The organism is Pseudomonas sp. Pseusp88, from assembly GCF_047303955.1.
GTDB lineage: Bacteria > Pseudomonadota > Gammaproteobacteria > Pseudomonadales > Pseudomonadaceae > Aquipseudomonas.
Genome location: NZ_JBGLYM010000001.1, coordinates 394,390 through 451,060, shown reverse-complemented (window position 1 = coordinate 451,060; position 56,671 = coordinate 394,390). Strand labels below are relative to the sequence as shown.

General features: G+C 60.2%; 52 protein-coding genes (1 of these 52 cut by a window edge). 25 read left to right on the top strand and 27 right to left on the bottom strand.

The window, feature by feature from the left end; genetic code table 11:
• Positions 1–122 precede the first annotated feature (122 nt).
• Positions 123–1,094, bottom strand: coding sequence for a phosphate ABC transporter substrate-binding protein PstS family protein (locus ACCD02_RS02140; protein WP_413298284.1), 972 nt, complete (start codon positions 1,092–1,094; stop codon positions 123–125).
• Between the two features lie 154 nt (positions 1,095–1,248).
• A complete protein-coding gene (locus tag ACCD02_RS02135) occupies positions 1,249–2,535 on the bottom strand; it encodes an MFS transporter (RefSeq protein WP_413298328.1) in 1,287 nt (428 codons plus the stop codon).
• A 480-nt stretch (positions 2,536–3,015) separates the two neighbouring features.
• Here ACCD02_RS02135 and ACCD02_RS02130 point away from each other — a divergent pair, with 480 nt between their 5' ends.
• On the top strand, positions 3,016–3,417 hold the full coding sequence (locus ACCD02_RS02130) for an acyl-CoA thioesterase (RefSeq protein ID WP_259100899.1): 402 nt from the start codon (positions 3,016–3,018) through the stop codon (positions 3,415–3,417).
• 18 nt (positions 3,418–3,435) lie between these two features.
• Complete coding sequence (locus ACCD02_RS02125) at positions 3,436–4,344, top strand: D-hexose-6-phosphate mutarotase (RefSeq protein WP_413298283.1); 909 nt, start codon at positions 3,436–3,438, stop codon at positions 4,342–4,344.
• Positions 4,345–4,354: 10 nt separating this feature from the next.
• On the opposite strand, the gene ACCD02_RS02120 is transcribed toward ACCD02_RS02125, so the two are convergent.
• From ACCD02_RS02120 to ACCD02_RS02095, 6 genes are all read right to left on the bottom strand, one after another.
• The gene (locus ACCD02_RS02120) at positions 4,355–4,888 is read right to left on the bottom strand and encodes a DUF3299 domain-containing protein (protein ID WP_413298282.1); all 534 of its coding nucleotides are present in this window, start codon (positions 4,886–4,888) and stop codon (positions 4,355–4,357) included.
• An 85-nt stretch (positions 4,889–4,973) separates the two neighbouring features.
• Complete coding sequence (locus tag ACCD02_RS02115) at positions 4,974–5,219, bottom strand: GlsB/YeaQ/YmgE family stress response membrane protein (protein WP_413298281.1); 246 nt, start codon at positions 5,217–5,219, stop codon at positions 4,974–4,976.
• A 212-nt stretch (positions 5,220–5,431) separates the two neighbouring features.
• A complete protein-coding gene (locus tag ACCD02_RS02110) occupies positions 5,432–6,514 on the bottom strand; it encodes a 5-(carboxyamino)imidazole ribonucleotide synthase (RefSeq protein ID WP_413298280.1) in 1,083 nt (360 codons plus the stop codon).
• A gap of 9 nt (positions 6,515–6,523) precedes the next feature.
• Positions 6,524–7,015, bottom strand: a complete 492-nt coding sequence (purE, locus tag ACCD02_RS02105) for a 5-(carboxyamino)imidazole ribonucleotide mutase (RefSeq protein WP_413298279.1) — start codon at positions 7,013–7,015, stop codon at positions 6,524–6,526.
• A 213-nt stretch (positions 7,016–7,228) separates the two neighbouring features.
• Positions 7,229–7,786, bottom strand: coding sequence for a M12 family metallo-peptidase (locus tag ACCD02_RS02100; protein WP_413298278.1), 558 nt, complete (start codon positions 7,784–7,786; stop codon positions 7,229–7,231).
• Between the two features lie 166 nt (positions 7,787–7,952).
• Positions 7,953–8,855, bottom strand: a complete 903-nt coding sequence (locus ACCD02_RS02095; protein WP_413298277.1) for a LysR substrate-binding domain-containing protein — start codon at positions 8,853–8,855, stop codon at positions 7,953–7,955.
• A gap of 323 nt (positions 8,856–9,178) precedes the next feature.
• Between ACCD02_RS02095 and ACCD02_RS02090 the strand changes: the two genes are divergently transcribed.
• On the top strand, positions 9,179–10,603 hold the full coding sequence (locus ACCD02_RS02090; protein ID WP_413298276.1) for an aspartate ammonia-lyase: 1,425 nt from the start codon (positions 9,179–9,181) through the stop codon (positions 10,601–10,603).
• A 229-nt stretch (positions 10,604–10,832) separates the two neighbouring features.
• Here the strand turns inward: ACCD02_RS02090 and ACCD02_RS02085 are convergent, their stop codons facing one another.
• Positions 10,833–11,645 (bottom strand): helix-turn-helix domain-containing protein, encoded by an 813-nt coding sequence (locus ACCD02_RS02085; protein ID WP_413298275.1) that lies wholly within the window; start codon positions 11,643–11,645, stop codon positions 10,833–10,835.
• 189 nt (positions 11,646–11,834) lie between these two features.
• Here ACCD02_RS02085 and ACCD02_RS02080 point away from each other — a divergent pair, with 189 nt between their 5' ends.
• The 7 genes from ACCD02_RS02080 (at position 11,835) to tkt (ending at position 21,230) form a co-directional block, all read left to right on the top strand.
• Positions 11,835–13,292, top strand: a complete 1,458-nt coding sequence (locus tag ACCD02_RS02080; RefSeq protein WP_413298274.1) for an alanine/glycine:cation symporter family protein — start codon at positions 11,835–11,837, stop codon at positions 13,290–13,292.
• Positions 13,267–14,016, top strand: a complete 750-nt coding sequence (locus ACCD02_RS02075; protein ID WP_413298273.1) for an aspartate/glutamate racemase family protein — start codon at positions 13,267–13,269, stop codon at positions 14,014–14,016. The genes ACCD02_RS02080 and ACCD02_RS02075 overlap by 26 nt, the downstream gene beginning before the upstream one ends.
• Positions 14,017–14,132: 116 nt before the next feature.
• The gene (locus ACCD02_RS02070) at positions 14,133–15,128 is read left to right on the top strand and encodes an asparaginase (RefSeq protein ID WP_413298272.1); all 996 of its coding nucleotides are present in this window, start codon (positions 14,133–14,135) and stop codon (positions 15,126–15,128) included.
• A 179-nt stretch (positions 15,129–15,307) separates the two neighbouring features.
• Positions 15,308–16,300 (top strand): AraC family transcriptional regulator, encoded by a 993-nt coding sequence (locus ACCD02_RS02065; RefSeq protein ID WP_413298271.1) that lies wholly within the window; start codon positions 15,308–15,310, stop codon positions 16,298–16,300.
• A gap of 144 nt (positions 16,301–16,444) precedes the next feature.
• A complete protein-coding gene (locus ACCD02_RS02060) occupies positions 16,445–17,476 on the top strand; it encodes a histone deacetylase family protein (protein ID WP_413298270.1) in 1,032 nt (343 codons plus the stop codon).
• Between the two features lie 27 nt (positions 17,477–17,503).
• Positions 17,504–18,604 (top strand): polyamine ABC transporter substrate-binding protein, encoded by a 1,101-nt coding sequence (locus ACCD02_RS02055; protein WP_413298269.1) that lies wholly within the window; start codon positions 17,504–17,506, stop codon positions 18,602–18,604.
• 550 nt (positions 18,605–19,154) lie between these two features.
• A complete protein-coding gene (tkt, locus tag ACCD02_RS02050; protein WP_413298268.1) occupies positions 19,155–21,230 on the top strand; it encodes a transketolase in 2,076 nt (691 codons plus the stop codon).
• 101 nt (positions 21,231–21,331) lie between these two features.
• On the opposite strand, the gene ACCD02_RS02045 is transcribed toward tkt, so the two are convergent.
• Positions 21,332–22,894: a PLP-dependent aminotransferase family protein gene (locus ACCD02_RS02045; protein WP_413298267.1), complete on the bottom strand. Its 1,563-nt coding sequence runs from the start codon at positions 22,892–22,894 to the stop codon at positions 21,332–21,334.
• Positions 22,895–22,983: 89 nt separating this feature from the next.
• Here ACCD02_RS02045 and ACCD02_RS02040 point away from each other — a divergent pair, with 89 nt between their 5' ends.
• Genes ACCD02_RS02040 through ACCD02_RS02030 form a run of 3 tightly spaced genes read left to right on the top strand, consistent with a single transcriptional unit; the run spans position 22,984 to position 24,760 of the window.
• Positions 22,984–23,625, top strand: a complete 642-nt coding sequence (locus ACCD02_RS02040; RefSeq protein ID WP_413298266.1) for an FMN-binding negative transcriptional regulator — start codon at positions 22,984–22,986, stop codon at positions 23,623–23,625.
• A complete protein-coding gene (locus ACCD02_RS02035) occupies positions 23,625–24,071 on the top strand; it encodes an N-acetyltransferase family protein (RefSeq protein WP_413298265.1) in 447 nt (148 codons plus the stop codon). Before ACCD02_RS02040 ends, ACCD02_RS02035 begins: the two co-directional genes overlap by 1 nt.
• Before the next feature lie 11 nt (positions 24,072–24,082).
• A complete protein-coding gene (locus ACCD02_RS02030; RefSeq protein WP_413298264.1) occupies positions 24,083–24,760 on the top strand; it encodes a GNAT family N-acetyltransferase in 678 nt (225 codons plus the stop codon).
• Positions 24,761–24,866: 106 nt separating this feature from the next.
• Here the strand turns inward: ACCD02_RS02030 and ACCD02_RS02025 are convergent, their stop codons facing one another.
• The 4 genes from ACCD02_RS02025 to ACCD02_RS02010 form a co-directional block, all read right to left on the bottom strand.
• Positions 24,867–25,145 carry a helix-turn-helix transcriptional regulator gene (locus tag ACCD02_RS02025; RefSeq protein ID WP_413298263.1) on the bottom strand — a complete coding sequence of 93 codons (279 nt, stop codon included), beginning with the start codon at positions 25,143–25,145 and terminating at the stop codon, positions 24,867–24,869.
• A complete protein-coding gene (locus ACCD02_RS02020; protein ID WP_413298262.1) occupies positions 25,142–26,467 on the bottom strand; it encodes a type II toxin-antitoxin system HipA family toxin in 1,326 nt (441 codons plus the stop codon). The genes ACCD02_RS02025 and ACCD02_RS02020 overlap by 4 nt, the downstream gene beginning before the upstream one ends.
• Before the next feature lie 226 nt (positions 26,468–26,693).
• Positions 26,694–28,502, bottom strand: coding sequence for a sodium-extruding oxaloacetate decarboxylase subunit alpha (gene oadA, locus ACCD02_RS02015; RefSeq protein WP_413298261.1), 1,809 nt, complete (start codon positions 28,500–28,502; stop codon positions 26,694–26,696).
• 11 nt (positions 28,503–28,513) lie between these two features.
• Complete coding sequence (locus tag ACCD02_RS02010; RefSeq protein WP_413298260.1) at positions 28,514–29,929, bottom strand: acetyl-CoA carboxylase biotin carboxylase subunit; 1,416 nt, start codon at positions 29,927–29,929, stop codon at positions 28,514–28,516.
• A 173-nt stretch (positions 29,930–30,102) separates the two neighbouring features.
• Between ACCD02_RS02010 and ACCD02_RS02005 the strand changes: the two genes are divergently transcribed.
• Positions 30,103–31,053 carry a LysR family transcriptional regulator gene (locus tag ACCD02_RS02005; protein ID WP_413298259.1) on the top strand — a complete coding sequence of 317 codons (951 nt, stop codon included), beginning with the start codon at positions 30,103–30,105 and terminating at the stop codon, positions 31,051–31,053.
• Here the strand turns inward: ACCD02_RS02005 and ACCD02_RS02000 are convergent.
• Positions 31,007–31,234 carry a PA3496 family putative envelope integrity protein gene (locus ACCD02_RS02000; protein ID WP_413298258.1) on the bottom strand — a complete coding sequence of 76 codons (228 nt, stop codon included), beginning with the start codon at positions 31,232–31,234 and terminating at the stop codon, positions 31,007–31,009. The genes ACCD02_RS02005 and ACCD02_RS02000 overlap by 47 nt on opposite strands.
• Before the next feature lie 223 nt (positions 31,235–31,457).
• On the opposite strand from ACCD02_RS02000, the gene ACCD02_RS01995 reads away from it, so the two are divergent.
• Positions 31,458–31,778, top strand: a complete 321-nt coding sequence (locus tag ACCD02_RS01995) for a hypothetical protein (protein ID WP_413298257.1) — start codon at positions 31,458–31,460, stop codon at positions 31,776–31,778.
• 95 nt (positions 31,779–31,873) lie between these two features.
• Here ACCD02_RS01995 and hexR read toward each other — a convergent pair whose 3' ends face one another.
• Both hexR and ACCD02_RS01985 read right to left on the bottom strand, forming a co-directional pair.
• Positions 31,874–32,740, bottom strand: coding sequence for a transcriptional regulator HexR (hexR, locus tag ACCD02_RS01990; RefSeq protein ID WP_259100935.1), 867 nt, complete (start codon positions 32,738–32,740; stop codon positions 31,874–31,876).
• A 173-nt stretch (positions 32,741–32,913) separates the two neighbouring features.
• A complete protein-coding gene (locus ACCD02_RS01985; RefSeq protein ID WP_413298327.1) occupies positions 32,914–35,115 on the bottom strand; it encodes a putative bifunctional diguanylate cyclase/phosphodiesterase in 2,202 nt (733 codons plus the stop codon).
• 492 nt (positions 35,116–35,607) lie between these two features.
• Between ACCD02_RS01985 and uvrD the strand changes: the two genes are divergently transcribed.
• From uvrD to ACCD02_RS01970, 3 genes are all read left to right on the top strand, one after another.
• Positions 35,608–37,791: a DNA helicase II gene (gene uvrD / locus ACCD02_RS01980; RefSeq protein WP_413298256.1), complete on the top strand. Its 2,184-nt coding sequence runs from the start codon at positions 35,608–35,610 to the stop codon at positions 37,789–37,791.
• A 327-nt stretch (positions 37,792–38,118) separates the two neighbouring features.
• A complete protein-coding gene (locus ACCD02_RS01975; protein WP_413298255.1) occupies positions 38,119–38,964 on the top strand; it encodes a Tim44 domain-containing protein in 846 nt (281 codons plus the stop codon).
• 131 nt (positions 38,965–39,095) lie between these two features.
• Complete coding sequence (locus tag ACCD02_RS01970; RefSeq protein WP_259100943.1) at positions 39,096–39,503, top strand: SMI1/KNR4 family protein; 408 nt, start codon at positions 39,096–39,098, stop codon at positions 39,501–39,503.
• A gap of 30 nt (positions 39,504–39,533) precedes the next feature.
• Here ACCD02_RS01970 and ACCD02_RS01965 read toward each other — a convergent pair whose 3' ends face one another.
• On the bottom strand, positions 39,534–41,297 hold the full coding sequence (locus ACCD02_RS01965) for a cation:proton antiporter (RefSeq protein WP_413298254.1): 1,764 nt from the start codon (positions 41,295–41,297) through the stop codon (positions 39,534–39,536).
• A 301-nt stretch (positions 41,298–41,598) separates the two neighbouring features.
• Between ACCD02_RS01965 and ACCD02_RS01960 the strand changes: the two genes are divergently transcribed.
• Positions 41,599–42,084, top strand: coding sequence for an acyl-CoA thioesterase (locus tag ACCD02_RS01960; protein WP_259100947.1), 486 nt, complete (start codon positions 41,599–41,601; stop codon positions 42,082–42,084).
• Between the two features lie 163 nt (positions 42,085–42,247).
• On the opposite strand, the gene pdxY is transcribed toward ACCD02_RS01960, so the two are convergent.
• Positions 42,248–43,114 (bottom strand): pyridoxal kinase PdxY, encoded by an 867-nt coding sequence (gene pdxY / locus ACCD02_RS01955; protein WP_413298253.1) that lies wholly within the window; start codon positions 43,112–43,114, stop codon positions 42,248–42,250.
• A 114-nt stretch (positions 43,115–43,228) separates the two neighbouring features.
• On the opposite strand from pdxY, the gene ACCD02_RS01950 reads away from it, so the two are divergent.
• Positions 43,229–43,624: a DUF3301 domain-containing protein gene (locus ACCD02_RS01950; protein ID WP_413298252.1), complete on the top strand. Its 396-nt coding sequence runs from the start codon at positions 43,229–43,231 to the stop codon at positions 43,622–43,624.
• A gap of 7 nt (positions 43,625–43,631) precedes the next feature.
• Here the strand turns inward: ACCD02_RS01950 and ACCD02_RS01945 are convergent, their stop codons facing one another.
• Positions 43,632–44,603 (bottom strand): CobW family GTP-binding protein, encoded by a 972-nt coding sequence (locus tag ACCD02_RS01945; RefSeq protein WP_413298251.1) that lies wholly within the window; start codon positions 44,601–44,603, stop codon positions 43,632–43,634.
• A gap of 75 nt (positions 44,604–44,678) precedes the next feature.
• Here ACCD02_RS01945 and ACCD02_RS01940 point away from each other — a divergent pair, with 75 nt between their 5' ends.
• Positions 44,679–45,038 carry an NADH:ubiquinone oxidoreductase gene (locus ACCD02_RS01940; protein ID WP_413298325.1) on the top strand — a complete coding sequence of 120 codons (360 nt, stop codon included), beginning with the start codon at positions 44,679–44,681 and terminating at the stop codon, positions 45,036–45,038.
• Here the strand turns inward: ACCD02_RS01940 and ACCD02_RS01935 are convergent.
• Positions 45,009–45,659 carry a DUF1826 domain-containing protein gene (locus ACCD02_RS01935; protein ID WP_413298250.1) on the bottom strand — a complete coding sequence of 217 codons (651 nt, stop codon included), beginning with the start codon at positions 45,657–45,659 and terminating at the stop codon, positions 45,009–45,011. The two genes, ACCD02_RS01940 and ACCD02_RS01935, sit on opposite strands and share 30 nt — an antisense overlap.
• Positions 45,659–46,864: a zinc metallochaperone GTPase ZigA gene (gene zigA, locus ACCD02_RS01930; protein ID WP_413298249.1), complete on the bottom strand. Its 1,206-nt coding sequence runs from the start codon at positions 46,862–46,864 to the stop codon at positions 45,659–45,661. The genes ACCD02_RS01935 and zigA overlap by 1 nt, the downstream gene beginning before the upstream one ends.
• Before the next feature lie 125 nt (positions 46,865–46,989).
• Between zigA and ACCD02_RS01925 the strand changes: the two genes are divergently transcribed.
• Complete coding sequence (locus ACCD02_RS01925) at positions 46,990–47,385, top strand: glutamine synthetase (protein WP_413298248.1); 396 nt, start codon at positions 46,990–46,992, stop codon at positions 47,383–47,385.
• Between the two features lie 3 nt (positions 47,386–47,388).
• On the opposite strand, the gene ACCD02_RS01920 is transcribed toward ACCD02_RS01925, so the two are convergent.
• Positions 47,389–48,633, bottom strand: coding sequence for an N-acetylmuramoyl-L-alanine amidase (locus ACCD02_RS01920; protein WP_413298247.1), 1,245 nt, complete (start codon positions 48,631–48,633; stop codon positions 47,389–47,391).
• A gap of 105 nt (positions 48,634–48,738) precedes the next feature.
• Between ACCD02_RS01920 and folE2 the strand changes: the two genes are divergently transcribed.
• Together folE2 and ACCD02_RS01910 are read left to right on the top strand one after the other, a co-directional pair.
• Entirely contained in the window at positions 48,739–49,635 is an 897-nt protein-coding gene (folE2, locus tag ACCD02_RS01915; protein ID WP_413298245.1) for a GTP cyclohydrolase FolE2, read from the top strand.
• 90 nt (positions 49,636–49,725) lie between these two features.
• Positions 49,726–50,604, top strand: a complete 879-nt coding sequence (locus tag ACCD02_RS01910; protein ID WP_413298243.1) for a metal ABC transporter solute-binding protein, Zn/Mn family — start codon at positions 49,726–49,728, stop codon at positions 50,602–50,604.
• 1 nt (position 50,605) lies between these two features.
• Here ACCD02_RS01910 and ACCD02_RS01905 read toward each other — a convergent pair whose 3' ends face one another.
• The gene (locus ACCD02_RS01905; RefSeq protein WP_413298242.1) at positions 50,606–51,127 is read right to left on the bottom strand and encodes a DUF3617 domain-containing protein; all 522 of its coding nucleotides are present in this window, start codon (positions 51,125–51,127) and stop codon (positions 50,606–50,608) included.
• Positions 51,128–51,297: 170 nt separating this feature from the next.
• Here ACCD02_RS01905 and cls point away from each other — a divergent pair, with 170 nt between their 5' ends.
• Entirely contained in the window at positions 51,298–52,737 is a 1,440-nt protein-coding gene (cls, locus tag ACCD02_RS01900) for a cardiolipin synthase (protein ID WP_413298241.1), read from the top strand.
• A gap of 56 nt (positions 52,738–52,793) precedes the next feature.
• Here cls and cfaB read toward each other — a convergent pair whose 3' ends face one another.
• The 3 genes from cfaB to hflK all read right to left on the bottom strand — a co-directional run.
• Positions 52,794–53,978, bottom strand: coding sequence for a C17 cyclopropane fatty acid synthase CfaB (cfaB, locus tag ACCD02_RS01895; RefSeq protein WP_413298240.1), 1,185 nt, complete (start codon positions 53,976–53,978; stop codon positions 52,794–52,796).
• A 276-nt stretch (positions 53,979–54,254) separates the two neighbouring features.
• Positions 54,255–56,204 carry a cation-translocating P-type ATPase gene (locus tag ACCD02_RS01890; RefSeq protein ID WP_413298239.1) on the bottom strand — a complete coding sequence of 650 codons (1,950 nt, stop codon included), beginning with the start codon at positions 56,202–56,204 and terminating at the stop codon, positions 54,255–54,257.
• A protein-coding gene (hflK, locus tag ACCD02_RS01885) for a protease modulator HflK (RefSeq protein ID WP_413298238.1) crosses the window boundary here: on the bottom strand, positions 56,201–56,671 show its 3' portion. 603 nt of this gene lie beyond the right edge of the window; the window shows 471 of its 1,074 coding nt (coding positions 604–1,074); the start codon falls outside the window, past its right edge; its stop codon occupies positions 56,201–56,203. Before hflK ends, ACCD02_RS01890 begins: the two co-directional genes overlap by 4 nt.

Sequence of the window (56,671 nt, the reverse complement as noted above, 5' to 3'; positions counted from 1 at the left end):
AAAAAACCCGTCGCCCAATGATTACGGCAACGGAACGAACGAATGACATCTGTGCGACCCGCTTCAGTCGGAAAACCGCCTTCCCGGCGCAAGCCGGCCCCACATGACTCATACCTCTACAGCTACAACCCCAGATCAGCCAGCGCCTTGCTGACGACCTTGGCCGGCAGGGGAATATAACCGTCTTTAGTCACCACTTCCTGGCCTTGGCGCGACAACACCAGCTTGACGAACTCAGCCTCCAGTGGTGCCAGAGGCTTGTTCGGCGCCTTGTTCACGTAGAGATAAAGGAAACGTGCCAGTGGATAGGTGCCATTGAGCGCGTTGACCTCGTTGTCCTCGACATACTCGCCGCCTTCCTGTCGGGCAAGAGGCACCGTGCGCACGCTGGAAGTCTTGTAGCCAATCCCCGAATAACCGATACCGTTGAGTGAACTGCTGATCGAGCTCACCACTGAGGCCGACCCCGGCTGTTCATTGACGTTGGCCTTGAAGTCACCCTTGCACAGCGCCTCTTCCTTGAAATAGCCGTAAGTGCCTGATACCGAATTGCGTCCGAACAACTGCACCGGCTTGATGGCCAAGGCACCGGTCACGCCCAGGTCGCCCCAGGTCTTGACCTCATTCCTGGCACCGCACAGGCGGGTCGCGGAAAAAATCGCGTCCACCTGGCGCATGGTCAGGCCCTTGATGGGGTTGTCCTTGTGCACGAAGATCGCCAGGGCATCCACTGCTACCGGAATCGCCGTCGGCTTGTAACCGTGTTTCTGTTCGAATGCCGACAACTCGCCGTCTTTCATCTTGCGGCTCATCGGCCCAAGGTTGGCGGTACCTTCGGTCAAGGCCGGTGGGGCGGTGGAAGAACCGGCCGCCTGGACCTGAATGTTGACGCTCGGATATTCCTTTTTATAGGCCTCGGCCCACAGCGTCATGAGATTGGCGAGCGTATCCGAACCAACACTGGACAGATTGCCTGACACACCCGGCTTTTTTACGTAGGACGCAATGGCAGGGTCGACGACAGCAACCGCGTTGGTGGCGATAACCCCGGCGATGCTGAAAGCCAGTGCGGTTATCAAACTCTTGAGTGTCATGCCAATCTCCTGGCAACAAAAATGAATAGTCCGGTGCTCGGTCTTGGTTTGCCGGATGAACACTCTATGAATAGTTTGTGACAGTTAAATGAAAGGCCATCCAACGACCGGCGCTGGACAGCCCTTTTTTGCAGCCAGAGTGAAACGCGATGTTTCAGCGGCGCTCTTTTGCCAGCAGATACAGGCCGATTCCTACGCCCAGACCGCACAGTATGGCCACATACCAGGCCGGTCCCATGGGGCTGGTCTTGAGCATCAGCGTGACCACCATCGGCGTCAGGCCGCCGAAAATCGCATAGGCCAGGTTGTAGGAGAACGACAGCCCGGTGAAGCGCACCTTCGGCGGGAACGCTTTGACCATCACGTAAGGTACCGCCCCGATGGTGCCGACAAACAGGCCGGTCAGGGCATACAGCGGGAACAGCAGGTCAGGGCTGGCCGCGACCGTGTGATAGAAAGTCCACGAGCTTAGCAACAGCCCCAGGCCGCCGAACAGGAACACCCGTCCAGCGCCAAAGCGGTCAGCCAGGGCACCGGCACCGATGCAACCCAGGCTCAGGAACACGATCGCCAGGCTGTTGGCCTTGAGGGCAGTGGCCGCCGAGAAGCCATACACAGGCGTCTGCAGCAGTGTCGGGGTCATCAGGATCACCACCACCACGCCTGCCGAGAGCAGCCAGGTCAGCAGCATCGAGATTACCACCGCACCACGATGGTCACGCAGCACGGCCTTGAGCGGTACCTCTTCGGCCAGTTGCTTGCGCAATTGCAGCTCAGCGAAGACCGGGGTCTCGTGCAACCAGCGGCGCAGGTAAACCGACAGCAGACCAAAGACACCGCCGAGCAGGAAAGGGATCCGCCAGGCGTAGTCCGATACTTCCACCGGGCTATACAGGCTGTTGATCAGGGTCGCAACCAACGAACCGAGGAGGATCCCTGCCGTCAGGCCACTGGTCAGGGTGCCGCAGGCGTAGCCGATATGCCGCGCCGGAACGTGTTCGGAGACGAACACCCAGGCGCCCGGCACTTCACCACCGATGGCCGCGCCCTGGATGATGCGCATCAACAGCAGCAACATCGGAGCCCACAGGCCGATCTGCGCGTAGGTCGGCAGCAAGCCCATTATCAACGTCGGCACGGCCATGAGGAAAATGCTCAGGGTGAACATTTTCTTGCGGCCCAGCAGGTCGCCGAAGTGCGCCATGACAATGCCACCCAACGGACGGGCCAGGTAACCGGCGGCAAAGATGCCGAAGGTCTGCATCATGCGCAGCCACTCGGGCATATCCACCGGGAAGAACAGCTTGCCGACCACCGCCGCGAAGAACACGAAAATGATGAAGTCGTAGAACTCAAGGGCACCGCCCAGCGCGGACAGCGACAGCGTCTTGTAGTCATTACGGGTCAATGGGCGCGACTGCTGCGCGTTACTTGAAGGCACGGAAGACATGAAAATGGTTTCTCTGTGAGGCACTTTTGAGTTTGCTGGCCATCAGCAGCGTCGGGGATAACCGAACGGTTTGCGGGCAAGATTATTTCGGCCAATGGGTATATCGGCACCAAAATTGCGTACAAAAGAAGCGCTGTAGCCTTGAACAGGTCCGGCACGATAGCAAATTGTTTCAAAAAGCACACAGCCATAAGCGGCCGACGGGCCGAAAACCATACCCGACAGTCGTCCTGTGACGTCTCGCCCGATATACTCGGCAACCGCCGGGCTAGACAGGGTTGGGTGAAAACGTAGCGAATCCTGTTTCCGCAGAAGCTGTGCCAAGGCCACTTCCAGAGCCGTCTTGGCAGAGTTTCTCCCTTAAGCGCGGCCATCAGTAGTGAACGCATCAGGTTCACATGAATCGTATTGACTGGCGCCTTTCAACCGCAGCAAGAACACCAAGAGTCATGGGTCAGAGGCACCCTAGGCATGATCGAGCTAGAACAAGAAGATCCCATCCCGCAAGGCGACCTTGCCCTGCAAATCACCGCATTGCCCCGTGAAACCAATGGTTTCGGCGACATCTTCGGCGGCTGGCTGGTATCCCAGATGGACCTGGCTGGCACCGCAATGGCCAGCCGCGTCGCCGGCGGCCGCGTGGCGACCGTCGCGATTGACCGCATGGCCTTTCTGGTCCCGGTCGCAGTAGGCGCACAACTGTCCTTCTATACCCAGACCCTGGAAATCGGCCGCAGCTCGATCCAGATGATGGTCGAAGTCTGGAGCGACGACCCCCTGTCCAGCGAATGGCGCAAAGTGACCGAAGCGGTCTTCGTCTTCGTCGCCATCGATGGCAGCGGTCGTACACGCTCGGTCCCGGCACGTCGATAAAGAAAGAGAGAAGGTTACATGTCCATAGCCCAACCTGAAGTCGAATCCATCCAGCTGGGTGAACTGAACGCCTGGAGAATCCGCCATGACGGTGCGGAGCTGGTGATTGCCCAACAGGGCGCGCACATCGTCAGCTACAAGCGCGACGGCCACGAGCCGTTGATCTGGTCCAATCCCTCGGCCGTATTCAAGCAAGGCAAGGCCATTCGTGGCGGCATGCCGGTGTGCTGGCCCTGGTTCGGCAACCTTGAGCGCAACCCGGACAGCGTCCAGGCCATGCGCCAGAGCGCCGAGCCGGCCAAGGCACACGGCGAAGTGCGCGCGCTGAACTGGGAATTGATGGGCATGGGCCTGGACGGCGACGCCCTGCTGATCGACTTCATTCAGCCCCAGGCCGAAGGCAAATTGCCGGGCTGGCCGCATAATGTTGCGTTGAAGCTGAGCATCCGTATGGATCACGCGCTGAACGTCAGCCTGGTCAGCTATAACGCGGGCGACGCAGCCGTGACCTTGAGTCAGGCGCTGCACACGTACTTCGCAGTGAGCGATGTGCATCAGATCAGCGTCGAAGGCCTCGACGGCCTCGATTACCTCGACACCCTGCAAAGCTGGGAAGAAGAACGCCAGCAGTCCGGCGCCCTGACCTTCAGCGGCGAAACCGACCGTATTTACCTCGACACGCCGGAGCACCTGGCGATCAATGATCCGGTCTGGAACCGGCGTATCTTCATCCGCGCCAGCGGCTCGCAATCGGCGGTGATCTGGAACCCCTGGATCGCCAAGACCGCAACTTTCAGCGATATGGCAGCCGACGGTTGGCAAGGCATGGTCTGCATCGAGACGGCCAACGTTCTCGAAGACGTAGCCGTCATTGAGCCGGGCGCCATGCAGGTCATGGGCGTGAGTATCTGGTCCGAGCCGTTATAACCGGCTTCGCTTAAAGGTCCGCTTCGGTAACGACGCGGACCTTGCCCGCATCCAGTGCGTATGCCGCATCGGCCAGGTCATTACTGACTTTCTCGACCTTCAGCGTGCCGACCACCCACAGCGGCGTGTAGATATCGTCCAGCTTCAAGCCCTTTGGATAACGCACCAGCACCATCTGATTGGGCGGCGGTGGCGGGACATGAATGCAGGCGCCAGGGTAAGGCACGAGAAAGAACAGCGTGCTGCGGCCCTTGGCATCGGTCTCCAGCGGCACCGGATAGCCGCCCAGACGAATATTCCTGCCGTCCATTGCCGCCACGGTCTTGGTCGAATACATCACCGCAGGCAGGCCCTTGGCCTGTTTCAGGCCACCCTTGCTGTCAAAGCGACCCTGCGCCTCGGGCGAGTTGTGGTCGATTTCGGGCATGGCTTCGAGGGCTTTCTGGTCCGACTTGGGCATCAGTTCCAGCCAGTCGGTTTCCGGAAGTTCGGCATGCACCAGCCCGGACACCAGTAACAGGGAAATAAAGAAAAGACGACGCATGAGGGGGCTCGGCAAAGGGGAGTTGAAATTGCCGGCTATCTTAGCGCCCTGCGTGGGTCCACGCAGAGCGCAAGATGAGGGGAAATCAGTTCTTTTTGATCATGCCATAGATGACCAGCAGAACGATCGCGCCGACCAGCGCACCGAGGAAGCCTGCGCCCTGCCCTGCCTGATAGATACCCAGCGCCTGGCCGCCATAAGTGGCCGCCAGCGAACCGCCGATGCCCAGCAGAATGGTCATGATCCAGCCCATACTGTCATCGCCCGGTTTCAGGAACCGCGCCAGCAGGCCAACGATCAAGCCAATGAAAATGGTTCCGATGATACCCATGCGATGTTCCTCTGAATAAAGTGATCAAGCTGAAGCCTGGTCAGCCAATGGCTGCACGCTATCAGAGAGCTTTGAGAGCGCAATGGTTCAATATTGGGCCCTATAAGACCGACTTTGTGAACACCCTGTGGGACCGGCTTCAGCCGGGAAGACGCGTTCCCGGCTCAAGCCGGTCCCACAGGTATCTACACAAGGCCGACTTATAGTCTCGATCAACCCCTGATCAAAGCCTCGACCAGCTTGACCTGACGATCCAGGGTCGCGCGATCGGCGCTGCGTACGGTGGCATGACCGACCTTGCGGCCAACCTTGAACGCCTTGCCGTAGTGATGCAGATGGCAATCGTCGATGGCAATGACCTGCTCGACCGCAGGCACTTCACCGATGAAGTTGAGCATCGCGCTCTCGCCGACCTTGGCCGTCGAACCCAATGGCAGGCCCGCTACCGCCCGCAGGTGGTTTTCGAACTGGCTGCACTCGGCGCCCTCGGTGGTCCAGTGCCCGGAGTTGTGCACACGCGGGGCGATTTCGTTGGCCTTGAGGCCGCCATCGACTTCGAAGAACTCGAATGCCAGCACGCCGACGTAATCGAGCTTGTGCAGTACACGTCCAACATAGTCTTCGGCCAGGCCCTGCAACGGGTGATCAGTGCTGGCGATGGACAGGCGCAGGATGCCGTTGTCGTGGGTGTTGTGCACCAACGGATAGAAACGGGTCTCCCCATCACGGGCACGTACCGCGATCAGCGACACCTCACCCGTGAATGGTACGAAGCCTTCAAGCAGGCAAGGCACGCTGCCCAGCTCGGCGAAGGTACCGACCACATCAGCGGCAGTACGCAGGACCTTCTGGCCCTTGCCGTCATAACCGAGAGTGCGGGTTTTCAGTACCGCAGGCAGACCGATGCGGGCGACCGCAGCGTCCAGGTCGGCCTGGGACTGGATATCGGCGAACTCGGGGGTGGGAATGCCCAGGTCCTTGAACATGCTCTTCTCGAACCAGCGGTCACGGGCAATGCGCAACGCCTCGGCGCTCGGGTAGACCGGCACGAACTGCGACAGGAAGGCGACCGTTTCGGCTGGAACGCTTTCGAACTCGAAGGTCACCAGGTCAACTTCATCGGCCAATTGGCGCAGATGATCCTGATCGCCGTAATCGGCACGCAGATGCTCACCCAGGGTCGCGGCACAAGCGTCCGGCGCGGGGTCGAGAAAAGCGAAATTCATCCCCAGCGGCGTACCTGCCAGGGCCAACATGCGACCCAACTGGCCGCCACCGATTACACCGATCTTCATGGAAAAACCTCAGGCGTCGCGCGGGTCTGGATTGTCCAGGACGTTGTCTGTCTGCTCAGTGCGGAATTTCTTCAGCGCTGCGTGGAATTGCGGGTGCTTGGCGCCCAGGATGCTGGCCGACAGCAGCGCGGCGTTGATCGCGCCAGCCTTGCCGATGGCGAGGGTGGCAACCGGAATACCGGCAGGCATCTGCACGATGGACAGCAGCGAATCGACACCGGACAGCATCGACGACTGCACTGGCACGCCCAGCACTGGCAGATGGGTCTTGGCCGCGCACATGCCCGGCAGGTGAGCTGCACCACCGGCACCGGCGATGATCACCTCGATCCCGCGTTCCTCGGCCTGTTCGGCGTACTGGAACAGCAGGTCCGGCGTACGGTGGGCCGAAACCACTTTGACTTCGTACGGAATGCCGAGCTTTTCCAGCATATCGGCGGTGTGGCTAAGGGTGGACCAATCGGACTTGGAGCCCATGATCACGCCAACCAGTGCGCTCATCGTCGTGCCTCTCATCGGGCGCCCGCAGGCGCATCAAAAAACAAACAAGCCACGCGGGAGGACCGGCGTGGCTTGCTGTACGAATAATGACCGGTCGGACCGGCCAAAGGCCGCGCAGTATACCGTAAAGCGGCGCGAAGACAGCCCCCTTGGCGACCATTAGTCAGCGGGAAACGTCAGCATCCGTTCGAGCCCGCTGAGCCGGCAACGATCTCAGTCTACCGCTCCCAGAAAGGCAGCAATATTCTGGCGGTTCTTGAGGCTGTACTGGTAACAATTTGCCCGGCCAGCATTGCGATCCGGGTAGACATAAGTTTCACAGACAAGTCCGAACGAGTTGTACTGCAACTCGGCATCCTCATGGGTCGCACCGAAGCTATGGCCCAGTTCATGGGCGATGACCTGGTAGGAATACAGGGAAGCAATCACCGCGTAATGCCCCATGTAGGTCACCCCCAGGACCGACTCGTTCAGCTTGTCGCCGGTAATCAGCAAATAACGATGGGTCCTGTCCAATGACAAGCCGTGCTGCCCGGCAAACGCCTTGACGCGACGGCTCCAGTCTTTCAGCGCAATGCCTTCATGGCCCTTGTAATCAATATCAGTCATCCCCGGCACGGAACCCGGATATTCAACGATGAACTCGCGGTCGGCGATTTTCTCCAGTTCAAGAACACAGCCTTGCAGGTAATTGCGCGGCACGATCCGACGTATCCCGGCATCGACATCATCGTGATAAAACACATACAACTTCACAGGCTTCCTTGCCATGTGGGTATCCTTATAGAGTTTTGAACCTGCGCGCCCGCTACCATGGCAGGCCGCTCGAATCAAAAACTACAGGGCTGCCGAGGTAAAAACATCCAGACCGCAGCACCCGGAAACGTAGTCCTCTCCATTTGAATATGTAGGAAACCACGCACCTTCTTCACTGCGATCAGAGGTCGCCGGCCTGCTCCAACTTGCGCCACAGCAGACGCACATTGGCCTTGCGCACCAGCGCACAGCGGTACAGTCGGATCTCCAGCGGCACATGCCACTGCAACCCGCCGCAGACCACCAGCTCGCCGCGAGCCAGTTCCGCGGAAATACTCAGCCGCGGCACCCACGCTATACCCAATCCTTCCAGCGCCATGCCTTTGAGGCTGTCGGCCATGGCGGTCTCATAGACAGTGGTAAAACGCAGATTGCGTTGGCGCAGCAACAGGTTCACCGAACGACCGAGAAAGGCTCCGGCGCTATAAGCCAGCAACGGCACGCTGGCATCGCTTTCCAGATCAAACAGCGGCCGACCATCGGCGTGCGCCGCACAGACAGGCAGCATTTCGGTGTGGCCCAGGTGCAGCGACGGGAAAATCTCGCTGTCCATCTGCAAGGCGGCATCCGGATCGTAGAACGCCAGCATCAGGTCGCAGCCACCCTCACGCAGAGCATGCACCGCTTCGCCGACGTTGGTGGCCACCAGGCGCGTGGCGATATTCAGGCCGTCGTTGCGCAGCTGGGCGATCCAGCGCGGAAAGAAGCCCAACGCCAGGGAATGCGCCGCCGCCACCTGGATGACTTCCCCCTGGCCGCCTTCCAGATGATGCAAATGCCTGAGCACTTCGCCCAGCTGTTCGACCACCGTGCGCGCGGTCACCAGAAACAGCTGGCCTGCCGCCGTCAGCTCGACGGGCGTGCGCGAGCGATTGACCAGGGTCAGCCCAAGCGCTGCTTCCAGACTGCGAATGCGTCGGCTGAAAGCTGGCTGGGTAACAAAACGCCGCTCCGCCGCCTGGGAAAAGCTGCGAGTGGCGGCCAGAGCGCTGAAGTCCTCCAGCCATTTGCTTTCCAGATTCATGGTGTCCTCGATACTCACCTTGTAGGTACGAACCCTGTGGGAGCGAATTCATTCGCGAAGGGGCCAGCAATGTCGAAATCATTGGCACCTGACACACCGCTTTCGCGAATGAATTCGCTCCCACAGTCCGATCCCAATAGAAAGAATGAAGTGTCAGGTTTGTTACGGTACCTGCATACGCCCGTCACAACCAGATCGTCACAGCTACATTATGCCGTTGCGGCATAGGGCAGCGTTTAACAGCATTGGTCAATATTACTCGCAAAGCCCAGTATCAGCAGCGTTCCGACACTTTCCGTGTCCATTCTGAGATTATCTCTATCATGTCCTCGCCTGCATCATCGCGCATCGAAAAAGACCTGCTCGGTGTTCTCGAAGTACCTTCCAATGCGTATTACGGTATCCAGACCCTGCGCGCAGTGAATAACTTCCACCTTTCCGGCGTGCCGATCTCGCACTACCCGAAACTGGTCGTGGCCCTGGCCATGGTCAAGCAGGCGGCGGCTGACGCAAACCATCAGTTGGGTCACCTCAACGCGACCAAGCACGCAGCCATCAGCGAAGCCTGTGCCCGCGTGATCCGTGGCGACTTCCACGAGCAGTTCGTCGTCGACATGATTCAGGGCGGCGCCGGTACGTCGACCAACATGAACGCCAACGAAGTGATCGCCAACATCGCCCTGGAAGCCATGGGCCTGGAAAAAGGCGATTACAAACAGCTGCACCCGAACAACGACGTGAACATGGCGCAGTCCACCAACGACGCCTACCCGACTGCGATCCGCCTGGGCCTGCTGCTCGGCCACGACGCTCTGCTGGCCAGCCTGGACAGCCTGATCCAGGCGTTCTCGGCCAAAAGCCTGGAATTCAACCATGTCCTGAAAATGGGTCGTACCCAGCTGCAGGACGCCGTGCCGATGACCCTCGGCCAGGAATTCCACGCCTTCGCCACGACGCTCAACGAAGACCTCAACCGCCTGCGCAGCCTGGCGCCTGAGCTGCTGACCGAAGTCAACCTGGGCGGCACCGCCATCGGTACCGGCATCAACGCCGACCCTGGTTATCAGAAACTGGCGGTGGATCGCCTGGCGATCATCAGCGGCCAGCCACTGGTTCCGGCCGCCGACCTGATCGAAGCCACGTCCGACATGGGCGCCTTCGTGCTGTTCTCCGGGATGCTCAAGCGTACTGCGGTCAAGCTGTCGAAGATCTGCAACGACCTGCGCCTGCTGTCCAGCGGCCCACGCACCGGCATCAATGAAATCAACCTGCCAGCGCGTCAGCCCGGCAGCTCGATCATGCCCGGCAAGGTCAACCCGGTGATCCCGGAAGCGGTCAACCAGGTGGCGTTCGAAATCATCGGCAACGACCTGGCCCTGACCATGGCGGCCGAGGGCGGCCAGTTGCAGTTGAACGTGATGGAGCCGCTGATCGCCTACAAGATCTTCGACTCGATCCGCCTGCTGCAACGCGCCATGGACATGCTGCGCGAACACTGCATCGTCGGCATCACTGCCAACGAAGATCGCTGCCGCGAGTTGGTCGAACACTCCATCGGCCTGGTCACAGCGCTGAACCCTTACATCGGCTATGAAAACGCCACCCGTATCGCCCGCATCGCCCTGGAAAGTGGCCGGGGCGTGCTGGAACTGGTACGCGAGGAAGGCCTGCTGGACGATGCCATGCTCGCCGACATTCTGCGTCCGGAAAACATGATCGCCCCGCGTCTGGTGCCCCTCAAGGCCTGACCGACGCAGCAAAAGACTCACCAGGCTGAGGGACTAGACACCTCTCACCTCTTTGAGGGCCAGGAGCGCATGCTTCCGGCCCTTTTTTTATCAAGAAATCGTCGCAAAACCCGTAGGAGCCGGCTTGCTGGCGATTGCGGCCTTACACACGAAGAATGTGCCGCCTGACCCAATGCCATCGCCAGCAAGCCGGCTCCTACAAAAGCCCATTCCAATTCAGATGACCGGTTCAGGCGATCTGGAACAACCCATCAACCATCTGGGTCTGAGCCAACCGCGCGCGCAGATCATCGTCGAGCTCCGGATCATCGGGCAGGTAGAGGCGCACCTTGCGATAGGCGCTGACGCGGTTGATCTGGGTCCCGAGAAATTCCCAGACCACCCGGGAACAGGCGGGCGCGCGGTGGTCGGCAGAGGACACGCCGATTTTCAGGCCATTGAGCCGGGTAATGCGGCTTTTGTAGCTGGGGATCAAAACGGTCTGACAGATTTCATTGGAGGTCAGCGATTCGTAATCGACGAAAAACAACCGGTTTTGCAGGTAATAGGCCACGCCCAGGTAACGATAGCGCTCGTAGTCCTCACCGCGAGCGGCGCGGGTTTGCAGACGTTCGGTGCGCTCATAGGTATAGTGCCCGCCCTCTTCGCGCAGGTGGACCAGCGAACACAGGATATGACCGGGCATCGACATCGAGTGGTAGTACTCGTGGTAGTAGCCCACATGCACCTGTAACTCGTTGGAAGAGCGTTGGCGCAGGTGCTCGAGCATCTGCTGCGGCGCACTCATCTCTGCGGTATCGCTGCTCGGCTTGGCCTTGGCCCCGATCAAGCGGGCGAACTGCTCGGCCGGCAGGCCGATCTCGTACTCCTCTACTCCAAAGAAGTCGCAGATGCGCTTGAGGTTATAGGGCGTCGGCAGGCTTTGCCCGCTGAGGTATTTGTTGAACTGGGCGCGGTTGATACCCAGTTGGCGACAGACCTCGGCAATGGAGCGGTAATGACGACACAGCAACTGCAAATTGGCGGGGAAGTATTCACGCATGGCACAGCTCGTCGGAATGGCGCTAGAAGACGCGAAGATAGCATCAACACGCATCACTTTCACTCAACCTGCGAAATTGCTCTGCTCGCGGCGATAGCCAACCATTTGCACCCTGGAAAACGGGGTCGTGGCGCAACGTCTCGAACCGTTCACATTCGCCCAAAAAAGAAAAACAGCGAGGAATCATCCATGCTCGAAGTCATCAACGACTTCCTCTCCGGAAAAGTACTGATCGTGCTCATCGTCGGGCTCGGCAGCTACTTCACCATCCGCTCGCGCTTCGTACAATTGCGCCACTTCTTCCACATGTTCGCGGTGTTCCGTGACAGCCTGCGCAGCAGCTCCGGCCAGCTCAGTTCGTTCCAGGCCCTGATGCTCAGCCTTGCCGGCCGCGTCGGTGCGGGCAACATTGCCGGTGTCGGCATCGCCGTGACCCTGGGCGGCCCTGGCGCCGTGTTCTGGATGTGGGTGACCGCACTGGTCGGCATGTCCAGCAGCTTCTTCGAATGTTCCCTGGGCCAGCTGTACAAGCGCTGCGACTCCGAAGGGCAATACCGTGGCGGCCCGTCCTACTACATTCAGCATGGCCTGGGCCATCGCGGCTGGGGCATGGTCATGGCGGTCCTGCTGCTGGTGACCTTCGGCTTCGCCTTCAACGGCCTGCAATCCCATGCCGTGACCCACTCGCTGAACAATGCCTTCGGCATCGACGCCACCTACAGCGGCATCGGCCTGGCCGTACTGCTGGGCCTGGTGTTCATCGGCGGCATCAAGCGCATTGCCGCGGTCGCCGACCTGCTGGTCCCGGTCAAGACCCTGATCTACATCGCCGTGACCATCTACGTGATCGTCCTGCAGTTCGACCATGTACCGGCCATGCTGGCGACCATCGTCAAGAGCGCCTTCGGCCTTGACCAGGCGTTCGGCGGCCTGATCGGCAGCGCCATCGTCATGGGCGTCAAGCGCGGCGTATTCGCCAACGAAGCGGGCCTGGGCAGTGCGCCCAACGTGGCCGCCGTCGCCCAGGTCGAGCATCCGGTTGCCCAGGGCGTGGTCCAGGCGTTCAGCGTATTCCTCGATACCTTCGTGATCTGCACCTGTACTGCCCTGCTGATCCTGCTGTCGGGCTTCTACACCCCGGGTTTCGAAGGCGACGGCATTGCCCTGACCCAGAACTCCCTGGCCGCCGTGGTCGGTGAATGGGGCCGGATGTTCATCAGCGTGGCCCTGGCCCTGTTCGTGTTCACCTCGATCCTCTACAACTACTACCTGGGCGAAAACAGCCTGCGCTTTATCCTCGGTGAAAACCGCAAGGCGCTGATCGGTTACCGCGCACTGGTCCTGGCCCTGATCCTCTGGGGTGCGGTCGAGAACCTGAGCACCGTGTTCGCCTTCGCCGACATCACCATGACCCTGCTGGCGTTCGTCAACCTGATCGCCCTGGCGTTGCTGTTCAAGGTCGGCATGCGCATCCTGCGTGACTACGACGACCAGCGCAAAGCCGGGATCAAGACGCCAGTGTTCGACTCCAGCAAGTTCGCCGACCTGGATATCGACCCCAAAGCCTGGCCAGCCAACCCGAGCGCGCCTGCCCCGACCACTCAGACCGAGTCGCAGCCTCATGGCGCCGCGCAAACCCAACGCTGAGTCCACTGACCTGAGCCGTTGCGACTATGTCGCACGGCCCCGGCTGGGCATCATCACCGGCTCCGGCCCCGAAGCCGGGATGGATATGTGGGCCAAGCTGCTGCAAGAGAATCGCCGGCGCCTCGGTCCGGCGTTTCGCGGCGACATCGACGCCCCGGCGCTAAGCATCGTTTCAGACCCTGAACTGGGTCTGTCGATGGAGCTGGAAAAAACCGCCGAGACTGTCTGGCGTGCCCTGCGCGCCGACATCCTTGCGCTGAACGGCCAGGTCGCCGCATTCAGCATCGCCTGCAACACCCTCAACCTGTTTGCCGGACGCATCCGCGAATTGCCGCTGCGCAGCGAGTTCATCTCCTTCCGCGATGTGCTGCACGACTACCTGCAACGCAATGGCGTAGAGCGCGCCTGCCTGCTCGGTGCCCGCCCGGTGGCGGAACTGGGCCAGTGGTCGCCGTACAGCGATTTGCGCGAGGTGGTCGAGTTTGAGCCGGTTGCTCAGGGCGAGGCATTGCATCAGCTGATCTACGACATCAAGGCATTCGGCGCAGCCGATCCCGGCGTACGCTCGCGTTTTGCCGAACTGCTGGCCTCCATCGAATCCGCTACAGTGCTGCTGGCCTGTACGGAACTGCCGCTGGTGGCCGATATCGTGACCGACAAGACGCTGGTGGATGTCACCCAATTGGTGGCTGAGGCGATGTTGGATCGTTGCGTCCCCCTTTGAATTGAAGTGATCCCTGTAGGAGCTGCCGAAGGCTGCGATTGGCGTTATCCGAGACACCGCTATCGCAGCCTTCGGCAGCTCCTGCAGGGGTAAATAGCCGCTGAGGAGAACCACCCATGAACCCAGTCACACCCGCCCGCCAGGTCATGGTGCTCTACACCGGCGGCACCATCGGCATGCAAGCCAGTGCCAATGGTCTGGCCCCGGCCTCGGGTTTCGAGGCGCGCATGGCCGAGCAACTGGCGGCGCAGCCTGATCTGATCGTGCCGCAGTGGCGCTTCCGCGAAATGGCGCCACTGATCGACAGCGCCAACATGACCCCCACCTACTGGCAGCGCCTGCGTGAAGCGGTGATCGAAGCTGTGGATGCAGGCTGCGATGCCGTACTGATCCTGCATGGCACCGACACCCTGGCCTACAGCGCGGCGGCCATGAGCTTCCAGTTGCTGGGCCTGAGCGCGCCGGTACTGTTCACCGGCTCCATGCTGCCTGCCGGTGTCGCGGACAGCGATGCCTGGGAAAACGTCAACGGCTCGCTGTTGGCCCTGAGCAAAGGCCTGGCCTCGGGTGTTCACCTGTATTTCCACGGCGAACTGCTGGCACCGACCCGTTGCGCGAAAATCCGCAGCTTCGGCCGCCACCCCTTCGCCGCGCTGCAACGCTCGCGCAATGGCCAGCCGGTCAATGCCCGCCCGGCAGCGCTGGACTATCGCCAACCCAAGAGCCTGGCCAGCGTCGGCGTGCTGCCACTGGTGCCCGGCATCGCTGCGGCACAGGTCGATGGCCTGATCGATAGCGGCATTGAGGCGCTGATCCTGGAGTGCTTCGGCAGCGGCACCGGCCCCAGCGACAACCCGGACTTCCTCGCCAGTCTCAAGCGCGCGCAGGACAAAGGGCTGGTGGTGGTCGCTATCACCCAATGCCATGAAGGCGGCGTCGAACTGGACGTCTACGAAGCCGGCAGCCGCCTGCGTGGCGTCGGCGTGCTGTCGGGCGGCGGCATGACCCGCGAAGCGGCGTTCGGCAAACTGCATGCGCTGTTGGGAGCGGGCTTGCCGACTGAGGAAGTGCGGCGCCTGGTTGAGCTGGATCTGTGTGGCGAGCTGCGCTGAATTCAGAGGGCGCCTCAATTGTGGGACCGGCTTTAGCCGGGAAGACGCAAGCATGACCAATACATTTCCAGCGTCTGCCCTATAGCCTTCCCGGTTAAAGCCGGTCCCACAGAGACCATCATCTTCTGCGGCACAAGACTTGCTCCCCTATATCCGGCCAATCGCGCCGGATGACCTGCATGCTGCACTCCCACCTGACTACCCTCAATGCCGTGTCGCTGGTTCTGGAAACCTTCGCCGCCGAGGGCCTGCCCCGCGAAGCCCTGCTTGAGGGCAGCGGCATCAGCCTGGCCGAGCTGGATCGGGCCGATATCCGTATCGCCACCCACCAGGAAATGCAGGTCTGCGCCAATGCCGTGGCCCTGCGCCGCGAAATTGGTCTGGAACTGGGACGGCGCATGCATGTGTCGTCCTACGGGATTCTCGGTTACGCCTTGCTGACCAGTGCCACTTTCGGTGACGCCCTGCGCCTGGCCCTGGCCTATCCGGCGTTGCTCGGCACCCTGTTCGAGCTGTGCCTGATCGAAGACGGCGACAAGATCTGGCTCAGTGCCAGTGACTACCGTGACAACGAAGCCCTGACCGCCTTCAACAGCGAACTGTGCATGACCTCGCTGAAAGTCATCTGCGACGACCTGCTCGGCCATGCCCTGCCGCTGCTCGGTGCGCGCTTCGCCTACCCGGCACCCGACTACCGGCAGCGCTACGCCGATAGCTTTCCCTGCCCCGTGCAGTTCGAACAGGCCGATAACGCCTTTGCCTTTTCCCGCCAATGGCTCGACCAGCCCCTGCCCCTGGCCGACCGCATCACCCATCGCGATATGCACGAGCGCTGCCGCCGCCAGAACATTGAGTTCACCGGGCGTCAGGCCTGGCTAGGGCGCATCCGTCAGTTGATCGCCAGCCAACTGCACTCGGCCCCCGGTCTTGGCGCGCTTGCCAAGCAAATGAATTGCTCCGAACGCACCCTGCGCAGGCATCTGCAGGCCAATGGCAGCAGCTATCAGGAACTGCTCGACGAGCTGCGGTTCGAACGCGCCAAACAGTTGCTGCAAGAAGACCAACTGCCCATCTACCGCATCGCCGAGGAACTGGGCTTCAGCGAGACCGCCAGCTTCCGTCACGCCTTCAGTCGCTGGAGCGGCGTGGCGCCGAGTCAGTTCAGGCCCTGAAACGGGGCACTGATGCCTCATTAAGAGGCGATATGCGGCCAGTCTTTATGGCCGAATAAATCCCCTTTTGGCCGTTCCCGTCGTTCCCGCCAGCCTCCCTGCGCGCCAAAAATGGAACACCGACAGCCAAGAGGAAAACAACAAATGCTGACGATCTATTCAGACGATCATCGCCTGCACCATGGCCGCTGCGAGCTGATCGACGGGCAATTGAAGCCCTGCTTCGAGATGCCGTCCCGCGCCGACCACGTGCTGGAGCGGGTCAAGGCGCGTCATCTCGGCCCGGTACTGGCGCCTGATGACTTCGGCCTGGCCCCGGTCCAACGGGTGCACAGCGCCGACTACCTGGAATTCTTCAAGGGTGCATGGCAACGCTGGGCCGCCATGGGCAGCGAGGGCGATCTGCTGCCCTTCACCTGGCCCGCCCGCACCCTGCGCTCGGTCAAACCCACCAGCTTGCACGGCGAGTTCGGTTACTACAGCTTCGACGCCGGCGCTCCCATCACCGCAGGCACCTGGCAGGCCGCCTATAGCGCAGCGCAAGTGGCCCTGACCGCACAGAACGCCATTCAGCAGGACGGCCTTTCCAGCGCTTTCGCCCTGTGCCGTCCGCCGGGCCATCACGCGGCTGGCGATTTGATGGGCGGCTACTGCTACTTGAATAACATCGCCATCGCCGCCCAGGCATTCCTCGATCAAGGTCGTAAAAAAGTGGCGATCCTCGACGTTGATTATCACCACGGCAACGGTACGCAATCGATCTTCTACGAACGCAGCGACGTGCTGTTCACCTCGATCCACGGCGACCCGGCCATCGAATTCCCGTTCTTCCTCGGCTATGCCGACGAACTCGGTGAAGGTCCGGGCGCGGGCTACAACTTCAACTACCCATTGCCTGCGGGCAGTGACTGGGCCGCCTGGAGCCAGGCGCTGGAACAGGCCTGCGCGCAGATCGAGGCCTACGACCCGGACGTCGTGCTGGTTTCCCTGGGTGTCGACACATTCAGGGACGACCCCATCTCCCAGTTCAAACTGGACAGCCCCGACTACCTGAGCATGGGCGCACGCATTGCCCGGCTCGGCAAACCGACGCTGTTCGTGATGGAAGGCGGCTATGCCGTCGAGGAAATCGGCATCAATGCCGTGAATGTGCTGGAAGGCTTCGAAACCGTCTGATCCGACCTTATTACAAGAGCGAACACGATGAATCCATTCAAGCGTCTTATGGCTCCCGTACTCTGCGCCTCGCTGTTCTGTGCCGCGACCCAGGCCGATGAACAGCGCACGTTGCGCGTCTACAACTGGTTCGACTACATCACCCCGCAAACCCTGGTGGACTTCAAGCAAGACGCCAAGGTCAACCTGATCTACGACATCTTCGACACCAACGAGGCCCTGGAAGCCAAGCTGCTGACCGGCAACTCCGGCTATGACGTCGTAGTGCCGTCCAACGTGTTCCTGGCCAAGCAGATCGAAGCCGGGGTGTTCCAGCCCCTGGACCGCAGCAAGCTGAGCAACTACTCGCACCTGGACCCCAAGCTGATGAAGCTGTTGGAGGCCAACGATCCGGGCAACAAATACGCCGTGCCCTACATGTATGGCACCATCTTGATCGGCTTCAACCCGGACAAGGTCAAGGCCGTGCTGGGTGACAAGGCGCCGGTGGACAGTTGGGACCTGATCTTCAAGGAAGAGAACATCAGCAAGCTCAAGCAGTGCGGCGTCGCCCTGCTCGACTCGCCGTCGGAAATCATGCCGCTGGCCTTACAGCACCTGGGCCTGCCGCCCAACAGCACCAAGCCGGCGGACTACGCCAAGGCCGAAGCGCTGATGCTCAAGATCCGGCCGTACATCAGCTACTTCCACTCGTCCAAGTACATGGCCGATATCGCCAACGGCGACATCTGCGTGGCCGTCGGTTACTCCGGCAGCTTCTCCCAGGCCGCCAACCGCGCCAAGGAAGCCAAGAATGGCGTAGTGGTGGACATGCGCCTGCCCAAGGAAGGCGCGCCGATCTGGTTCGACATGCTCGCCATCCCCAAAGGCGCCAAGAACACCGAAGACGCCCACGCTTTTATCAACTACCTGCTGCAACCCAAGGTGATCGCGCCGATCAGTGACTTTGTCGGCTACCCGAACCCGAACAAGGACGCCACCGACCTGGTCGACCCGGCAATCCGTAGCAACCCCAACCTGTACCCGACCGAAGAGGCGATGAAAACCCTCTACACCCTGCAACCCCTGCCCCACGACGCCGAGCGCGCACGGACACGGGCGTGGACCAAGATCAAGTCGGGGACCTGATCCCAAGGGATGCGTTTGTAGAATGGCGGTATGCGGGAGCGAACCTGTGGGAGATTCTATGTTTGCTGTAAAGCCAGAGCAGCCCCTTCGCGAATGAATCCGCACAGATCCGACGATATGCACGCACTACTGTGGGAGCGAATTCATTCGCGAAAGCTTTATTTCAGATGCCGCCAATGTGTTGGATGTTCTGGCCTCTTCGCGGATGAATCCGCTCCCACAATATCTACACCTCATTAGAACCGATGGCGATGCAAATGCCTGAATCGGCATGGTAAATCGCTGGCCGCAACACCTAACGCAGACAGAGCCAATTCATTCGCGAAGCTTTATTTCGGACGCCGCCAATGTGTTGGATGTACTGGCCCCTTCAAGTCTAAACATACAAGCGGATTAATCCGCGAAGGAGCTGCTCTGGCTTTACAGCAAAAATTCACTCCCCGCTTCATTCGGCTCTACCACCGTATCGATATTTACCGGAACCAACCCCACCCGCCTGCGCTCAACTCTTATCTGGATGCTCACCGCCACGCCACCGAGGGTTAATTCAATGGGTTCGTCTTCTTCCATCGAACAGAACAGCGCACGCGACCAACTTTGTATCAACACCATCCGCACCCTGGCCATGGATGCCGTGCAGAAGGCCAATTCGGGCCACCCGGGTACGCCCATGGCCCTGGCTCCGGTGGGCTATACGGTGTGGAACCGCTTCCTGCGCTATCACCCCGAGCATCCGGACTGGCCCAACCGCGATCGCTTCGTGCTGTCGGTCGGCCATGCCTCGATGCTCCTGTATTCGTTGCTGCATCTGGCCGGCGTGGTCGAGATCGACGAGCACGGCAAGCCTTCGGGCAAACCGGCGGTCGCCCTTGAGGACATCAAGCAGTTCCGCCAACTGGACTCCAAGACCCCCGGCCATCCGGAATACCGCATGACCACGGGCGTGGAAACCACCACCGGGCCACTGGGCCAGGGCTGCGCCAACAGCGTTGGGATGGCCATGGCCGAGCGCTGGCTGGGCGAGCGCTTCAACGGCCCGCAGCGCACGTTGTTCGATTACAACGTCTACGTGCTTTGCGGTGATGGCGACATGATGGAAGGTGTCACCAGTGAGGCCGCCTCTATCGCGGGGCATCTCAAGCTGGCAAACCTGTGCTGGATCTACGACAACAACACCATCAGCATTGAAGGCCATACCAATCTGGCCTTCAGCGAAGATGTGCAGACCCGTTTCGAAGGCTACGGCTGGAACACCCTGCATGTGGCTGACGCCAACGACACCGAGGCTCTGGCCAAGGCCATTGAGGTGTTCAAACACACCAATGACGCGCCGACCCTGATCGTGGTCGACAGTGTGATCGGCTATGGCTCGCCCCATAAGCACAACACCGCTGCCGCCCACGGTGAACCGCTGGGTGAGGACGAAATAAAGCTCACCAAGCAGTTCTATGGCTGGGATGAAAACTCCAGCTTCCTGGTGCCCAACGATGCCCGCACCTGCCTGCGCGACAGCCTGCTGCAACGCAACAGCGAGGCCTATGACAGCTGGCAGCAAACCCTGAAAAGCCTGGAAAGCAGCGAGCCGAAGCTGGCCGATGAACTGCGCCGCATGCGTGCCGGGGAAATGCCGGAGCAGTGGCAGGACGCAATGCAATCCTTCGAAGCCGACCCCAAGGGCCTCGCCACCCGTGCGTCCGGTGGCAAGGTGCTGAATGCCTTCGCCGAGCAAATCCCCTGGCTGCTGGGCGGCTCGGCGGACTTGTCGCCTTCGACCAAGACCAACCTGACCTTCGACGGTGCCAGCAGTTTTGCCGCCGACAACTACAGCGGCCGTAACCTGCACTTCGGCATCCGCGAACACGCCATGGGCTCCATCGCCAACGGTATGGCGCTGTGCTACGTGCGCCCCTATGCCTCGACCTTTCTGGTGTTCAGCGACTACATGAAGCCGCCGATCCGCCTCGCGTCGATCATGGAATTGCCGGTGATTTTCGTCTTCACCCACGACTCCATCGGCGTCGGCGAAGACGGGCCGACCCACCAGCCCATCGAGCAACTGACGCAGTTGCGCTCTACTCCCGGCCTGCTGACCCTGCGCCCCGGCGACGCCAATGAAACCGCGCAGGCCTGGAAAGTGGCATTGGCCCAGACCAATCGCCCGTCATGCATCATCCTCTCGCGCCAACCCATGCCGACCCTGGACCGCAAGCAATACGCCCCGGCCGAAGGGCTGGCAAAAGGCGCCTACGTGCTGGCCGACGCGAAAGCGGGCGAGCCGGCGGTGATCCTGATGGCTACCGGTAGCGAAGTGGGCATGACGGTGCAGGCTTACGAGCAACTCAAGGCCGAGGGCATCGCCGCCCGCGTGGTCTCGATGCCGAGCTGGGAGCTGTTCGAGCAGCAGGACCAGGCTTACCGCGACAGCGTATTCCCGCCAGCAGTGACCGCACGGGTCGCCGTGGAACAGGCGGGGCCGCTGGGCTGGGATCGTTACGTCGGCAATACCGGGGCCAAAGTGGTGATGAACACCTTCGGCGCCTCGGCCCCCATCGACAAACTGCAGGCCAAGTTTGGCTTTACCGTGGAGAACATTGTGAAGGTGGCGAAGGCACAGATGGCGCTCTGATCTCATGGTAAGCACAGGCCTGTAGGAGCTGCCGCAGGCTGCGAAAGCGGTGGTTGATGTAGAACCCATTCGCAGCCTGCGGCAGCTCCTACAGAGGCAGATCAATCGCGCCAGGCTTCTCGCAGCCTGTCCAACGCCAGGGCAATCTCCGCCTCCGGCACCGCCGCAAACCCCAGCACCAGCCCGGCGCGGTTATCCACAGGCTCGGTGGAGTCAGGTAGCCAATACTCGCTCAAAGCATTGATCTCGACGCCTGCACTCGTGGCCTTGGCCACCAGCTCCTGCTCCCGCGCCAGGCTCTCTACCCGCATGGCACAGTGCAGCCCCGCCACCACCTTGGGCATCGCCTCACAACCGCGAATATCCTCAGGCCAACCTGCCAGCAAGGCATTACGACGGCTCAATGCAGCCCGACGCATGCGGCGGATATGCCGCTGGAAATGGCCCTTGGCAATGAACTCGGCCATCACCCGTTGCGTGCCGATTTCCGAATGGCGCATGTCTACGGCACGACGCTGACTGAAGGGTTTGACCAACCCCTCGGGCAGAACCAGATAACCCAGGCGCAGTGCCGGAAAGGCAATCTTGCCGAACGTGCCGACATACAGCACCCGCCCGTGTCGATCGAGCGCGGCCAAGGGCGCCAATGGCGCGCCGCTGTAGCGGTATTCGCCGTCGTAGTCGTCTTCAACGATCCAGCCCTTGGTGCGCTCAGCCCAGGCCAGCAGGTCCAGGCGCCGGGCCAGGCTCATGACCACGCCGGTGGGGTACTGGTGCGATGGCGTCACGTAGGCCAGCTTGCAGTCGCTGCGTGCCAGTTCCGCGCTCTGCATGCCCTCTTCATCCACCGTAATACCCCGTAGCCTGGCTCCGGCAATGGCGAAGGCATGACCCGCCGCACGATAGCCGGGGTTTTCCACAGCAACGCCGTCCCCGGCCTGCACCAGCAACTGTGCACAAAGGCTAATGGCCTGCTGCGCACCACTGGTGATCACAATTTGCTCAGCTGTGCAGGTCAGCCCCCGGGAGCTGCGCAAATAGACGGCAATCAGCTCGCGCAAACGCGCATCCCCTGCCGCTTCGCCATAACCCAGCAGATGAAGGTCCGGTTTTCGCCAGAAAGCCGCGTGCAGCTTGCCCCACACGGCAAACGGGAATAGGTCGAAGGCGGGCACGCCTACTCGAAACGCCTTGGGCGGGCCACCCAAAGGAGGGTTCAAATGGTGTTTTTGCAGTAATTTCAGCGCCGGACTGTGGATAACTTCACAGGATGAAATACCAGCTATTTCTAACGATTTTGTGGATAAACCTGTGGGTAAGCCTGGTGATAAGCCTGTGGACACTTTTGTGGATAATTTTTTGCCCGAGGATTTTTTCAGCGCTCCCTCGCGACTCGGCAAATGGGCGACATAGGTCCCGTCGCCGATGCGGCCATCGGTGAAACCCTCGGCGTACAGCTGATCGTAGGCACGCATCACGCTGTTGCGCGAGATCGACAAGGACTCGGCCAAGTCACGACTGGCCGGCAAACGTGTGCCACTGCTCAGGCGGCCATCGAGAATGCGCAGGCGCAAGGCCTGATACAGCTGGCGACTCAAGCCCTGGCGGCGATCCAACTCGATCCCGGCCAGGTTGAAGGGAAATGACGGCGGCTGCTCAGGCATGAAATTGGCCCTATCAAATTGGCTCTTAATGGTTCTTACAACGAACCAATAGGCTGCCTAGGATTCACTCATTCGCCAAGGAAAATTTCATGTACACACCCAGCGCGTTCAAAGATGAAGAACTTGCCAGCCTGCACGGCCTGATCGAACAGACACGCCTGGCAATCGTGGTCACTCATGACGAAAACGGCATACAGGCCTCGCATTTGCCGCTGCTGTTCAACCCCGACCAAGGACCGTTCGGTACGCTCTATGGCCATCTGGCCAAAGCCAACCCGCAATGGCGTGCGTTGCAGACGCGCGCCGAGGCAATGGTGATCTTTGCCGGAGCCGACGCTTATGTCAGCCCGGCGTTTTATCCGGGCAAGGCCGAGCATGGCAAAGTGGTGCCGACCTGGAACTATCAGGCGGTGCACGCCTATGGCCGCGCCGATGTATTCACCGACGCCGATCGCCTGCTCCAGGTGGTCAGCGACCTGACCGACAAGCACGAGGGCAGCCGCGCGCAGCCCTGGGCGGTCGCGGACGCGCCGGCCGAATACATCGATAAGATGCTCGGTGCCATCGTCGGCTTCGCCTTGCCGATCAGCAGCCTGGAAGGCAAGCGCAAACTCAGCCAGAACCGCAGCACCGAAGACATGGCCGGCGTGCGCGAGGGCCTGCTCGCTTCGGCCGATGTCCGCGATCTGGAACTCGCCAAACTGATGAACACACAGGAAGGAGAAGCATAGTGTCCGATGTCCAGATTCGCCCCGTTACCGAACATGATCACGCTGCCTGGCTGCCGCTGTGGCAGGCGTACCTGCGCTTCTACAAAACCGAGTTGAGCGACGAAGTCTGCGCCAGCACCTGGCAGCGCCTGCTCGACCCGAGTGAAACCACCAACGGAGCCCTGGCCTGGCAGGACGGCAAGGCCATCGGTATGGTGCATTTCATCTACCATCGCTCCAATTGGAGCATCAAGAATGCCTGCTATCTGCAAGACCTGATCGTGGCCCCCGAGCAGCGCGGTACCGGTGTCGGGCGCCTGCTGATCGAGCATGTCTACGCCACAGCCAAGGCCAATAACTGCGACAAGGTGCACTGGCTGACCCACGAGACCAATGCCACAGCGATCCAGTTGTACGAACGCATTGCCGAGCGCCCCGGCTATATCCAATTTCGCAAAATGCTTTAGGAAATCCACCGATGTCGAATACCGAATTGCATTGGCAGCCTGCTCAACTCCCCAACAGCCAGACGCTGCAAGGGCGCTTTATCCGCCTGGAAAAACTCGACCCGACGCGTCACGGCGACGACCTGTGGCTGGCGCTGGAAGGCCCGGACTCGGACCGCAAGCTCTGGGACTACCTGCCTTACGGACCATTCCCACAGCGCAGCGACTTCGATGCCTGGCTGGCAAGGCACGCAGCCGACACCGATCCGTGGTTCTACAGCGTGATTGATCAGGCCAGCGGCAAGTGCGAAGGCATCATCAGCCTGATGTCCATCGTCCCGGCCCATGGCCGCATCGAAATCGGCCACGTCACCTTCGGCGCGGCCATGCAGCGCACGCCCAAGGGTACCGAGGCGATCTACCTGCTGGGCAAGGCATCGTTTGCTCTGGGCAACCGTCGTCTGGAGTGGAAATGCAACGGCAACAACGCCCGCTCCAAGCGCGCTGCGGAGCGTTTCGGCTTCAGCTTCGAAGGGATTTTCCGCCAGCACATGGTGGTCAAGGGTGTGAACCGCGATACCGCGTGGTATTCGATTCTGGACAGCGAATGGCCGACGATTGCCGCCGGTTTCGAACGCTGGCTGGCGGCGGATAACCAGCAGCCGGATGGCCAGGTGAGAACCCTGGAAGAGTGCCGCGCGTCGGCTTGATCGTCAGTTGGAGCGAGGCTTGCCCGCGAAACAGGCGACGCGCAACCTCAGGGCTACCGCACAGCAATCTTCGCGGGCAAGCCTCGCTCCAACGACACCGGCTTTGTCAGTTTATCTGCCGCTGCCGCCTCACAACTCCCATCTGCAAACCGAAGGGCCGGAACACCGCATTCAACGACTTCAATGTCGGGTTGCCCTCGCCCTGCTCGATCTGGATCAGCGTGCGTACCGAGATCTTGCACATCCGCGCGTATTGGCTCTGATGCAGCTTCGCACCCTCGACCCGCAGGCGCTTGACCGCCTCGCCAATCTCCAGGCTGCCCTCGGCAATGCCTCGCTGCACGTCTTCGATCAACAGGGCACGGGCGTCGATGGAGAGTGTCATTGCAGCCCCCAGGCAGTCAGCCGTTGCGCAAGTTTGCCCAAGGCAATGGCCGGATGGTTGAAGGTGGTCTGCGGCAAGCCGTAGTCGCTCAATAGATCAGGCAAGGCCCGCAATTGCTGGGCATCCAGGCGCAGGCGGTCGAAAGCATCCTGCGGATCTACAATATCGGCCAGCGCCTCGCAGGCAGCACGCCAATCGACATGCCCTGCTCGCTCGACCGCACTTGGCCATTTGGTAGTACGAGTCACACCTTCGGCATCCATGACCATCGGTGCAAGGTCGTAGACAGGCGCCAGTCGATAGGCGTTGGAGGTGCGGATAATGGCGGTGTTACGGCCGTGATTGTCCGAGTTACCCAGTATCAGGTTGATCAGATCACGTCGTAGGTATTCGGCCACCAGCCCAGGAATTTCCACCCGTTGACCGGCCTCAATCCATAGCCGGGTCAACAGGTTGATGACCTCCACGTGATCCATGCGGCTACCCGGCACCGTTACACCGGCCAACGAGTAGATCGACTCCACCGCCGAGCGCTCGATACCTTGTGCCGACACCTGGCGATCAAAGCGTTTCATCCACAGGCTTGGCTTGTGTGCTTCCTCCAGGGCGAGGTCATCGCTAGCAACCGTCTCTATACCTAGCTGTTGCAGTGCCTTGTAGTACAGATGCTCACTGCGCAGGATGTCCTGATCATTGTTCAGTGCCTGGTTGCGGGCGAACTTGATAAACCAATGCTGGCGGGCCTGCTCATCGGGCAATACTGCATCCGGGTACAGCAAGCCATCGACACCCTGCGTCATCAACAGCTTGGGCGCCTCACCACCGGCGCCCGTCGCCCCGCCGATGGCCGCGCCTTGTTCGTAGGCATATTCCAGAAAGTGCTGATCGCGACTGACCACGTCCTGACGCGTAAACCCCAGTGGATCCTCCTGATTCAGCGACTCTACCGATTCCTTGATCCGCAGATTGCCGATGGGGGCCGGTGTACTGCGCCCCAGCAAATACAGGTCATCGCTCAAGCCCTCGGGCTTTTCCCGGCCGATATGGGCAATCAAAAAACGCCTCGCAGCGCCCGACGGTGCAATATCCTGCAGAAAAGCCGGCGCCTCGCGCGACGATAACGAGTCGAAATCCACAGGCAGGCGAGCGCTCACAGCCTGAGCGAACGAGCTTTGATAGGCGTCCACATTGGCGTGGACATACGCTGATTTATAGGCGAGCCGGCAAGGGCTGAGCAAACCTTGCAAAGGCTCGGTAAAAGCCAGGGTCATAGCGTCTTGCCAGATCCCTGCCCCGTACACTTGAAGCGTCAGGTTATACATGTTCGACCTGCAATATATTGCACTTTACAGTCGGCAAAGTCGCATCTATCTGCACTATAGTGCATTCCACGGCTTAAAATGTCTGGAAATATGCAATTTAATGCATTTAAAGGCGAAGATCATCGTTATATCTGCAATTAAATGCATCTCTGCTTCAGCAGGCAAAAAAAGAGGGAGCCAAGGCTCCCCAAGAGGTTAATCGTTAGCAGGTTTGTCGAAGGCGATATCAGCCTTCGATCTCAATCAGGATCTCGCCCGGATTGACCCGATCGCCTTTGGCGACGTGAATAGCGACGACTTTGCCGGCGATGGAGGCCTGGACTTCGGTTTCCATCTTCATGGCTTCGGTAATCAGTACGGCCTGGCCGGCCTTGACCATGTCACCTTCCTTGACCAGTACATCAACGATATTGCCCGGCATGGTGGTGCTGACGTGGCCCGGCGCGGTGGCCTGGTTGCGCTTGCTGGCGCCGCCGCTGACAAATTCGTTGAGCGGTTCGAACACCACCTCTTCCGGCATGCCGTCGATGGACAGGTAGAAGTGACGCTTGCCGCTGGCCTTGACGCCGACGCCGGTAATGTCCACGCGGTAGCTTTCGCCGTGCACGTCGATGACGAACTCGGTCGGTACGCCCTCGCCCCCCGCCTTGGCCACGCCACCCGCTTCCGGGATCGGCAACAGGGCTTCAGGGGTCAGGGTGCCCGCAGCGCGTTCTTCGAGGAACTTGCGACCAATATCCGGGAACATGGCGAAAGTCAGCACGTCTTCTTCGGAGGCGGCCAGAGTACCGATATCCGCACGCAGCTTGGTCATTTCCGGCTTGAGCAGATCAGCGGGGCGCACGTCGATCAGTTCTTCGTTGCCTATGGCCTGGCGACGCAGCTCTTCATCGACCACACCTGGCGCCTTGCCGTAGCCGCCTTGCAGGTACAGCTTCACTTCGTTGGTGATGGTCTTGTAGCGCTCACCGGCCAGGACGTTGAAGAACGCCTGGGTGCCGACGATCTGCGAAGTCGGGGTTACCAGTGGTGGATAGCCCAGGTCCTTGCGCACACGCGGGATCTCGGCCAGCACTTCGCTCATGCGGTTCAAGGCGCCCTGTTCCTTGAGCTGGTTGGCGAGGTTGGAAATCATCCCGCCGGGGACCTGGTTGACCTGTACACGGGTGTCGACCGAGGTGAATTCGCTCTCGAACTGGTGATACTTCTTACGTACGGCGTAGAAGTACAAGCCGATTTCCTGCAATAGCTCCAGATCCAGACCAGTATCGAACTCGCTACCCTTGAGCGCCGCAACCATGGACTCGGTGCCCGGATGGCTGGTACCCCAGGCGAAGCTGGAGATGGCGGTGTCGATATGGCTGGCGCCGTTTTCAACCGCTTTGAGCTGGCACATGGCGGCCAGGCCGGCGGTGTCGTGGGAGTGGATGAAGATCGGCAGGGATTGCTCAGCCTTCAGCGCCTTGACCAGTTCGCCAGTGGCGTACGGCGTCAGCAGACCGGCCATGTCCTTGATCGCGACCGAATCGCAACCCATGGCTTCCATTTGCCTGGCCTGGGCCACGAACGCCTCGATGGTGTGCACCGGGCTGGTGGTGTAGGCGATGGTGCCCTGGGCATGCTTGCCCGCAGCCTTCACCGCTTCGATGGCGACGCGCAGGTTACGCACGTCGTTCATGGCATCGAAGATGCGGAACACGTCGATACCGTTGTCCGCCGCCTTGGCCACGAATGCCTTGACCACGTCATCGCTGTAGTGGCGATAGCCCAGCAGGTTCTGCCCGCGCAGGAGCATTTGCAGGCGAGTGTTAGGCAGGGCCGCACGCAGTTGGCGCAGGCGCTCCCACGGATCTTCCTTGAGGAAGCGCACACAGGCGTCGAAGGTCGCGCCACCCCAGACTTCCAGGGACCAGTAGCCGACCTTGTCGAGCTTGTCGCAGATCGGCAGCATGTCTTCAGTGCGCATGCGGGTAGCCAGCAGCGACTGGTGGGCATCACGCAGGATGGTGTCGGTGACGAAAATCTTCTTGCTCATTGTTCTATTCCTCACAGGCCTGCATGGGCGGCAATGGCGGCGGCGATGGCCAGGGCCAGCTCTTCGGGTTTGCGCTTGATCGAGTAGTTGGTCAGTTCCGGATGGCTTTCGACGAAGCTGGTATTGAACTGGCCGCTACGGAATTCCGGGTTACGCAGGATTTCCTGGTAGTACGCGGCGGTGGTCTTCACACCTTGCAGGCGCATGTCATCCAGTGCCCGCAGGCCGCGGTCCATGGCTTCTTCCCAAGTCAGCGCCCAGACGATCAGCTTCAGGCACATCGAGTCGTAATACGGCGGAATGGTGTAGCCGGTGTAAATTGCCGTGTCGGTGCGCACGCCCGGACCACCGGGGGCGTAGTAACGAGTGATCTTGCCGAAGCTGGGCAGGAAGTTGTTTTTCGGGTCTTCGGCGTTGATGCGAAACTGCAACGCGAAACCGCGATGGATGATGTCTTCCTGTTTGACCGAGAGCGGCAGGCCGGAGGCGATGCGGATCTGCTCGCGGACAATGTCGATGCCGGTAATTTCTTCGGTGATGGTGTGTTCCACCTGCACCCGGGTGTTCATCTCCATGAAATACACCTCGCCTTCGGCGAGCAGGAACTCCACGGTACCAGCGTTCTCGTAGCCCACGGCCTTGGCTGCACGCACCGACAGGTCGCCGATATAGGCGCGTTGCTCCGGGGTCAGCTGCGGGCTCGGGGCGATTTCGATGAGCTTCTGGTTGCGGCGCTGAATCGAGCAGTCGCGCTCGAACAGGTGCACCACATTACCGAAGCTGTCACCGAGAATCTGCGCCTCAATGTGCTTGGGGTTGACGATGCATTTTTCCAGGAAGACCTCCGCCGAGCCGAAGGCCTTGGTCGCTTCAGAGATCACCCGGGGGAACGCCTGTTCCAGTTCTTCACGGCTGTTGCAACGACGGATACCGCGCCCGCCACCACCGGAAGTGGCCTTGAGCATCACCGGATAACCGATGCGGTCGCCTTCCAGCAGGGCTTCGTGGATATCGGCTACGTTGCCTTCGGTGCCCGGTGTAACCGGTACACCGGCCTTGATCATGCTGCGGCGAGCTTCGGTCTTGTCACCCATGCGGCGAATGACTTCAGCGGACGGACCAATGAATTTGATCCCGCGTTCGGCGCAGATGTCCGCCAGCTCGGCGTTTTCCGACAGGAAGCCGTAGCCGGGGTGCAGGGCATCGCAGCCGGTTTCGACCGCCAGGTTCACCAGCTTGCGTGGATTGAGGTAACCGGCGAGGGGTTCGGCACCAATGCTGTGGGCCTCATCCGCCCGCTTCACATGCAGGGCGTGCCGATCAGCATCGGAATAGATCGCTACCGAGCGGATGCCCATTTCGGCGCAGGCGCGCACGATCCGGACAGCAATTTCACCGCGGTTGGCGATCAGGATTTTTGTTATCACGAGTATGTCCTCGACCGTTGAACAGACGAACCGGCACAGCGGCAAGCTATGACAAGTTGTTGCGAAGCCAACCCTATGCCGGATCATGGATTAACAAAAATGAGTTAAAGTTGGGTGAACCATAAGCAAAACCTTATAGTCACTACTTCAGCTATTGGCAGGAGTTTTTTAAAATGCGTAAGTCATTGATGCGTATGACATTACGTCAGCTGCGAATTTTCAACGAGGTCTGTGACCTTCGCTCCTACAGCCGTGCTGCCGAGGAAATGTCCCTCACGCAACCGGCTGTCAGCTTGCAGATTCGTCAGTTGGAAGAGCTGGTCGGCCAGCCTTTGTTCGAATACGTCGGTAAGAAGTTGTACCTGACCGAGGCCGCCGAAGCCCTGCAAAAGGCCAGCCGCGACATTTTCGGGCGCCTGGAAAACCTCGACATGCAGCTCTCGGACATGCAGGGCTCGCTGCAGGGGCAGTTGAAGCTGGCCATCGAATCCAGCTGCAAATACTTCATGCCGCACCTGTTTGCCGCCTTCAAGCAGCGCTATCCGGAAGTGATGCTGAATCTGACGGTAGTCAACAGGTCCCAGGTCATCAAGCGGCTTTCCGACAATCGTGACGATCTGGTGGTGATGACCATGGTGCCTCAGGACATGGGCCTGGAATTCCTGCCGTTCCTGAACAACCCGATCGTGGCCGTGGCCCGGGCCGATCACCCGCTGAGCACGGCGGAAAAACTGAGCCTGAAGGACCTGGAACCCTACTGCCTGGTGATCCGTGAACCGGGCTCAGGAACGCGCAAGGCATGTGAGGAGTATTTCAAGGACAAGCGCGTACATTTCGCCCAGACCATGGAGGTCTCATCGGCAGAAGCGCAGCGCGAATGTGTGGTGGCGGGGCTGGGGATCGCCGTACTGACTCGTCACGCCTTGAGCCTGGAACTGGCTACCGGCACCCTCAAGGAGCTACCGGTGGCCGAATTGCCGCTATATCGCAGCTGGTGCGTAGTGCAAGGCCAGGCCAAGCGGCTATCGCCGGTGGCCCATGCCTTTCTGGCGTTTATCCGCAGCGAACGTGCGCAGATCAGCCAGCTTGTCGAGCGTTTCGACGGACGCCTTCCCCGGGCCTGACCGCCTGCCAGAAGTTGGCAGACATATCGTCGTCGCCGTAGCCAGCCAATTCCTGGTTCAGGCGACGCTCTTCGGAGTAGCTTTCAATCGCCCGCCGAAAGGCCATGCGGCGCTGGTCTTCCTGCTGGCGGCGGGTCTTGGCAGTGCTGTTCTGTTGCGAGTCATCGTAGTGCCGAGGCATATCCTGTCTCCCAATCCGGGTGCGGGAGTACAGAGTGGCCTCGGGCAATGACGATCAGGCGGCGAAAGCATGACAAGTTGGTGAATGTTGCTGGACATAAACTGCAACATAGCTTCGGCGCGCTTATATATATTTATCGCTTTTAGACCGGACTCTTAAACGATAGTTATCGGGCAGGATGCAACAACAAACCCGATAGCAAATATCATATGGAGTTACACAAATGAATGTTGTAGACACTAAAAACTGGTACGCCCGCATCAATAAAATGCCAAGCACCACCGGCCCTACTTTCATGATTTCCGGCACCGTTATCGTCACCAATAGCGCCACCGAAGCCACCCTGATGCTGGATCCGGTACAGGACAAATCCTTCGGACTCAGGCTGCTGCTGGTTCTGGAAGACAAAGGCATCGGCCTGACCGTGCTGACTGAAAAGTCGGTTGCGTTGACTTTGCCTGGCTACGCCAATGTTTCCCACGTACAAATCTTTCACGATGGAAAAGAGCTGGTTCAGATTGACGAAGTAGAAATCGTCCAGTGATTGGAAGCTTGATAATTCGTTCTTAGAAACTCTGGCCATGTAGCGCATTGCTACTTGGCCAGAGTTTTTCTGTCTGGGTCGAAATAAAGCCCGACTCAGTCTTCGTGGGCCTTGATCGACTTTGGTGACAGACGCAGGCTGCGAAGGCTGCGCTTGACGCTCTTGAGGTGATTGACCAGGCTCGGTCCGCGCGCCATGGCAACGCCCATGGCCAGCACGTCGATCACCACCAGATGGGCGATACGCGACGTCAACGGCGTGTAGATCTCGGTGTCTTCGTGCACGTCGATGGCCAGGTTGACCGTCGACAGCTCGGCCAACGGCGTCTGGCTCGGGCACAGGGTAATCAGATTGGCGCCGCTTTCGCGCACCAGGTTGGCGGTGATCAGCAGATCCTTGGAGCGTCCCGACTGCGAGATACAGACAGCAACGTCGGTGGGCTTGAGGGTCACTGCCGACATCGCCTGCATGTGCGGATCGGAATAGGCTGCCGCGCTGAGCAGCAGGCGGAAGAACTTGTGCTGGGCATCTGCTGCCACAGCACCGGAGGCACCGAAACCATAGAACTCTACCCGTTGCGCAGTGGCCATGGCCGAGACCGCCATCTGCAAGGCGTGGGGGTCGAGGTTCTCGCGCACCTCCATCAGGGTATGCAGCGTTGTATCGAAAATTTTCAGGCTGTAGTCGGCGACCGAATCGTCTTCGTGGATCGCAAACTGACCGAAGCTGGCACCGGCAGCCAGGCTCTGGGCCAGCTTGAGTTTGAGATCCTGGAAGCCGGTGCAACCGATTGCGCGGCAGAAACGCACAATGGTCGGTTCACTGATACCTACGCTGTGCGCCAGGTCGGCCATGGAACTGTGCATGACAGCCGCTGGGTCAAGCAGCACGTGATCGGCAACCTTGAGCTCCGATTTGCGTAACAGGTGGCGTGACTGGGCGATGTGCTGCAGCAGATTCAAAGGACTGACTCGACAAAAAGGGCCGTCATGGGCCGGATTGTTGTAGCTTTCTTGTAGTTATACTACATGAGCTGCGGCCCGCACAGTTAAACGAGCCTGGCCCTTTGTCAGTGCATCGCTTTTGAGAAAGCCCGCCCATCGCTGCGATGCACCTACACAAAGCCACCTATAACTCAGTAGTCCGTCACCTTGTGCGCTCGCAGCAATGCAGCCAGCGCACCGGCATCGATCGGTCGACTGATCAAATAACCCTGAACCTCATCGCACTGATGTTCCCTGAGGAACGCCAGTTGCTCCTGATCCTCGACCCCCTCCGCCACCACTTTCAAACCGAGGCTATGAGCCATGGCAATAATCGCGCGGGTGATCGCCGCATCTTCGCTGCCCTCGCTCAAGCCGCGAATGAAGGCCTGATCGATCTTCACGTAGTCCACCGGGAAGCGCTTGAGGTAACTCAAGGAAGAATAGCCGGTGCCAAAGTCGTCGATGGCTAATTGCACACCCAATTCATGCAGTTGATGGAAAGTGGCAATGATGTGCTCGACGCTGTCCAGCAGCTGGCTTTCGGTCAACTCCAGCTCCAGCCAGTCAGCCTTCAAACCGGTCTCATCCAGAACCTGGCGCACCAGGCTGACCAGCTTGCCCTGACGCAACTGATGCACCGACAGGTTGACCGAAACCCGGATCGGCGGTATTCCCTGGCGCTGCCACTCGCACGCCTGCCAGCAGGCCTTGCGCAGAACGAACTCGCCGATGGCACCGATCAGCCCGGTCTCTTCGGCCAGGCCGATAAAGTCTCCCGGTGGCACCATGCCCAAATTCGGGTGGCGCCAGCGCACCAGTGCTTCGGCGGCTTCGATACGCCCGGTAGCGAGGCACAGCTTGGGTTGATAGAAAACTTCCAGCTGCTGCTCGTCGATGGCTTTGCGTAGCTGGATCTCCAGTTGCAGGCGCTCCAGAGTGCTGGCTTGCAGGCTCTCGGTATAGAACTGGAAATTATTGCCGCCCAGATGCTTGGCATGCTGCATTGCCATATTCGACTGGCTGACCAGGGCCGAGATTTCCCGGGCCGAGTCCGGCAACAGGCTGATGCCCACCGAAGCGCTGATGACCAGTTCATGCCCGGCAATCGAGATCGGCGTGCGCAACTTGGCCAGCAGCCGACTGGTGACCCGGGCCAGGCTCGACAGGTTGGCGTAGGCGTCGAACAGTACGGCGAACTCATCGCCGGACAACCGGGCAATGGTATCGGCCTCAGGCATCGCGCTACTAAGGCGTCGGGCAACATGGCGCAGCAATTGGTCGGCAACTTCGTGGCCCAGGCTGTCATTGAGCAGCTTGAAGCGGTCGAGGTTGATATGCAGCAGCGCCAGGCTGCGGCCGCCCTGGCGCACGCGCTGGTTGCCCTCACGCAAGCGCTCCTTGAACAGCGAGCGATTGGCCAGACCGGTCAGTTCGTCGTAATGGGTCAGATAGCGCATGCGCTCTTCGGATTCACGCCGCGCGGACAGATCGGCGAAGAAGCCGACAATATGACTCAGCTCACCACTGGTATCACGAACTTCACTGAGATGAACCCACTGCGGATACAACTCGCCATTCTTGCGCGTCTCGACCAGTTCGCCCTGCCAGTTGCCGGTCAGTTCCAGTGAATGGCGTATCGCGGCGAAGTGGCGGCGGATATCGCGACTGCTGGCGATATCGGTAACCGTGCGGCCAACCATTTCTTCCTGGGTAAACCCGGTGACCTGACTGAACGCCTGGTTGATCGCCAGAATCCGATAGTCCGGATCGAAGATGACAATGCCTTCGCTGGCCGCCTCGAATACCGTCGCGGCCAGGCGTGGCGGGCTTTTGCTCAGGGTCAGGTTGGCTTCTTCCAGCTCACGGGTACGCAAGGCCACGCGCTCCTCCAGCTCGGCATGGGCCTTGATCAGATCGCGCTCGGCACGACGGCGCTGCTCGACCTCACGCGCAAGCTCGATATTGAGCTGGTCGCCCTTGATCTGTGCCTGCTGCAAGGATTCGATCAGTGCCTGGTTCTGGAAGCGCCGTACCAGCCCGCGCTGAATGAGCCGATTGACCTGCAAGACGACCACCAGCAAGGCGAGCATCAGAATCAATCCGAGCCAGCCCCAGCCGCGCAAAGGTACATCGCCTCCCCAGAGCAGATAGAGAACGGGCGGCAACAAACAGGGCAAGGTGAACGACAGGAACGCAGGAATACTGGCGGCATAACCGACGCTGGCCGAAAGCGTCGCCGCACCGATAAGGCCGAACACCCAGGCCTGCTGCTCGAAATTTTCCACAGGTACCAGCACCAGGGCGGCGCTGGCCAGGGTCAGGCCGCTGCCGATGGCGCCGAGCAGGAACATCCGCCCCCATATCGGCAAGGCCTGGCGTTCGGGGGCCGCGGCAGTGAAGGCGGCAACCTGACTGACACGCAGGCACACCAGGGCCGACAGCCAACCGACCCAGACGCCGACCATCAGATAGCGTTGCGGACTCCACAGCAGCCAGGCACAGACCAGGCCATTGATGAACATAAGCAGCGTCGGCAGCATTGAGCCTTGATACAACAGGCGCGTGCGCTCAACCGACAGTTCGGTAGCGAACTGCTGGCGTATGGCCCGGCGGCTTGTGACATCGGATGCGTCGAAGCTGAATGGCATGGTGATGTTCTTATAATGATGGTGCCTCAAACGTGCACGGAGCATACACAAGCGCAGGAGCAGACCAAACTGCCACGCATCATAAAAATATCAATTAGCCAGTAGTTGCACAGGGTCCTGCGCTCGTACGGTAACCGGCCTCGATAGTATGACGTTAAGTTTGCCGACCTACGCCGGGCGCCATAGAATGCGTCGATGCGCGATGACCTCTCCCTTCTGCTTAATTCACTCAACGACGCTCAACGTCAGGCTGTAGCAGCCTCCGTGGGTCGTCAGTTGGTCCTGGCCGGTGCCGGCTCCGGCAAGACTCGTGTGCTGGTGCACCGTATCGCCTGGTTGATCCAGGTCGAGCAAGCCTCGCCTCACTCGATCCTGTCCGTGACCTTCACCAATAAGGCCGCTGCCGAGATGCGCCACCGCATCGAGCAACTGATGGGTATCAACCCGGCAGGCATGTGGGTCGGCACCTTCCACGGCCTGGCGCACCGCCTGCTGCGGGCGCACTGGCAGGAAGCCGGGCTGGTGCAGACCTTTCAGATTCTCGACAGCGATGACCAGCAACGCCTGGTCAAGCGGGTAATCCGCGAATTGGGCCTGGATGAACAAAAGTGGCCAGCCCGACAGGCCCAGTGGTTCATCAATGGCCAGAAAGACGAAGGGCTGCGCCCGAAACACATTCAAGCGGGCGGCGACCTGTTCCTCGCCACCATGCGCGGCATCTACGAAGCCTATGAAAACGCCTGCCAGCGCGCCGGGGTCATCGACTTCTCCGAGCTGCTGCTGCGCGCCCTGGACCTGTGGCGCGACAATCCCGGCCTGCTGGCCCACTACCAGCGCCGCTTCCGTCACGTACTGGTCGATGAATTCCAGGACACCAACGCCGTGCAGTACGCCTGGTTGCGTCTGCTTGCACAGGGTGGCGACAGCCTGATGGTAGTCGGCGATGATGACCAGTCGATCTACGGCTGGCGCGGGGCGAAGATCGAGAATATTCATCAGTATTCATCGGACTTCCCCGATACCGAAGTCATCCGCCTGGAGCAGAACTACCGCTCCACCGCCAGCATCCTCAAGGCCGCCAACGGTCTGATCGTCAATAACAGCGGCCGTCTGGGCAAAGAGCTGTGGACCGATGTCGGCGATGGCGAGCTGATCAGCCTGTATGCAGCCTTCAACGAGCACGACGAAGCGCGCTACGTGGTGGAAACCATCGAAAGCGCGATCAAGACCGGGCTGATGCGTAGCGATATCGCCATCCTGTATCGCTCCAACGCCCAATCACGGGTACTGGAAGAAGCCTTGCTGCGCGAGCGCATTCCTTACCGTATCTATGGCGGGCAGCGCTTCTTCGAGCGGGCCGAAATCAAGAATGCCATGGCCTACCTGCGCCTGCTGGAAGGTCGCGGCAACGATTCGGCACTGGAGCGGGTGATCAACGTTCCGGCCCGAGGCATCGGCGAGAAAACCGTCGAAGCCATTCGAGAACATGCCCGCCACGCCGATGTGTCGATGTGGGAAGCCATGCGCCAGCTCATCGCCAATAAAGGCCTGACCGGTCGCGCCGCAAGCGCCCTGGGCGCCTTTGTCGAACTGATCGAGAACCTCGCGGCCAAGGTCATGGACATGCCACTGCACCTGATGACTCAGACCGTCATCGAGCAGTCCGGCCTGATCACCTATCACCAGGAAGAAAAAGGTGAAAAGGGTCAGGCACGGGTAGAAAACCTTGAGGAACTGGTCAGCGCGGCGCGCAACTTCGAAAACACCGAGGAAGACGAAGAGCTGACCCCACTGGCGGCATTCCTCGGCCACGCCTCGCTGGAAGCCGGCGATACCCAGGCCGACGAGCACGAAGACAGCGTCCAGCTGATGACCCTGCACAGCGCCAAGGGCCTGGAATTCCCTTACGTGTTCCTGGTGGGCATGGAGGAAGGCCTGTTTCCGCACAAGATGAGCCTGGAAGAACCGGGGCGCCTGGAAGAGGAACGGCGTCTGGCCTATGTCGGCATCACCCGGGCCATGCAGCATCTGGTACTCACCTACGCAGAAACCCGACGCCTCTATGGCAGCGAGACCTACAACAAGGTGTCGCGTTTCGTACGGGAAGTACCGCCCGCGCTGATTCAGGAAGTGCGTCTGTCCAACAGTGTCAGCCGTCCGTTCGGTGGCACCCAGAAAGTCAGCACCAGCAGCCTTTTCAACGGCACCGGCATCCCGGAAACCCAGTTCAGCATCGGCCAGAGTGTGCAGCATGCGGTGTTTGGCGAGGGCGTGATCCTCAACTTCGAGGGCTCCGGCGCTCAGGCCCGGGTGCAGGTGAACTTCGCCGAAGGCAGCAAGTGGCTGATGATGGGGTATGCGAAGCTGGTGGCGATCTGACGGAGCAGCGCCATCCACGCAATACCGTGATTGAAATGCATTTTTGTAGGAGCTGCCGAAGGCTGCGAAAGCGGTGTTGAGCCATTCGCAGCCTTCGGCAGCTCCTACAAGTCCGGCGCATGACGCCAAGGCTGCGAGAAGCCGAAGCTGTCCGCTCCCTGTCTGCAAATAAAGAAAAATCCCACAGCGCTTTAACTATTGCCTTACAGGCCCCATAGAAAGGCTATCTGCGAATTTATGCAAAAGCCGGAAACATTTGCTCGCTAGCCAGCGACCTGTCCGCTATGCAAGATGCCGCACGTGCAATCCACAAACGGGAATTCCCTTATGCAACGTTTTCTTAGCATCGTTCTGGCGCTGTGCATCGGGCTCACCATGAGCCTGGACGCCAACGCAGCACGCTTTGGTGGCGGCAAGAGCCTGGGTTCGGCGCCGACTCACCAGGCCCGCCAGACCGCCCCATCCGCGCCTGCCGCCGCGCCTAACGCTGCCGGTCGTCCGACTCCTGCCGCTGGCGGCGCGTCCCGCTGGCTGGGCCCATTGGCCGGTATCGCTGCCGGTGGCCTGCTCGCTTCGATGTTCATGGGCGGCGGCTTCCAGGGCATGCAGATCTTCGACATCCTGATCATGGCGATCATCGCTTTCGTGATCTTCCGTTTCATCGCTGCCCGTCGCCGCAAACAGCAGCCTGAAATGGCCGGTGCCGGGGCGCCCTACCAGCGTGAAGCCGCACCGCAGCCTGCACAGAACTCGATGTTCGGTGGCAGCCCGGCAGCGTCGGCCGTGCCGGTCATCAATGCGCCAGCCTGGTTCAACGAGCAGCGCTTCCTGGAAGCAGCGCGCAACCACTTCCAGTCCCTGCAACAGCACTGGGACGCCAACGAAATGGACAAGATTGCCGAGTTCGTGACTCCGCAGATGCTGCAATTCCTGCGCAAGGAACGTGCGGACCTGGGTGATGGCTTCCAGTCGACCTACATCGACAACCTCACCGTGCAACTGGATGGCCTGGACGATCGCGCCGATAAAACCATCGCGACCCTGACCTTCGCCGGCGTTTCCAAGACCTCGCGCTTTGACCAGGGCGAAGTGTTCAGCGAAAGCTGGAACATGGAGCGCGCCCAGGGCGACAACCAGCCATGGCTGGTTGCCGGTATCCGCCAGAACGGTTGAACCACTGCGCTTTGCCCATGATCAGAACCCCGGACTTGTCCGGGGTTTTGTTTTATCCGTTCGGGTAGTTATTTTGAGAAAGCCTTTACGCTACTGTATAACCCGCGCCAACACGTAAGAGGATCCAGGTCGTGGAAGAAGTCATTGAACAATTGCGTGAAGCCAACGAGCCGGTCCCGGTTCCGCTTGAGCTTCCTGACGAGGACCAACTCGTCGAAGTCGAAGAACAGCTGTTCATCAACATCCCGTTCGTCTTCAAGGAATTCCTGCTGACCGTCAGCGATGTGGTCTACGGCAGCCTTGAACCGGTAACTGTGACCGATCCGCAGTCGCACACCTACCTGCCTGAAGTCGCGGCCAACGCCTGGGACATCGGCGTACCCCGCGAGCTGATCCCGATCTGCCAGGACGGTGAGGACTACTACTGCGTCGAAGAAGACGGCACCGTGGTACTGTGGTCCGGCGAAGAAGAACTGGTTACCGAAGAAAGCTGGGAATCGGTCTGGCACTGGGCCCGCGACGTTTGGCTGGAAAGCTGATCGTCGGCGCGGCGGAGTGCGCCGGAGCAATCAATGCTCGGGCGGCTCCTGATGGTTGTCCAGGGTCTCCAGCAACGCCACCTGCATCCGTGTATGCACGCGGATGAGCCAGCGCCAGAGCAAAGCCGCCACCAGCGCGGCCAGTGCGACGATCACAACGAGCAATTCGCTGGTCGGCAAGATGCTCGCCGACAGCGCTGCGAGCAGCAGGAAGATCACCAGCAGCGATAGCAGCGGGATGACTTCGGCGATCACCTTGCGTACCCGTACCGTGTGACGGCCGGCCATCTCCGGCTTGACCCCCATCTCCGCCAGCAACATCGATAGGGCCTTGAGCTTGCGATAGGCCGCTATCAGAAACGGCAACGACAACAGTAATGCTGCGCCGCAGATCACTGCCTTCTGCAGGCCGCTGTCGCTTACCCACTCGCTCAGCCTGACGCTCAACCCTTCGGCGAAGTACCCGCCACAGAAAAAAATCGCCACCACCAGGGCCAGGTTGACTCCAACCTGCAACAGGATCCGGCGAATCATTGAAGCCAGTAAGGCACTCTCGCCCTGGGGCTGAATGCTGCGCAACCATTCGCCATACAGGTTGAAGACCCTGGCCACCCGCACCGGCATGGCCCCGGCCAGCGTGTTCGACAACGGGTCCGCTGCGCGGATCAGATAAGGCGTCAACAAGGTGGTGATGGCGGAGACCGCCACAGCCACCGGGTAGAGGAAGTCGCTGGTGACCTGCAAGGTCATGCCCAGCGCTGCGATGATGAAGGAAAATTCGCCAATCTGTGACAGCCCCATGCCGACCCGTAGCGAGGTGCGGCCGTCGTTGCCTGCGATAAAAGCCCCAAGGCCGCAGGAAAGCATCTTGCCCAGCACCACGGCTACGGTGATCACGGCAATGGGCCAAGCGTACTCGACAAGAATCCCCGGATCGATCAGCAAGCCAATGGCAACAAAGAAGATGGCGCTGAACATGTCGCGAACAGGCTCGATCAGACGCTCAATCTTCACCAGTTGGCGAGATTCGGCCATGATCGCGCCAATCAGGAACGCTCCCAGCACCATGCTGTATTCCAGCTTTACCACCAGCAGACAAAAGCCGAAACACAGGCCCAGCACCGTTATCAGGAGCATTTCGTTGCTCTCGAAACGAGCGACATAGGCCAGCAAACGCGGCACCAGCAGGATACCCACCACCAGGGCCACGATCATGAACAGCGACAGCTTGCCCACGGTAGAAAAGACTTCGCCGGAGCTGACCGTGCCACTGACGGCAATGCTCGACAACAGCGCGATGATGCCGATACCGAGGATGTCTTCAACGATCAGCACGCCGAAGATCAACTGGGCAAAGCGCTGGTTTTTCATCTTCAGGTCATTGAGCGCCTTGACGATGATGGTCGTCGAGGAGATGGCCAGGATCGCGCCGAGAAACAGCGAATCCATGGTACTCCAGTCGAAGAACCGGCCAATTTCGTAGCCAATCCAGATCATCAGGACGATTTCCAGGAAGGCCGCGACAAAGGCCGTGGCGCCCACTTTGAACAGCTTGCGCAGGCTGAACTCGAGCCCCAGGCAAAACATCAGGAAGATCACCCCCAACTCGGCGAGGATCTTGATGGTCTCTTCATCGTGAATCAGCCCTACCGGCGGCGTATGCGGGCCGATAATAAAGCCGGCGACTATGTAACCCAGCACCACCGGTTGCTTGAGCCGATGGAAAACAATGGTCACGACCCCGGCCACCAGCATGATCACGGCCAGATCCTGGATAAAACTGATGGCATGCATGGGTACGGCTCCCTGTTCTGAGTGTGCAGCCGCACCTTGAGCCCGCCTCGTCAGCGGCAGGTAAGGTAAATCGGGCTGTTAACTGCGAAAAATCCGACTTAAATGTAGGAATTGTCCCGTTCCACGGGCTTTCGCAGGTTAACACTGCACATTCATGGGAAAAGCCGGTGCAATATATGGAAACAGATGTCTGTCGCGCGTGACGGCAACCGGCCAGCTGGCGTCCCGATATCTGTTGTCTGCAAATCCGCGAGCACCGTCAACAGGTGCCACTTCTGAACGCCTTGATCGTGAGTACGCTATGGAACCCGGAAACGCCCAGCTGTCGATGACTGTATTGATGACCCCGGACATGGCCAACTTCTCTGGCAACGTCCACGGCGGCACCCTGCTCAAGTACCTCGATGAAGTCGCCTATGCCTGCGCCAGCCGCTATGCCGGCCGCTACGTCGTGACCCTGTCGGTGGACCAGGTGATTTTCCGCGAGCCCATCCATGTGGGTGAGCTGGTGACCTTCCTGGCGTCGGTGAACTACACCGGCAACACCTCGATGGAAGTCGGTATCAAAGTCGTGACCGAGAACATTCGCGAGCGCTCGGTTCGCCATACCAACAGTTGCTTCTTCACCATGGTCGCCGTCGACGACCAGCGCAAACCGGCCAGCGTCCCGCCATTGGAGCCGGAAAGCGGCGAAGGCAAGCGCCGCTTCATCCAGGCACAGCAACGCCGCCAGATTCGTCAGGAACTGGAGAAGCGCTATCGCGAGATCAAGGACGAGACGTTGTAAGGAAAAATGAGCCGGGTCTGTGAGAGCGAATTGTAGGAACTGTTTGTGGGAGCGAATTCATTCGCGAATCGTTTTTTCGGCCAGCGCATCTTCATTGAACGCGTTGGCTTCTTCGCGAATGAATTGGCTCCCACAATTCGCTCCTGCGGGCTCTTAACGTCAATTACAGCTGCACCGCCTCAAACCGCACCCGCGGATGGGCGATACGATCCTGGGCCCTGACCAGCTCCAGCTCGTAGCTGCCGCAGGCCTGGGTTTCCAGCAGCACCTCATGCACCGCTGACGCAGCGAATTCGAACGCTGCGACCAGGCTGTCACCCAGCAGCAGCCGCGCCAGGAACAATCCTGAGGTCAGGTCGCCGACACCCACCGGCTGACGTGGGAAGGCCAGTAGAGGACGGCGCAGGTGCCAGCTGCCTTCAGGTGTCACCAACAGCATCTCGAAACCATCAGGCGCCTTGCCCGGATAGTCCAGGTGCTTGACCACAATCGCCCTTGGGCCGCGTTCCAACAACGCCCGAGCCATGCCCAGACAATCGGCCAGGGAGGTCGGCTTGCGCCCGGCGAAGCTGTCCAGCTCCAACTGGTTGGGGCACAGAAAGTCGGCGACCACGGCGGCTTCTTCCAACAAAAACCGGCTGACCTCCGGCGCCACGATGCAGCCTTTTTCGGGATGCCCCATCACTGGATCACACAGGTAGAGCGCCTTGGGATTGGCCGCCTTGATCCGCGCCACCCCTGCGAGAATCGCCCGCCCCTGATCGGCAGTGCCCAGATAGCCCGACAGCACCGCATCGCAATTGCCCAATTCACCAATCGCGGCAATACCGTCGATCAGCGCGGGAATCTGCTGCGACGCCAGGACTTCTCCCGTCCACTGCTTGTATTGCGTATGGTTGGAGAATTGCACCGTGTTGAGCGGCCAGACATTCACCCCCAGACGCTGCATCGGGAAGACCGCCGCGCTGTTGCCGGCATGACCGAAAACCACATGGGACTGAATGGCGAGCAGATGGGGCGTACGCTTCATGATGGGGTCCTGAACACGATGCAAATGCATTCATTAGAAATTTAAGTCGCGCAGTATGGCCGGAAATCGTCGGACACGGTTAAGCTGCAACTACTTAGTTGGAGCACCCCTGCCATGCTGACCCTGGGAAACATTTTCGTGCTGATGCTGCTCTTGAGCGGCGCGGCCTGGTTGTGGCATGGCCACGGCTTGCGTGAGCGGGCATTGAGTCGGGTCAAGCAGCATTGCGCCAGGCTCGACCTGGAGCTGCTCGATGAAAATGTCGCCTTTCGCCGTTTCGCCTTCACCCGCGACGCCAACGGCCGCAAACGCCTGGCCCGTGTGTATAACTTCGAGTTCACCGTAACCGGCGAGCAGCGTCACCCCGGCACCATCACCATGTTCGGCTCCCATACCGCGCAGATCGAACTGGCGCCCTACCCCTTCGAAATCAAGACGCCACCACCACGCAGCGCCGAGATCATTCAACTCAGCGAATGGCGTCAGGAACACAACAAGTGGAAGCAATGACCGCAGCCTAACGCAGGCAAGCCGCCAACTGCGCCTGCAGGACAGCGGTGTCCTGCTCTTGGGCAAAGATCAGCTCCAGGCGCGAGTCCCGTCGCCATTCACTGGCTTGCCAACTAAACGGCGCGCCATCCAGGGCATTGCCGGATACCCAACCTTCAACACTGTGGATAACCAGCTTGGCCCGTCGCCAGTCCAGGCTTTGCAACCAGTCCTGGATGGCTTGCAGATCGAAACACTGGGACGGGTGCCAACGCCAGCCGATACTCCAACCTTCTTCCTGACTTTGGCTCAGGCAAATGGGCTGGCGCGGGTCAGTCCAGATGGCGGGCATCTGCGCGAGCCTCACGGGCAGGTTATCCACAGGCAGCTTGTCCACACCCGCCTCGCCCCGGTTATCCACACCCGGTAATTCACTCAGCGGCAATGCACCCTGTTCGGTCCAGTACAACGTCTGGTCCGGCAATGCCGCAGCCAGTTGCTGACGCGCCGCCTCATCAAGCCCTGCAGACTTGTTCAACACCAGCAGCCCGGCGCCTGCCAAGGCCTCATGCTGGCTCGGTGGTAGCGCCTGGCCCGCAGCCAGGGCCATCGCATCGAGCACCATCACACTGGGCTGCAACGCCAGCACACCCTGCCACGGCGCCTGACGCAGTTGTGCCATCAATTGAGCGGGATGACCCAGGCCGGAGGGTTCGATAAACAAACGATCAGGCCTGGCCTTGCGCAACAAACGGCCCAGGCCGATCTGGAAGGGCGCGCCATTGACACAGCACAGGCAGCCCCCAGCCACTTCACCAAGTGCGATACCATCGGCAGCCGTGGTCAGCAGAGCGGCATCCAGGCCGATCTGACCGAACTCATTGATAAGGATCGCCCAGCGTTCAGCGGCCGGTTTCTGCGCCAGCAGGTGCTTGATCAGGCTGGTCTTGCCCGCGCCCAACGGGCCGGCAATAAGATGGGCAGGAATGTTTTGCAACATGATGGTGGCTTCTGAGAAATGCTTGAGACAACCGCAACAGTCGGCAAGATGACGATGCACAGCCTGCGCCTGACAATGATGATCCTGACCGTGAGCGCAAGCCAGGCCTGGGCCGAAGCCTGTGTCGTGCACAGCCAGGGCGAACGGGTGGACGTCAAGGTCTGCCAGAACAACCGCTCAATCCCGCCCCAGCTGTTTCACGACGGTTTTTGCAAACCGCAGCTGGCCGGACAGAACGTTGAGGTGACCTTCGTCGATCAATGTCCTACCGGAGCATTTGGCGTATGCAGCAACGCACTGGTCGCCAATATGCCCTATCGCCAGGATATTCACTATTACGGCGTCGCCACCGACACGCGCTTTCTCAAACCGTTCTGTGAACAGCAAAGCCAGGGCAAGTGGTCGTTAGGCGAGCCAATCCAGCGTCAGCAATAAGCGCCGCTCATCCCGCCTTGGCTGCGGCGAACGGTGCACCAGGCCGTGCCCCTCATTGCCAATCCAGCGCTCGCCCTTGAGCAGGGCGACATCGCCGCAGTTGATCTGCTGGATCAACTGCGGGTCTTGCGGCTCTGCCTCGGCGCGGCCCAGTTGCGTACGGTCGATGACGCCTTCCTTGAGCCACTGGCTGCCGATCCCCGCATAGGTGCTGATCAACCGCACCGGCACATGATCGACGTGGAAACGCGGGCACATGGCCTTATCCAATATGCGCAGGCGCAAGCCCACACATGACGCCCCCAACAGGCAAGAGTAGGCGCTGACCAGCCAGGAAACATCAGCGATAAACCCGGCGTAACCCTGCAGATCGGCATAGCCCGCTGCCAATCCTTGCAGATTGGGCTCGCTGTCGCCGTCGCCCATTTCCAGCGTCATGGACTCCGCCAGCGGCTGTCCCTGGGCCAGCAGCAAGGCGCCGAAGTCTTCGATATGGGCGGGCAATTGCCGCTGCCAGATCGACAGGTTCACGCCGTCTTCCAGTATCTGGCTGAGCACGCCGGGGTTGTCCCCGCGAATCTGCCGCACCTGGGGGTGCCATTTCAGGTCAGGTGCGAGCATCAGGCCGCCTCTTCATGCCAGTCGCCGAACGGATCCGGCAGTTTCTGCCAGCTGATCACGCCCTCGGCCATCTCGGCATCGGTCAGCAGGCAGTCGTTCAGCTCTTGGGTCAGGAGAGGGAAATCGATGTTCTGCCCGATAAACACCAGTTCCTGGCGGCAATCACCGGCTTCGACGTTCCAGTTCTCCATGATCGCCTGGGTATCCTGCTGATCCTGCGGCCAATGCTCGCGCGGTACGAAGCGCCACCAACGCCCGGCAAAGCCATGGCGCATCAGGCCACCGGCCTGGGACCAGCTGCCGGCCTCCTTGTACTTGCTCGCCAGCCAGAAGAAGCCCTTGGAGCGCAGCAGCTTACCGTTACTCCAGGGCCGGTTGATGAAGGCAAAGAAACGCTCCGGGTGGAAGGGTCGACGCGCCCGGTAGGCGGTCGAGGCGATGCCGTACTCTTGGGTTTCCGGCACATGTTCGCCGCGCATTTCCTTGAGCCATCCCGGCGCCTGGGCAGCCCGTTCGAAGTCGAAACGGCCGGTATTGAGGATCGTGCCCAGAGGAATCTGGCCCATGACCATCGGTACGACTTCAGCGTGAGCATTGAGTCGCTTGAGAATGGCCATCAACTCTTCGCGATCGCTCTGGCTGATCAGGTCGATCTTGCTGATCAGGATCACATCGGCAAACTCGATCTGGTCGATCAACAGGTCAGTGATGGAGCGCTCGTCGTCTTCACCCATGGTTTCGCCACGGGTCGCCAGACTTTCGGCGGCCTGGTAGTCGGTCAGGAAGTTCAGGCCGTCGACCACTGTCACCATGGTGTCCAGGCGCGCGATATCGGCCAGGCTGACACCCTCTTCATCGCGAAAAGTAAAAGTCTCGGCAACTGGCAGCGGCTCGGAGATGCCGGTAGATTCGATCAGCAGATAATCGAAACGGCCGTCACGGGCCAGACGGCTGACTTCTTCGAGCAGGTCTTCGCGCAAGGTGCAGCAGATGCAGCCGTTACTCATCTCGATGAGTTTTTCTTCGGCACGATTGAGGCTGACATCGCGCTGGACTTCGCCGCCATCGATATTGATTTCGCTCATATCGTTGACGATCACTGCAACGCGCAGGTTGTCGCGGTTGCGCAGAACGTAATTGAGCAGTGTGCTTTTGCCCGCGCCAAGAAAGCCGGACAAGACAGTAACGGGGAGAGGATTGGGCATGTCGGTTCTCATCAGCGGTTTCAGGGTGCCGGCTTTGTGTGCGCGCGGTCGGCCCATTCAGATCAGCGACAATGTTATATTATAACAGTGCAAATTAGCCAACCCCGTTTATCGAAGGACTGCACATGAATTGCCTCGTAAAAACCTTACTGGTGCTGACGCTGCTGCCCAGCGCGACGGCCATGGCCGCGCCGCCGCAGACTGGTAACGGGCGGGCGCTCTGTGCACAAAGTGCGAATCTGCTGGCGTGCTATGACCCGGATGGCAACACCTACAGCGTCGCCACGGCGGGCAAGACCACCTGGTTGCGGGGGTATGAAGCGGGGACGGATCGACACTGGGTGCAGACCAGCAGCCGCTATGGCCAACTGACCTTTTTCAGCGGCCTGGCCACCGACGGCGAAGCCTGGATCGGCACCATTCAGCGCGTGGGCTGGACCACCATCAGCCGGGTGTCCAGCTCCAGCGGCACGCGCACGAAGATCACCTGCAGCCGGGTGACCGGCTGCCATCAAGGCTAGGCCCTACACCAGCGCCTGATTCATGCGCTTCTGCTCTTCCTGCCAGGCCACGTAGGAGCCTGTCGGCGGATTGCGTCGGAAATACTGCTGCAGGCCGTCGAACAGACCGTCGGCGACCGCCTGCTGATGACGCGCCGTCACCAGTCGCTGGCTGTCCTTGGCATTGGAGATGAAGCCGGTCTCGACCAGGATCGACGGTACATCCGGGGACTTGAGCACCGCAAAGCCGGCCTGCTCGACGCGCTTCTGATGCAGCGAGGTCACGTCGGCCAGGCTGCCAAGAATGGTGTTGCCCAGTTGCAGGCTGGCAGCGATGGTGGCGTTCATCGACATGTCGAGAATCACCCCGGCCAGCATCGGGTCCTTGTCTTTCAGATTGAGCAGGCTGTTAGCGCCCAGCAGGTCGGCACCGTTCTCGCGCTGCGCCATGAAACGGGCGGTCGCCGACGTTGCACCGCCCTCGGACAAGGCAAACACCGAGGCCCCGGAAGCGGTAAGGCGCGGCGCGGCATCGGCATGAACCGAGATAAACATGTCGGCGTTGTACTTGTGGGCCAGGTCCACGCGCTTGCGCAGCGGCACGAAAAAGTCATCGTTGCGTACCAGACGCACGTCATAACCCTTTTCGCGCTTCAGACGCTTGGCCAGCAACTGGGCGATGGAAAGCACCACGTCTTTTTCCCGCTCGCCCCGAGAACCGATGGCACCCGGATCCTTGCCGCCGTGACCGGCATCGACCACCACCATGATGTCGCGTTTGCGCTGGCCCTTCTCAGGTGTCGGCAAGCTCGGCGGCGCACTGACCGGCGCGGCAGCAATTACCGCCGCAGGTGCGTGGATATGCGCCGAGTCGCCCATGTCCAGGACCAGCCGATGACCCTGTGAACCCTCCGGCCCAAGCAGGAAGCTATTGAGCTTCACCGGGGCGGTAAGGTCCAGCACGATCCGCGTGTCGTCGCCGGTGCCGTAATGGCCGGACCGAATGGATTTGATCGGCGTATTGGCCAGAGCCAGCTGATTGAAATCACCGGTCAGACGCGCACCGCTGATATCGATGATCAGCCGATCAGGCGAGGTCAGGGTGAAGGTTTTGTATTGCACCGGACCGCTAAGGTCGAGGACCAGGCGCAGCTTGTCATCGCTGCGCCAGATACGCGCATTGCGGATTTGCGTTGCGTAAGCGCCCAGGGGCAACGACAGCGCTGCGCTGGCCAGCAGCATATTGAGCAGCATTTGACGTCTATGCATGACATGTCTCACTAAATAAGAGCGAGCATCCCAGCTCAAAAAAGAAATCGTCGATACAAATGTAATAATATAACATGATGTTTCATACCGACGATGGACCCTTTCATGAATGCCCTGACGCTGCCCGATATCGCCGCCCAAACCGCCAAACAATCTCTTTCACTGGACTGGGTCGGCATGTGCGGCATAGCCCTGCCCGTTCAGCTCGAAGGCCAGCAGGTCAGCGCCAAGGCCGACGTCGGCGTCAGCCTGGACAACGGTGAAGCGCGTGGTATTCATATGTCGCGGCTGTACCTGGCGCTGGAGGACCTGGAGACCGGCAACCTGACATCACAGCGGCTGCGCAAGGTATTGCAGCGCTTTCTGGACAGCCATCAGGGCTTGTCCAACAGCGCCTATTTACGTCTTCACACTGAAATTCTGCTGAAACGTCCGGCATTGGTCAGCCCCCTCGCGGGATGGAAATCCTATCCAATCAGTATCTTTGCGCAGTTGGAAAACGAAGTGTTCCACGTGGAACTAAATTTTGACGTGGCCTACTCTTCGACCTGCCCTTGCTCGGCAGCACTTGCGCGGCAGCTCATCCAGCAGCAGTTCACTGACGACTTCGCCAGTAAGCACCTTGACTACGACGCTGTGCTGGAATGGCTGGGCTCAACACAAGGCGTTGTCGCCACGCCGCATAGTCAGAGAAGTAACGCTAAAATCTGCCTGCAACTCAATGAATTTACAAATGAATTTCTCTTTAAAAACCTCATCGATCAAAGCGAGGCTGCGCTGGGTACGGCCGTGCAAACGGCGGTAAAGCGCGCAGATGAGCAGGCCTTCGCCTTGGCCAATGGGCAGAACCTGATGTTTTGCGAGGATGCCGTTCGTCGCTTGCACCGGATGCTCAAGCGCAATCAGGCAATCAGTGGCTTTGCCCTGACGGTCGTGCATGCTGAAAGCCTGCATGCCCATGACGCCGTTGCCCGGAGTAGCTGGAACTGGCGAGCTGCCTGACAGCTGAACAAGCGCAGAGAAATCATGTGTACGAACGCGGTTCCCTCTAAACTTGGCAACCGCTTCTTCGTTCACATGCCATGAGGTTTCATGATGCGAGTTTTGCTCGTACTGCTTAGCGCGCTGTTGCCGCTGTCATTGTCGGCCGCCGAAAAATTGAATGTCGTCACCAGCTTTACCGTATTGGCTGATCTGACCCAGCAGATTGGCGGCGAGCACGTGCAGGTGGTGAACCTGGCCGGCGCCGATCATGACCCGGCGACCTACCAGCCCGGTGCCGAGGACGCCAAGCGCGTGGGCAAAGCTCGTTTGATTGTTGAGAATGGTCTGGGCCTGGAGCCGTGGCTGGATAAGCTGGTCACCAGCGCCGGAGCCGCATCGCGCGTAGTGGTCGCCAGCAAAGGCGCGACGCCTCGTCCGTTCGACCCGGAGGGCAAGACCGCGCCTGATGCTTATGCATGGAATAGCATCGCTAACGCTCAACTCTATGCGAACAATATCGCTACCGCACTGATCGCTGCCGACCCGGATAACGCCAAGGCCTACGCCAGCAATGCCAAGAACTATGCGCGTCAGGCACATCTGGTCATGGCCCAGAGTAAAACCCGCTTCGCTACCCTGCCCCTGAACGGCCGCCACATTCTGGTTACCAGCGAGGGCGCGAAATACCTTGGGCATCCCTATACGGTGGATATCGAGGTTGCCAAAGGTTTGCCGCTCGACCGCGAGTTGAACGCCGATGAAGTCGCGTCCCTGATCAGCCAGATCAAGCAGAACAAGACCGATGCGGTCTTCGTCGACAACCTCAAGGACGCAGCCGCTCGACAAAAAGTGATCGAGCAGACCGGCGTTCGCTTCGGCGGGCCGCTGCGCACCCGGTCATTGGCCGCCAGCGGTCCGGCGGCCACCTACCTGGGCGCCTATCAGGCGAACATGGACACCCTCTACAACGCCCTGCTCAAGCCTTGACTCAAGTGCGGGGTTTGACCGCCCCGCATTGCTGGCCCAGCCACAGCGAGCGCGTGTCCATGCTGCCATTCTGCGGCTTGCCTGTGGCATTGAAGGTGCCGGTCACGTGCGTAGTGAATTCGCGATCACTCAGAAACTGCGCCTGCCCAGTGCCCTGAGCCTTGGGGCAACTGAACTGGAACTGCCAGGTATTGCCGTTACGGCTAGTGATCTTTTGCGTGCAGCCTGATTGCGGATCGGTCAGCGGGATATCATCGGTCTTGACCTGATCAGCAGTCAGACAGACTCGTACACCTTTGCCGCCGAGGGTCACCCCCTGTTTCTGCAGCATCTGCTCCATCATCGCCCGCTGTTCCGGCGCCATGGCTTGCAGTTGCGCCAGCATGACTTGCATATCCGGCAGCGCCTGCCCATCTACCTGCATATTGCTCGTGGTCAACTCCCACAAACCCGGCTGCAGCATTTGCGCCTGGGCCAGGGGTGCGGCCAGACAAAACATCCACGCCACTATGCGCTTGTTCATTTCCAAAGCTTCCTTGTCAAAGCGTTTACTTGAGTGAATCGCGGCCTGCCGGACGCGCGATGATGGGGCTTAGACGACAGATGCGTCGCCGCGTTGCATGGATAATAAAATAGCGACAATCCATGGCAGCTGTGGTCTTTTAGACAGCAAAGATCTTGAGCAGCGGGCACATGGATTATCACAGTCCTTACTTTTTCGGTTACATCCTTGGCTTCATTCATCTCCTGGGTATCGCAGCGGCCATACATGCCCTGTTGACCGTTCGCACAGCCCAAGGCGCCATCGCCTGGGCCATGCCGCTGTTCTTCATCCCCTACTTCACCTTGATTCCGTATCTGGTATTTGGCCGCAGCTCATTCGATGCCTATATCAAGGCCCGGCGCCAGGCCAACGAAGAAATGCGCGCGGCCATCAGCCATCAGAACTGGCGGCCCTGGGTCAACGAGGCGGTTGCAGCACGCCGTACCGAGGGCTATGCATCGCTGCGTGCCATGCCCAAGCTGGGGCGCATGCCCGCCCTGACCAACAACGAAGTCAAACTGCTGATCAACGGCAACGCCACCTTCACTGCAATCTTCGACGCCATTACCCACGCCAGACAAAGCATCTTCGTACAGTTTTTCATTATCCATGACGATGAACTGGGCCGTCGCCTGCAAAACCTGCTGTTGGAAAAAGCTGCCGAAGGTGTCGCCATTTATGTGCTCTATGACCGCATCGGCAGCCATGCCCTGCCCGCCGAATACAGCGAGCGCCTGCGGGCAAGTGGCGTGCAGATCAAAGCCTTCGCCACCCGCAGCGGCTGGCTCAATCGCTTCCAGATCAACTTCCGCAATCACCGTAAGATAGTGGTGGTCGATGGCGTGCGCGGCTTTCTCGGCGGGCATAACGTCGGCGATGAATACCTGGGCCTGCAACCACCCCTCTCGCCCTGGCGCGACACCCATGTCGAAGTGAAAGGGCCGGTGGTGGCCTGCCTGCAGGAGTCATTTGCCGAGGACTGGTTCTGGGCTACCCGCGAACTGCCGCCGCTGACCCTGCCGGCGTCTTTCCCGGAAGATGGCGTGCTCTGTCAGCTCCTGGCCAGCGGCCCGGCGGACGAGCAGGAAACCTGTTCACTGTTTTTTGTCGAGGCGATTCATGCCGCAACGGAACGGGTGTGGATAACCAGCCCGTACTTCATCCCGGACGAAGCGGTATCCGCCGCCCTGCGCCTGGCAGTGTTACGAGGTGTGGACGTACGCCTGCTGCTGCCTTCGCGGCCGGACCACTATGTGGTCTACGCCGCCTCCAGTCTCTTCGCCTTCGAAGCCGTGCGCGCCGGGGTGCGAGTGTTCCGTTATGAGCCCGGGTTTCTGCATCAGAAAGTAGTGCTGGTGGATGACGAAATCAGCGCCATCGGCAGTGCCAACCTGGACAATCGCTCATTCCGTTTGAATTTCGAATTGATGCTGTTGACGGTCGATAAAGACTTCGCCAGAGAGGTCGAGCACATGCTTAACGAAGACTTCGCCCTTTCCCGGGAAATCTCCACCGAAGAGCGCTACGAGATCCATCGTCTGAAACAACTGGGCATGCGTATTGCGCGGATCATCTCGCCCATTCTCTGAGAGCAGTTACCGCTCCAACGACAACCTGTCGCCGAAACGGCAACCGCCCGTGAAACTCAGCGATAGATATCTTCCCGCGTCCAGGGCAGATCATGGCTGCCGTCAGCGAAAGGTTTCACCGCCAGGATCTGATGCAAATTGATCCAGCCTTTGCTGAATGCGTAGGAACAACCGGCCAGGTACAGGCGCCAGATACGCAGGATGTGGGGCGGGACCATTTCGGCGGCCTGATCCAGCTTGTTTTCCAACCGCGTGCTCCAGTGCTCCAGCGTCTTGGCGTAGTGCAGGCGCAGGCTTTCGACGTCGACCACTTCCAGACCCGCCTCGCTGATGTCGGCGCTGATGCGCGAGACATGGGGCAGCTCGCCATTCGGGAAGACATAGCGGTCGATGAAGTCCCCGGCTCCACGACCCACCGGGCGACCGTCGACGTGCTTGGCGGTAATGCCATGGTTCATCACCAGGCCACCCTCCTTCACCGCACCGAACAGCAACTTGGTGTAGAGCGGCAGGTTGGCATGGCCGACGTGCTCGAACATGCCGACGCTGACCACCTTGTCGAAGCGGCCATCCTGGGGCAGGTCACGGTAATCGAACAGCTGCAGATCGACCTTGTCCTGCAAGCCCTCTGCCTTGACCCGCGCACGGCCCAGAGCCAGTTGTTCACGGCTCAGGGTGATACCAAAGACCTTGACGCCATACTCGCGGGCAGCGAAACGCGCCAGCCCGCTCCAACCGCAACCGACGTCCAGCAGGTACTCGCCGGGCTTGAGCCGCAGCTTGCGGCAGAGGTGATGAAACTTGTCCAACTGCGCCTGTTCCAGGGTTTCTTCACCGGTCTTGAAGTAGGCGCAGGAGTAGACCATCTCCTTGTCGAGCCAGAGCTGATAAAACTCATTGGACAAATCGTAGTGGTAGGAAATGGACTCGGCGTCAGTAGCCTTGTCATGGTGCGAGCGAGTAGGGAGATTGCTGTCATCCTCATCCACCAGCGCCTGGCTCAGCTCATCGCAGACCCGCACGACTTCGCTGATCGAGCCCTCAAGCTCAAGACGACCTTCGACAAAGGCACTGCCGAGCAGATCGAGACTTGGATGAGTAAATTCGGAAACCAGCTGGGGATCTTTGACGACGATAGTAACGCTGGGCGCTGGACCCAGATCCAGCTCGTGGCCGTCCCAGAGTTTCAATCGCAAGGGAAGGTGAAGACTCTGTAAGGCCGTGGGAAGTTGCGCAAGCATTTCGGTAAACCCCCTGATCCAGAAGACCCAAAAAGGGTAATCCAAACAAAGTCCCAACACTGGAACTCTCAGGCTATCGGCTTAATAGCGACCTGCTATGAATCGACCCCAGGGAACGGCCTTGTGCCCACTGATTCTTGCCAATAGACAGCCTGAAATGGAAAACCCCATCCGTAGCTGGCTATTAATTTGTAACAGAATTATTCAAAGCTCAAGCGAATTTTTATACTTAGCCTACCGCTCTAGCCCGGCGGTTTGCACCGGGCCGGTGGTTTATCAGGGCTGTGGAGGCGTCTGCAACTTTAGTAGCGGCTCCTGAAAGCGCAACAGACGACCCGCATTGCCGAGGACCAAAAGCGTACTCAGATTATGAAGAATAGCCGCCACCATCGCACCGGCAGCTCCCAGCAGACCGAAGGCAGCAAAAGCGACAATTGCCAGGGTCCAGCCAAGCCCAATGATGACATTGACTTGCAGGGTCTGGCGGCATTGACGACTTAAACGTACGCAGGTCCCCAATCGACGAAGATCGCTGCCAATCAGTACGATATCGGCCGATGCCAACGCAATATCTGCACCACCGGCCCCCATCGCCACACCCACTACACCAGCCTTCAACGCGAGGGAATCGTTGATCCCGTCACCCACGACCATGGGCCTGAAACCACTGCTGATTTCCGCCGTAACACGGTTCAGTTTGTCCTCCGGCAGAGCCTGGGCCTGGATGTCGCGGATCCCTACTTCGCGACCCAGGGCGTCAGCCACGCTCTGCCGGTCTCCGGTCAGCAACAACTGACGGCCAATACCCAGTTCGCGCAATTCGGCAAGCGCCGCTCGCGCCTCGGGTTTCAGACTGTCGGCCAACAGGAACCAGGCCAGGAATACGCCGTTGACGGCCAGCCCGGCAATCGGCCCGTCATGATCGGGCACCGCGGTGGTGGCAATCCCCAACTGTTCGAACAGCTCGGGCCGCCCCAGCGCCGCCTCCCCGCCCTCGGTACTGGCGATCACTCCAAGCCCCTGACGCTCGCGGATATCGTTCAGGGGCAACAGTTGATCCTTTTCCAGCAATCCCGCCAGCGCCCGGCTGACCGGGTGGCTGCTGGCCGACCCCAGGCTCGCTGCCAGGGGCAACAGGTCGTCCTGTTCCGGCGTCGCCGCAAGCACTGATTGCAGGCGCAGGCTGCCGTAGGTCAGGGTGCCAGTCTTGTCCACCACCAGAGAGGTCAGGTCGGCCAGCTCTTCGAGGAACGCTGAGCTGCGAATCAGAATCCCGTGACGCGCCGCCACGGCAATACCGGCAATCGCTGTCGCCGGAGCAGACAGCACCAAGGCACAAGGACAGGCCGCGACCAGTACCGCCAGCATCGCCTGAGCGTTATTGGTGATGAACCAGGTCACGGCGGCGATCAACAGCACCAGCACCATGTAACTGCCCGCGTAACGCTCCAGCAGGCGCGTAATCGGCGGCTTGGAACGCTCGGCGCTCTGCATCAGGGCGATGACCTTGCCCAGCGTGGACTCGTTACCAATGCGGGTCACTTCGATACGCAACAGGCCATCGAGGTTGATGGCGCCGCCGAACACCTCCATACCCGCTCGCGCCTCCAGCGGCACTGACTCACCGGTGATAGGTGCCGTATCGAGGCTGGCCTGGCCTGACAGCACGCGGCCGTCTGCCGGGACGCGGTCCCCGGCACGCACCTCGACCCGGTCACCCGCTACCAGTGTCGAGTTATCCACTTCACGGATGCTGCCATCAGCACCGATCAACCGTGCATGGCTGCGGGTCAGGCGACCCAGTGCCTGAATCGCTTCCTGGGAGCCGATCACGCTGCGCTCTTCCAACACATGGCCAAAGATCATGATGATCGGCAACAGGGCCGCGGTCATCAGATCGCCCGTAGCCCAGGCGCCGAGCATCGCGAGGGCGATCAACTGGTCGGTGATGCCATGCAGGCTCGGGTAACGCAGGCTGTGCCAGCCGGCGCTGACCACCGGAATGGCCACCAGCAGCGACGCTGCGCCGAGCAGCAATTGACTGACGCCAGTCTGCTCCGGGGCCAGCAAACGCCAGACCACGCCAAGCGCCAGCAGGCCCAAGGCCAACATCGCCAGGGTCAATTGACGGGCCGCGCTGCGCTGTTCGGAGCGGCTCAGCATGCTGCCTGCGGCTGGCGCGTCAGTATGCTCGGCGTCATGGTTGTGAACGGCTTCGCCACTCATTGTTCAGCTCCCTGAATGATCAGGCGGGAATCGTCATGGGGATCGACGGTGGTGACCGAGCCGGCCTGACCGAGGATTTTCGGCACACGCTCGCGGTACAGGCGCAGCAACAGCCCCGGATCGCTTTTGTCCCGAATGGACTCGGCAAGGCTGGCAACAGTCGCGGTGTCAGTCTGCGCCTTGGCCAGTCGTTCGGACGCCTGGGCGTGGGCCACTTGCAGGGTGCGGTCGGCCTGTTGCGTTGCGCTCTGATTGAGGCGCTCGGCATCGGTACGGGCGTTGGCGACGGCCTGTTCGGCCTGTTGAGTGGCGGTGAGAACGGCGTTGAAGGCACTGACTGCAGCGGCAGGCAGGCTCGATTGCACATCGACCCGGGCCACCTCGATACCGATGCCGACGCCCGACGCAGCAAGGTCGGCCAGACGCTGATTGATGCCCTGTACCAAGTCGCCACGCAGACGCTCGCG

What these genes read in the sequence shown, in the direction of transcription:
- ACCD02_RS02095 (WP_413298277.1), bottom strand. Translation starts at nt 8,855, where the DNA reads ATGAATCTGGAAAGCAAATGGCTGGAGGACTTCAGCGCTCTGGCCGCC.
- cls (WP_413298241.1), top strand. Translation starts at nt 51,298, where the DNA reads ATGGATTATCACAGTCCTTACTTTTTCGGTTACATCCTTGGCTTCATT.
- ACCD02_RS02100 (WP_413298278.1), bottom strand. Translation starts at nt 7,786, where the DNA reads ATGGCAAGGAAGCCTGTGAAGTTGTATGTGTTTTATCACGATGATGTC.
- ACCD02_RS02110 (WP_413298280.1), bottom strand. Translation starts at nt 6,514, where the DNA reads ATGAAGATCGGTGTAATCGGTGGCGGCCAGTTGGGTCGCATGTTGGCC.
- ACCD02_RS02140 (WP_413298284.1), bottom strand. Translation starts at nt 1,094, where the DNA reads ATGACACTCAAGAGTTTGATAACCGCACTGGCTTTCAGCATCGCCGGG.
- ACCD02_RS02030 (WP_413298264.1), top strand. Translation starts at nt 24,083, where the DNA reads ATGTCGAATACCGAATTGCATTGGCAGCCTGCTCAACTCCCCAACAGC.
- ACCD02_RS01905 (WP_413298242.1), bottom strand. Translation starts at nt 51,127, where the DNA reads ATGAACAAGCGCATAGTGGCGTGGATGTTTTGTCTGGCCGCACCCCTG.
- ACCD02_RS02070 (WP_413298272.1), top strand. Translation starts at nt 14,133, where the DNA reads ATGAACCCAGTCACACCCGCCCGCCAGGTCATGGTGCTCTACACCGGC.
- oadA (WP_413298261.1), bottom strand. Translation starts at nt 28,502, where the DNA reads ATGAGCAAGAAGATTTTCGTCACCGACACCATCCTGCGTGATGCCCAC.
- ACCD02_RS02000 (WP_413298258.1), bottom strand. Translation starts at nt 31,234, where the DNA reads ATGCCTCGGCACTACGATGACTCGCAACAGAACAGCACTGCCAAGACC.
- ACCD02_RS02090 (WP_413298276.1), top strand. Translation starts at nt 9,179, where the DNA reads ATGTCCTCGCCTGCATCATCGCGCATCGAAAAAGACCTGCTCGGTGTT.
- ACCD02_RS01965 (WP_413298254.1), bottom strand. Translation starts at nt 41,297, where the DNA reads ATGCATGCCATCAGTTTTATCCAGGATCTGGCCGTGATCATGCTGGTG.
- ACCD02_RS01995 (WP_413298257.1), top strand. Translation starts at nt 31,458, where the DNA reads ATGAATGTTGTAGACACTAAAAACTGGTACGCCCGCATCAATAAAATG.
- ACCD02_RS01960 (WP_259100947.1), top strand. Translation starts at nt 41,599, where the DNA reads ATGGAACCCGGAAACGCCCAGCTGTCGATGACTGTATTGATGACCCCG.
- ACCD02_RS02120 (WP_413298282.1), bottom strand. Translation starts at nt 4,888, where the DNA reads ATGCGTCGTCTTTTCTTTATTTCCCTGTTACTGGTGTCCGGGCTGGTG.
- uvrD (WP_413298256.1), top strand. Translation starts at nt 35,608, where the DNA reads ATGCGCGATGACCTCTCCCTTCTGCTTAATTCACTCAACGACGCTCAA.
- ACCD02_RS01890 (WP_413298239.1), bottom strand. Translation starts at nt 56,204, where the DNA reads ATGAGTGGCGAAGCCGTTCACAACCATGACGCCGAGCATACTGACGCG.
- ACCD02_RS02055 (WP_413298269.1), top strand. Translation starts at nt 17,504, where the DNA reads ATGAATCCATTCAAGCGTCTTATGGCTCCCGTACTCTGCGCCTCGCTG.
- ACCD02_RS01940 (WP_413298325.1), top strand. Translation starts at nt 44,679, where the DNA reads ATGATGATCCTGACCGTGAGCGCAAGCCAGGCCTGGGCCGAAGCCTGT.
- ACCD02_RS01945 (WP_413298251.1), bottom strand. Translation starts at nt 44,603, where the DNA reads ATGTTGCAAAACATTCCTGCCCATCTTATTGCCGGCCCGTTGGGCGCG.
- ACCD02_RS02075 (WP_413298273.1), top strand. Translation starts at nt 13,267, where the DNA reads ATGGCGCCGCGCAAACCCAACGCTGAGTCCACTGACCTGAGCCGTTGC.
- ACCD02_RS02115 (WP_413298281.1), bottom strand. Translation starts at nt 5,219, where the DNA reads ATGGGTATCATCGGAACCATTTTCATTGGCTTGATCGTTGGCCTGCTG.
- ACCD02_RS02080 (WP_413298274.1), top strand. Translation starts at nt 11,835, where the DNA reads ATGCTCGAAGTCATCAACGACTTCCTCTCCGGAAAAGTACTGATCGTG.
- ACCD02_RS01950 (WP_413298252.1), top strand. Translation starts at nt 43,229, where the DNA reads ATGCTGACCCTGGGAAACATTTTCGTGCTGATGCTGCTCTTGAGCGGC.
- purE (WP_413298279.1), bottom strand. Translation starts at nt 7,015, where the DNA reads ATGAGCGCACTGGTTGGCGTGATCATGGGCTCCAAGTCCGATTGGTCC.
- ACCD02_RS02020 (WP_413298262.1), bottom strand. Translation starts at nt 26,467, where the DNA reads ATGTATAACCTGACGCTTCAAGTGTACGGGGCAGGGATCTGGCAAGAC.
- ACCD02_RS01935 (WP_413298250.1), bottom strand. Translation starts at nt 45,659, where the DNA reads ATGCTCGCACCTGACCTGAAATGGCACCCCCAGGTGCGGCAGATTCGC.
- ACCD02_RS02025 (WP_413298263.1), bottom strand. Translation starts at nt 25,145, where the DNA reads ATGACACTCTCCATCGACGCCCGTGCCCTGTTGATCGAAGACGTGCAG.
- ACCD02_RS01975 (WP_413298255.1), top strand. Translation starts at nt 38,119, where the DNA reads ATGCAACGTTTTCTTAGCATCGTTCTGGCGCTGTGCATCGGGCTCACC.
- tkt (WP_413298268.1), top strand. Translation starts at nt 19,155, where the DNA reads ATGGGTTCGTCTTCTTCCATCGAACAGAACAGCGCACGCGACCAACTT.
- ACCD02_RS02040 (WP_413298266.1), top strand. Translation starts at nt 22,984, where the DNA reads ATGTACACACCCAGCGCGTTCAAAGATGAAGAACTTGCCAGCCTGCAC.
- ACCD02_RS01925 (WP_413298248.1), top strand. Translation starts at nt 46,990, where the DNA reads ATGAATTGCCTCGTAAAAACCTTACTGGTGCTGACGCTGCTGCCCAGC.
- ACCD02_RS02125 (WP_413298283.1), top strand. Translation starts at nt 3,436, where the DNA reads ATGTCCATAGCCCAACCTGAAGTCGAATCCATCCAGCTGGGTGAACTG.
- ACCD02_RS02065 (WP_413298271.1), top strand. Translation starts at nt 15,308, where the DNA reads ATGCTGCACTCCCACCTGACTACCCTCAATGCCGTGTCGCTGGTTCTG.
- ACCD02_RS01920 (WP_413298247.1), bottom strand. Translation starts at nt 48,633, where the DNA reads ATGCATAGACGTCAAATGCTGCTCAATATGCTGCTGGCCAGCGCAGCG.
- ACCD02_RS02130 (WP_259100899.1), top strand. Translation starts at nt 3,016, where the DNA reads ATGATCGAGCTAGAACAAGAAGATCCCATCCCGCAAGGCGACCTTGCC.
- ACCD02_RS01985 (WP_413298327.1), bottom strand. Translation starts at nt 35,115, where the DNA reads ATGTTCCTGCTCGGCGCCATCGGCAGCGGCCTGACCCTGGCCAGCGCC.
- folE2 (WP_413298245.1), top strand. Translation starts at nt 48,739, where the DNA reads ATGAATGCCCTGACGCTGCCCGATATCGCCGCCCAAACCGCCAAACAA.
- cfaB (WP_413298240.1), bottom strand. Translation starts at nt 53,978, where the DNA reads ATGCTTGCGCAACTTCCCACGGCCTTACAGAGTCTTCACCTTCCCTTG.
- pdxY (WP_413298253.1), bottom strand. Translation starts at nt 43,114, where the DNA reads ATGAAGCGTACGCCCCATCTGCTCGCCATTCAGTCCCATGTGGTTTTC.
- ACCD02_RS02060 (WP_413298270.1), top strand. Translation starts at nt 16,445, where the DNA reads ATGCTGACGATCTATTCAGACGATCATCGCCTGCACCATGGCCGCTGC.
- ACCD02_RS02045 (WP_413298267.1), bottom strand. Translation starts at nt 22,894, where the DNA reads ATGCCTGAGCAGCCGCCGTCATTTCCCTTCAACCTGGCCGGGATCGAG.
- ACCD02_RS02005 (WP_413298259.1), top strand. Translation starts at nt 30,103, where the DNA reads ATGCGTAAGTCATTGATGCGTATGACATTACGTCAGCTGCGAATTTTC.
- ACCD02_RS02085 (WP_413298275.1), bottom strand. Translation starts at nt 11,645, where the DNA reads ATGCGTGAATACTTCCCCGCCAATTTGCAGTTGCTGTGTCGTCATTAC.
- zigA (WP_413298249.1), bottom strand. Translation starts at nt 46,864, where the DNA reads ATGCCCAATCCTCTCCCCGTTACTGTCTTGTCCGGCTTTCTTGGCGCG.
- ACCD02_RS01910 (WP_413298243.1), top strand. Translation starts at nt 49,726, where the DNA reads ATGATGCGAGTTTTGCTCGTACTGCTTAGCGCGCTGTTGCCGCTGTCA.